This is a genomic window from Desulfosporosinus youngiae DSM 17734 (assembly GCF_000244895.1).
In the GTDB taxonomy this organism is placed as follows: Bacteria; Bacillota; Desulfitobacteriia; order Desulfitobacteriales; family Desulfitobacteriaceae; genus Desulfosporosinus; species Desulfosporosinus youngiae.
The window spans coordinates 5,207,300-5,264,970 of the sequence record NZ_CM001441.1 but is presented as its reverse complement, the minus strand read 5'-3'; the positions used below and the strand labels follow the sequence as shown (position 1 = coordinate 5,264,970).

The 57,671-nt window shown below is 45.9% G+C and carries 51 protein-coding genes (2 of these 51 running past the window's edge); 45 read left to right on the top strand and 6 right to left on the bottom strand.

Going from position 1 to position 57,671, the window contains the following annotated elements:
• The 8 genes from DESYODRAFT_RS26780 to DESYODRAFT_RS29410 all read left to right on the top strand — a co-directional run.
• Positions 1–862, top strand: the final stretch of a protein-coding gene (locus tag DESYODRAFT_RS26780; protein WP_007787152.1) for a cell wall-binding repeat-containing protein. It extends 3,008 nt beyond the left edge of the window; only the last 862 of its 3,870 coding nucleotides appear in the window; the start codon falls outside the window, past its left edge; it ends in the stop codon at positions 860–862.
• Between the two features lie 473 nt (positions 863–1,335).
• Entirely contained in the window at positions 1,336–1,710 is a 375-nt protein-coding gene (tnpA, locus tag DESYODRAFT_RS24420; protein ID WP_007787150.1) for an IS66 family insertion sequence element accessory protein TnpA, read from the top strand.
• On the top strand, positions 1,700–2,062 hold the full coding sequence (gene tnpB / locus DESYODRAFT_RS24415) for an IS66 family insertion sequence element accessory protein TnpB (RefSeq protein ID WP_007787148.1): 363 nt from the start codon (positions 1,700–1,702) through the stop codon (positions 2,060–2,062). Before tnpA (DESYODRAFT_RS24420) ends, tnpB begins: the two co-directional genes overlap by 11 nt.
• 88 nt (positions 2,063–2,150) lie before the next feature.
• A complete protein-coding gene (gene tnpC, locus DESYODRAFT_RS24410) occupies positions 2,151–3,686 on the top strand; it encodes an IS66 family transposase (RefSeq protein WP_007787146.1) in 1,536 nt (511 codons plus the stop codon).
• 131 nt (positions 3,687–3,817) lie between these two features.
• Complete coding sequence (gene tnpA, locus DESYODRAFT_RS24405; RefSeq protein ID WP_007787145.1) at positions 3,818–4,156, top strand: IS66 family insertion sequence element accessory protein TnpA; 339 nt, start codon at positions 3,818–3,820, stop codon at positions 4,154–4,156.
• 461 nt (positions 4,157–4,617) lie between these two features.
• The gene (locus DESYODRAFT_RS30035) at positions 4,618–4,788 is read left to right on the top strand and encodes an IS66 family transposase (RefSeq protein WP_083842217.1); all 171 of its coding nucleotides are present in this window, start codon (positions 4,618–4,620) and stop codon (positions 4,786–4,788) included.
• 11 nt (positions 4,789–4,799) lie between these two features.
• Complete coding sequence (locus tag DESYODRAFT_RS24395; RefSeq protein ID WP_042339107.1) at positions 4,800–5,294, top strand: IS66 family transposase; 495 nt, start codon at positions 4,800–4,802, stop codon at positions 5,292–5,294.
• 5 nt (positions 5,295–5,299) lie between these two features.
• Positions 5,300–5,437, top strand: a complete 138-nt coding sequence (locus tag DESYODRAFT_RS29410; protein WP_242833513.1) for a hypothetical protein — start codon at positions 5,300–5,302, stop codon at positions 5,435–5,437.
• A 420-nt stretch (positions 5,438–5,857) separates the two neighbouring features.
• Here DESYODRAFT_RS29410 and DESYODRAFT_RS24390 read toward each other — a convergent pair whose 3' ends face one another.
• The gene (locus DESYODRAFT_RS24390; RefSeq protein WP_007787142.1) at positions 5,858–9,121 is read right to left on the bottom strand and encodes a cell wall-binding repeat-containing protein; all 3,264 of its coding nucleotides are present in this window, start codon (positions 9,119–9,121) and stop codon (positions 5,858–5,860) included.
• 571 nt (positions 9,122–9,692) lie between these two features.
• Between DESYODRAFT_RS24390 and DESYODRAFT_RS24385 the strand changes: the two genes are divergently transcribed.
• The 9 genes from DESYODRAFT_RS24385 (at position 9,693) to DESYODRAFT_RS24345 (ending at position 21,352) form a co-directional block, all read left to right on the top strand.
• On the top strand, positions 9,693–10,094 hold the full coding sequence (locus DESYODRAFT_RS24385; protein ID WP_007787139.1) for a hypothetical protein: 402 nt from the start codon (positions 9,693–9,695) through the stop codon (positions 10,092–10,094).
• Positions 10,095–10,372: 278 nt separating this feature from the next.
• Complete coding sequence (locus DESYODRAFT_RS24380; RefSeq protein ID WP_007787138.1) at positions 10,373–11,533, top strand: TolC family protein; 1,161 nt, start codon at positions 10,373–10,375, stop codon at positions 11,531–11,533.
• Positions 11,534–11,964: 431 nt separating this feature from the next.
• Positions 11,965–13,452 carry a degradosome RNA helicase CshA gene (gene cshA / locus DESYODRAFT_RS24375; RefSeq protein WP_007787136.1) on the top strand — a complete coding sequence of 496 codons (1,488 nt, stop codon included), beginning with the start codon at positions 11,965–11,967 and terminating at the stop codon, positions 13,450–13,452.
• A gap of 133 nt (positions 13,453–13,585) precedes the next feature.
• Positions 13,586–13,954 carry a hypothetical protein gene (locus DESYODRAFT_RS24370; RefSeq protein ID WP_007787135.1) on the top strand — a complete coding sequence of 123 codons (369 nt, stop codon included), beginning with the start codon at positions 13,586–13,588 and terminating at the stop codon, positions 13,952–13,954.
• 197 nt (positions 13,955–14,151) lie between these two features.
• Positions 14,152–15,768 (top strand): S41 family peptidase, encoded by a 1,617-nt coding sequence (locus tag DESYODRAFT_RS24365; protein WP_007787134.1) that lies wholly within the window; start codon positions 14,152–14,154, stop codon positions 15,766–15,768.
• Positions 15,769–15,819: 51 nt separating this feature from the next.
• Positions 15,820–16,182 (top strand): hypothetical protein, encoded by a 363-nt coding sequence (locus tag DESYODRAFT_RS24360; protein WP_007787132.1) that lies wholly within the window; start codon positions 15,820–15,822, stop codon positions 16,180–16,182.
• A gap of 208 nt (positions 16,183–16,390) precedes the next feature.
• Positions 16,391–17,599: an efflux RND transporter periplasmic adaptor subunit gene (locus DESYODRAFT_RS24355; RefSeq protein ID WP_007787130.1), complete on the top strand. Its 1,209-nt coding sequence runs from the start codon at positions 16,391–16,393 to the stop codon at positions 17,597–17,599.
• Positions 17,596–20,727, top strand: a complete 3,132-nt coding sequence (locus tag DESYODRAFT_RS24350; RefSeq protein ID WP_007787128.1) for an efflux RND transporter permease subunit — start codon at positions 17,596–17,598, stop codon at positions 20,725–20,727. The genes DESYODRAFT_RS24355 and DESYODRAFT_RS24350 overlap by 4 nt, the downstream gene beginning before the upstream one ends.
• A 40-nt stretch (positions 20,728–20,767) precedes the next feature.
• Entirely contained in the window at positions 20,768–21,352 is a 585-nt protein-coding gene (locus DESYODRAFT_RS24345) for a TetR/AcrR family transcriptional regulator (RefSeq protein WP_007787127.1), read from the top strand.
• 115 nt (positions 21,353–21,467) lie between these two features.
• Here DESYODRAFT_RS24345 and DESYODRAFT_RS24340 read toward each other — a convergent pair whose 3' ends face one another.
• Positions 21,468–21,779, bottom strand: a complete 312-nt coding sequence (locus tag DESYODRAFT_RS24340; RefSeq protein ID WP_007787125.1) for a hypothetical protein — start codon at positions 21,777–21,779, stop codon at positions 21,468–21,470.
• A 273-nt stretch (positions 21,780–22,052) separates the two neighbouring features.
• On the opposite strand from DESYODRAFT_RS24340, the gene DESYODRAFT_RS24335 reads away from it, so the two are divergent.
• Positions 22,053–23,078, top strand: a complete 1,026-nt coding sequence (locus DESYODRAFT_RS24335) for a cell wall hydrolase (RefSeq protein WP_242833511.1) — start codon at positions 22,053–22,055, stop codon at positions 23,076–23,078.
• 70 nt (positions 23,079–23,148) lie between these two features.
• Here DESYODRAFT_RS24335 and DESYODRAFT_RS24330 read toward each other — a convergent pair whose 3' ends face one another.
• Positions 23,149–24,087, bottom strand: a complete 939-nt coding sequence (locus DESYODRAFT_RS24330) for a metallophosphoesterase (RefSeq protein WP_007787122.1) — start codon at positions 24,085–24,087, stop codon at positions 23,149–23,151.
• Between the two features lie 84 nt (positions 24,088–24,171).
• Here DESYODRAFT_RS24330 and DESYODRAFT_RS24325 point away from each other — a divergent pair, with 84 nt between their 5' ends.
• Positions 24,172–25,107 (top strand): hypothetical protein, encoded by a 936-nt coding sequence (locus DESYODRAFT_RS24325; RefSeq protein WP_007787121.1) that lies wholly within the window; start codon positions 24,172–24,174, stop codon positions 25,105–25,107.
• A gap of 597 nt (positions 25,108–25,704) precedes the next feature.
• Here DESYODRAFT_RS24325 and DESYODRAFT_RS24315 read toward each other — a convergent pair.
• Both DESYODRAFT_RS24315 and DESYODRAFT_RS24310 read right to left on the bottom strand, forming a co-directional pair.
• Positions 25,705–26,343, bottom strand: coding sequence for a hypothetical protein (locus tag DESYODRAFT_RS24315; RefSeq protein ID WP_007787118.1), 639 nt, complete (start codon positions 26,341–26,343; stop codon positions 25,705–25,707).
• Between the two features lie 165 nt (positions 26,344–26,508).
• On the bottom strand, positions 26,509–26,991 hold the full coding sequence (locus DESYODRAFT_RS24310) for a YlbF/YmcA family competence regulator (RefSeq protein ID WP_007787116.1): 483 nt from the start codon (positions 26,989–26,991) through the stop codon (positions 26,509–26,511).
• Between the two features lie 149 nt (positions 26,992–27,140).
• On the opposite strand from DESYODRAFT_RS24310, the gene DESYODRAFT_RS24305 reads away from it, so the two are divergent.
• On the top strand, positions 27,141–27,824 hold the full coding sequence (locus DESYODRAFT_RS24305; protein ID WP_007787114.1) for a GDSL-type esterase/lipase family protein: 684 nt from the start codon (positions 27,141–27,143) through the stop codon (positions 27,822–27,824).
• Positions 27,825–28,021: 197 nt separating this feature from the next.
• Here DESYODRAFT_RS24305 and DESYODRAFT_RS24300 read toward each other — a convergent pair whose 3' ends face one another.
• Positions 28,022–28,762 carry a ZIP family metal transporter gene (locus DESYODRAFT_RS24300; protein ID WP_007787112.1) on the bottom strand — a complete coding sequence of 247 codons (741 nt, stop codon included), beginning with the start codon at positions 28,760–28,762 and terminating at the stop codon, positions 28,022–28,024.
• A 197-nt stretch (positions 28,763–28,959) separates the two neighbouring features.
• On the opposite strand from DESYODRAFT_RS24300, the gene spoIIR reads away from it, so the two are divergent.
• The 25 genes from spoIIR to citX form a co-directional block, all read left to right on the top strand.
• Complete coding sequence (spoIIR, locus tag DESYODRAFT_RS24295) at positions 28,960–29,571, top strand: stage II sporulation protein R (protein ID WP_007787111.1); 612 nt, start codon at positions 28,960–28,962, stop codon at positions 29,569–29,571.
• A gap of 454 nt (positions 29,572–30,025) precedes the next feature.
• Complete coding sequence (locus tag DESYODRAFT_RS24290) at positions 30,026–30,769, top strand: GerMN domain-containing protein (protein WP_007787109.1); 744 nt, start codon at positions 30,026–30,028, stop codon at positions 30,767–30,769.
• 275 nt (positions 30,770–31,044) lie between these two features.
• Positions 31,045–31,731, top strand: a complete 687-nt coding sequence (locus DESYODRAFT_RS24285) for a response regulator transcription factor (protein ID WP_007787108.1) — start codon at positions 31,045–31,047, stop codon at positions 31,729–31,731.
• On the top strand, positions 31,728–33,401 hold the full coding sequence (locus DESYODRAFT_RS24280; protein ID WP_007787107.1) for a sensor histidine kinase: 1,674 nt from the start codon (positions 31,728–31,730) through the stop codon (positions 33,399–33,401). Before DESYODRAFT_RS24285 ends, DESYODRAFT_RS24280 begins: the two co-directional genes overlap by 4 nt.
• A 141-nt stretch (positions 33,402–33,542) precedes the next feature.
• Positions 33,543–35,063: an efflux RND transporter periplasmic adaptor subunit gene (locus tag DESYODRAFT_RS24275; RefSeq protein ID WP_007787106.1), complete on the top strand. Its 1,521-nt coding sequence runs from the start codon at positions 33,543–33,545 to the stop codon at positions 35,061–35,063.
• Between the two features lie 12 nt (positions 35,064–35,075).
• Positions 35,076–35,804, top strand: coding sequence for an ABC transporter ATP-binding protein (locus DESYODRAFT_RS24270; protein WP_007787105.1), 729 nt, complete (start codon positions 35,076–35,078; stop codon positions 35,802–35,804).
• Positions 35,801–37,018 carry an ABC transporter permease gene (locus DESYODRAFT_RS24265; protein ID WP_007787104.1) on the top strand — a complete coding sequence of 406 codons (1,218 nt, stop codon included), beginning with the start codon at positions 35,801–35,803 and terminating at the stop codon, positions 37,016–37,018. The genes DESYODRAFT_RS24270 and DESYODRAFT_RS24265 overlap by 4 nt, the downstream gene beginning before the upstream one ends.
• Before the next feature lie 323 nt (positions 37,019–37,341).
• Entirely contained in the window at positions 37,342–38,961 is a 1,620-nt protein-coding gene (locus tag DESYODRAFT_RS24260; protein ID WP_007787103.1) for a cell wall-binding repeat-containing protein, read from the top strand.
• Between the two features lie 256 nt (positions 38,962–39,217).
• Entirely contained in the window at positions 39,218–39,931 is a 714-nt protein-coding gene (locus DESYODRAFT_RS24255; RefSeq protein WP_007787102.1) for a sulfite exporter TauE/SafE family protein, read from the top strand.
• A gap of 273 nt (positions 39,932–40,204) precedes the next feature.
• Positions 40,205–42,031, top strand: coding sequence for an APC family permease (locus tag DESYODRAFT_RS24250; RefSeq protein ID WP_007787101.1), 1,827 nt, complete (start codon positions 40,205–40,207; stop codon positions 42,029–42,031).
• Between the two features lie 532 nt (positions 42,032–42,563).
• On the top strand, positions 42,564–42,695 hold the full coding sequence (locus DESYODRAFT_RS29665; protein WP_282433040.1) for a hypothetical protein: 132 nt from the start codon (positions 42,564–42,566) through the stop codon (positions 42,693–42,695).
• Positions 42,696–43,083: 388 nt separating this feature from the next.
• Entirely contained in the window at positions 43,084–44,040 is a 957-nt protein-coding gene (locus DESYODRAFT_RS24245; protein ID WP_007787100.1) for a GntR family transcriptional regulator, read from the top strand.
• Positions 44,037–44,936 (top strand): glutamate racemase, encoded by a 900-nt coding sequence (locus DESYODRAFT_RS24240; protein WP_007787099.1) that lies wholly within the window; start codon positions 44,037–44,039, stop codon positions 44,934–44,936. The genes DESYODRAFT_RS24245 and DESYODRAFT_RS24240 overlap by 4 nt, the downstream gene beginning before the upstream one ends.
• Positions 44,937–44,966: 30 nt before the next feature.
• Positions 44,967–45,386, top strand: a complete 420-nt coding sequence (glmS, locus tag DESYODRAFT_RS24235) for a methylaspartate mutase subunit S (protein ID WP_007787098.1) — start codon at positions 44,967–44,969, stop codon at positions 45,384–45,386.
• A 13-nt stretch (positions 45,387–45,399) separates the two neighbouring features.
• Positions 45,400–46,779 carry a methylaspartate mutase accessory protein GlmL gene (glmL, locus tag DESYODRAFT_RS24230; RefSeq protein WP_007787096.1) on the top strand — a complete coding sequence of 460 codons (1,380 nt, stop codon included), beginning with the start codon at positions 45,400–45,402 and terminating at the stop codon, positions 46,777–46,779.
• A gap of 13 nt (positions 46,780–46,792) precedes the next feature.
• Positions 46,793–48,247 (top strand): methylaspartate mutase subunit E, encoded by a 1,455-nt coding sequence (locus DESYODRAFT_RS24225; protein WP_007787095.1) that lies wholly within the window; start codon positions 46,793–46,795, stop codon positions 48,245–48,247.
• A gap of 29 nt (positions 48,248–48,276) precedes the next feature.
• Complete coding sequence (locus DESYODRAFT_RS24220) at positions 48,277–49,521, top strand: methylaspartate ammonia-lyase (RefSeq protein ID WP_007787093.1); 1,245 nt, start codon at positions 48,277–48,279, stop codon at positions 49,519–49,521.
• Between the two features lie 60 nt (positions 49,522–49,581).
• Positions 49,582–50,595: a 2-hydroxyacyl-CoA dehydratase family protein gene (locus tag DESYODRAFT_RS24215; RefSeq protein WP_007787091.1), complete on the top strand. Its 1,014-nt coding sequence runs from the start codon at positions 49,582–49,584 to the stop codon at positions 50,593–50,595.
• Positions 50,596–50,655: 60 nt separating this feature from the next.
• Positions 50,656–51,453 carry an acyl-CoA dehydratase activase gene (locus DESYODRAFT_RS24210; protein ID WP_007787089.1) on the top strand — a complete coding sequence of 266 codons (798 nt, stop codon included), beginning with the start codon at positions 50,656–50,658 and terminating at the stop codon, positions 51,451–51,453.
• A gap of 442 nt (positions 51,454–51,895) precedes the next feature.
• Positions 51,896–52,525 (top strand): carbonic anhydrase, encoded by a 630-nt coding sequence (locus DESYODRAFT_RS24205; protein ID WP_007787088.1) that lies wholly within the window; start codon positions 51,896–51,898, stop codon positions 52,523–52,525.
• A gap of 171 nt (positions 52,526–52,696) precedes the next feature.
• On the top strand, positions 52,697–52,960 hold the full coding sequence (citD, locus tag DESYODRAFT_RS24200; RefSeq protein WP_042340087.1) for a citrate lyase acyl carrier protein: 264 nt from the start codon (positions 52,697–52,699) through the stop codon (positions 52,958–52,960).
• A gap of 155 nt (positions 52,961–53,115) precedes the next feature.
• A complete protein-coding gene (locus DESYODRAFT_RS24195; protein WP_007787086.1) occupies positions 53,116–54,009 on the top strand; it encodes an HpcH/HpaI aldolase/citrate lyase family protein in 894 nt (297 codons plus the stop codon).
• Positions 54,006–55,544, top strand: coding sequence for a citrate lyase subunit alpha (gene citF / locus DESYODRAFT_RS24190; protein ID WP_007787085.1), 1,539 nt, complete (start codon positions 54,006–54,008; stop codon positions 55,542–55,544). The genes DESYODRAFT_RS24195 and citF overlap by 4 nt, the downstream gene beginning before the upstream one ends.
• Positions 55,545–55,599: 55 nt before the next feature.
• Positions 55,600–56,664, top strand: a complete 1,065-nt coding sequence (citC, locus tag DESYODRAFT_RS24185) for a [citrate (pro-3S)-lyase] ligase (RefSeq protein WP_007787084.1) — start codon at positions 55,600–55,602, stop codon at positions 56,662–56,664.
• Positions 56,665–56,667: 3 nt separating this feature from the next.
• Positions 56,668–57,671, top strand: partial view of a citrate lyase holo-[acyl-carrier protein] synthase gene (citX, locus tag DESYODRAFT_RS24180; protein ID WP_007787083.1) — the 5' portion only. The gene runs 385 nt beyond the window's last position; only the first 1,004 of its 1,389 coding nucleotides appear in the window; the start codon lies at positions 56,668–56,670; the stop codon falls past the right edge of the window.

Genomic DNA, 57,671 nt, shown 5'->3' with positions numbered 1-57,671 from the left:
GAACCTGCGCCCACGTATCGTTTCTGGAACTGTAACAGATGTTGCTATATCTACTCGTACAGTACAAATCGATGGGATAGACTACGTGTTAGTTTCAGATGGATCTGTACTAAATGCTAAAGATGTCAGTGACATTCTTGTTAAGGCTTTAAGAGATATTAAAGTTGGCGATAGCGTACAAGTGTCGCTTGATGAGCAAGTACCAAATGCCAGCAGATTCATTGACATTGTAAAAATAGTTCCAACTGTGGCAGCAGTAACTCCTATAACAAGTGCAACAGTATCTATACCTGTACCAGTTGTTGGTGAAGCAGCAGCAACAACAATAGCTGCAGGAACAGGTTATACAGGAACAATTAGTTGGACAGCAGGAGTAACAGCTGGTAACTTTGTAGTAGGATCACCTGCCGCAACGGTTGTATTAACAGCTGATGCTACTCACTCGTTTACTGGAGCTGGACCTGGAGCCGTTACAGTTCCAGGATCATTGTCAGCATCTAGTGCTGTCTCTGGAGCAAATGATAAAACCTTGACGGTTACTATCACTTATGCAGCTATAGCTGCTGCTCCAACTGCATCACTTGTTAGTGCTGATGATACAGACTTAGTATTAACATTCAGCGCTCCTCTATACATTGGTGGTATGGCAATACCTCCTGCTACCGAGATTAAGAACCAATTTGTAGCCGATGGTACCGTAACTATTACATCAGCTACCTATAATGCTAGCGTTGTAACACTTGTTGTAACTGGAGCTTCATTTGGTGATACAATCAAGGCTAAACCAGGCGTATTGAAAGACGCAGCTGGCAGCGCTTATGTACCAGAGACAATGACATTCAACGGTGTAAACTGGCAGTAATTTTCGAAGAGAATTGCTTATAATCTTGATTTCACAAGAATAATTGATCAAAAGTTACGAGAAAGCCTTTCGCTAAAGCGAGAGGCTTTCTTATCGACTTCGATGAATGCGCCAAGGTTATTTCATTTGGTACAACCGGACTTCCTCCGCCAACTAGTGCTTGGGTCGGAAAAGGCCTCCGAAGTAAAAACTCAAAAAGAGTCTCCTTAGAAACTCTTTTAAGTGATGATAATTCACCATCTTTCATGAGTGGTGTAGGTTTCAATCGTTGTCATATTCGTCCTTTGTAATAGGCGGCCACTATTTAAGCATTTCAGCCATATATTCATAAGCGGTGGATGGATGAAATAGCGGCTCGAAAGTAAGCGTCCAATAAGACAGTGTGTAGAAACCTATTTGAAACTATGAAATACTCTAAATTAGAGTTTTGCAGTTTTTCGAGTTAGTGGAAAAACTGCAAAGGAGGTTTAGAGTTGGATACCAGAGAAGCAACCCGTAACTACCGATTAAATCAGTGGACTGAGATCGTCCGTGAATGCCGGAGCAGTGGACAGACTGTCGCTGTCTGGTGCGCTGAGAATAGTATTATACCGAGAAATTATTACTATTGGTTGAAAAAAGTCCGTACAGCCGCCTGCGAAGCTCTGCCATCACTTCAACCCGAAAACAATTCAATCGTGCCAGTTTCTTTTCCACTTGACCAAGTCAACCGGGTCAGTCCCCAATCTATTGAATCATCGTCACCGGCTATCGTAGTGCGTATGGATGCCATAATCCTGGAAATTCATAACACCGCATCGATAGAATTAATCGAGAATACTCTGAGGGCACTCCATCATGCTCGGTGATCTCTCTAAGGCCGATAAAATCTACGTCGCCTGCGGGTATACCGACATGCGCAAGTCCATCGACGGACTGACAGCCTTGGTTCAGCAAAACTTCCAGCTCAACCCGTTCCAGAACAGTTTGTTTCTCTTTTGCGGTCGTCGGCATGATCGACTGAAGGCACTCTATTGGGAAGGAGATGGCTTTGTTCTTCTGTATAAACGACTGGAAAAGAGCAAATTCCAATGGCCCAAGAATGCTGAAGCGGTCCGCGGGATTACCCGCCAAGAATTCCGCTGGCTTATGGAGGGGATGTCCATCGATCAACCCAAGGCCGTGAAAAAGTGGGATTCTACAGGCTGTTTTTCGGTGTAAAAACGGCCAAAACCAGCATGGTTACTGGAATTTCCGGCGTTTTTATGTTACAATAAATGTAGTAATAAACGCAAAGGATTTAGGGTTGATGAGTGAAGTGGAATCGATAAAGACACTTGAACATCGCATCACCGAACTGGAGAAGGAAAACAAACTTCTTCATGAAACCATTCAGCATCTGACTCGTAAACTCTTTGGTCGAAGCTCTGAGAAGACATCCGTCCTTGACCTAGGACAGATGTCTCTTTTTGATGAAGCAGAAACGGAGTCTAACCCCAAGGCTGTAGAACCAGACCTCAAGCAAGTCGAGGGTTACCGGCGAAAGAAATTTAACGGTCAACGCAAGGAACTTTTGAAAGATCTTCCCCATGAAAAACGGCTCTGTACTCTATTAGAAGATGACCGGTTCTGCGAAGAATGTCAGACGACGTTGGTCTCAGTAGGAGAAGAGTTCATGCGCACCGAAATTGAGTTTATCCCTGCAAAAGTCAGGGTGATTGATCTTTACCGTGAAACGTTCGAATGCCGCAGCTGTCGTAAGAATGGCTTGCCCTACATGGAGAAAGCACCCGTACCTTCGCCGGTAATTCAACATTCCATGGCCTCTCCTTCTACGGTAGCTTGGGTGATGCATCAGAAATTTGTCAACGCCCTTCCTCTTTACCGTCAGGAAAAAGAGTGGAAGACGCTGGGCGTTGAATTAAGTCGTGCCACCATGGCCAATTGGATCATGGTCGCAGCCCGAGACTGGCTGACCCTGCTTTTGCAGCGGATGCACCAGAAGCTCTTGGCGGAGAATTACCTACACGCTGATGAAACTCCAGTTCAAGTTCTTAACGAAGAGGGCCGAAAAAACACCACGGATTCCTACATGTGGATCTACAGTACGGGCAAACACTGTGAGCATCCCATCCGGATTTTTGAATACCAACCGGGCAGGAGTGGTAAATACCCTCAGAAATTCCTCAAAGGATTTAAGGGGTACCTCCACACGGACGCCTACTCAGGTTACCAAAAGGTAGAGGGAATTACGAGATGCCTATGTTGGGCCCATGTTCGCAGGAACTTCGTCGATGCCTTGCCCAAAGATATCCATAGTCCGGAAGCTACCTTGGCAAGTGATGGAATTCGATTCTGTAATGAGCTCTTTGAGAAAGAGAAGGCTCTCGAAGGGTGTTCAAGAGAAGTGCGACAAACCGAGCGTCTGAAGCAGGAGCAACCTGTTTTGGAGGCCTTTTGGACATGGGTGGATTTCCACAGGAACAAGGTTCTCCCTAAATCTAAATTGGGGGAAGCCCTAAATTACGCGGTAAACCATAAGCAGGAATTGATGAATTATCTGAAGGATGGAAACTGCTCCCTCTCCAACAACTTGGCAGAAAACAGTATTCGCCCCTTCACGATCGGACGTAAAAATTGGTTATTCAGCGGAAGCCCGAAAGGAGCAACCTCCAGTGCAGCTGTTTACAGCATGATTGAAAGTGCTAAGGCCAATGGTCTGAATCCCTATAAATATCTTTGTTTCATTTTCAGAGAGTTACCCGGTGTGCAGTTTGGTCAATACCCTGAATTTCTTGAAGATTATCTGCCGTGGAGTCCAGACGTACAGGCTGTTTGCAAATAGGGCAAAAACTTAGTTTATACTGGTTTTTGCCCTTTTTCTATCCACCGACTTATTTGACGCTTACGCTCGAAAAAACCTTCTGTCTTTTGGTATCCTGTTAACAGGAATATTGGAAGCCAGGAGGTTTTATTATGGCTAGAGATTTAGCCCAAGAACAACTTTGGAGAGACCGCATTGAAGAATGCGGACAAAGTGGACTTAGTATCCAAGCTTGGTGTGTTCAAAACGGGCTGAAGAAAACCGCTTATCATTATTGGGCCAGAAAGTTTAAACTTCAAGAACAGAAAGAGACAGGAGATAATCCCTTTGCGGTAGTGGTTCTGCTCCCTAAACGTGAAAACGGTGTGAAAGAAACGACGCCGCTCAAGGCGGAATTTTCCTTATCGTTTGGAGACTATTGCATCGGCATACCCGATGGTTTTAATCCTGTAACCTTAGAAGAACTGGTAAAGGTTCTGCGAAAGCTATGATCCAACCATGAAACTAGCATTATTTATGCCTGAAATTACTGAATATCGCAACATTCAGGCATTTTCGGTATAAAAAAGATAAGATTTAAAGGGGTAAAGACGGATAATGATCTACCTTGAGCAGGAGCTTTCTAAACTCAAAGAATCAGAAAAGAAGCTTCGCGAAGAGAATGAACTAAAACAAAAACGCATAGAAATTTTGGAACATAACGTGGAAGCTTCGACTCAGGCGCTTCTGCAGGCAGCCAAACAGCGTTTTGGCGCGTCTAGCGAAAGAACACCCAATAGTGACGAGCAACTCTATCTTTTTGATGAAAACCAGAGTGTGCTTTTACTATTTGCGTTGGTGCTTTTTCTTCTTGTGATTGAAGACTATCCCGATACCGTCTTTAAGAAAGCACCCGTTCCGGTGCCCGTCATGCCACGGTCCCTTGCTTCCGCAACAAGCGTGGACATGGATTATGTACCAAAAATATGCCTTAACGGTTCCACTTTACGTCAGGAGAAGGGGGCTGCGTATGGGCATAGCCTTAACCCGATCAATGATGTCAAACTGGGTGATTCAGTGTGCTTCCGCCTGGCTGAAGCCAATGTGTGAAAGAATGCGCGAAAAGCTGCTTACTTATGATTAAGATCTTTAAGCTTGAATAAGGAATGGAAAGAGCTTCCGCATAAGGAGCGTAAACGGAAGCGTCTAGAACAGAGTATTCCTGTTCTGAATGCCTTTTTCGCGTGGGCCGAAAATGTGAATACCCATCAAGAACCGTTAAAGAAAGCCATCAGATATACACTGAACCATAGGGAGAGCTTTACAAAACTTTCTGTCGGATGGGCGTATTCTATCTCAAATAATATGAGTGAGAATTCAATAAGAGCTGTAGCTTTAGCACGAAAGAACTTCCTCTTCTCCGACACCCCACAGGGTGCCGAAGCAAGTGCACTTGTTAGCATCATAGAAACTGCTAAAGCCAATGGCTTGGACCCTTATGAATATCTAGTCTATATATTTAGAAATCTGCTCAATCTTGATTTTTATAATAAGCCAGAGTCATTTAGAAGGCTTCATGCCTTGGGCGGATTCGTTGCCGGAATTCTGTTATGCGAAGAAACCAATAAGGAAGCTGAGGAAGGAAAATAAGTAGGATGGCGATGACGAATATTAACTACATAATGGATATGACGAAATCGTTTTTAGATGCAGAAATCGATTGCATAAGTTATTGGCTGGACTTTCCCTATGAGATAGAAAAAGCGCTATCGGAAGATGGTCCGAGAATCTAGTAGAAGAAGGAACCAATAAGTACGATGATTTATCGGATGACCAATTCAAGAGGTTGATCCGCAAGCAGTATAAATACATCAAGGATGTTGCAAGTGAAGGATTTTTCTAATGACGATAAATTCGCTCAGATTTTCATTGACTGAAGATTTGGGCGAATTTTTTATGCCACGCTATTTGTTCCACCGCTTACTAGTCATATAGTTTTTTGGAGGTTCGCCCCAGAGCTTTACGCTTTATTCTGCAAAGAAAATAAGAAAGGGAACCATTGCTGGTCCCCAATTCTCTTTGTGGCAGAACCCAATTTAGATGCTCAGGTTGCGCTCCAGCATAGCCTTATCCTCCACAATTGATAAGGGCCACCTATAGTTTAACCAAGTTTTTTTCAAGTAGAATTTCCATTTACACAAAATAATTTATATTCATGGAGTTGGGATAATTTTTACAAGGTCAATGAAGAGACTACCGCCTGGTACCTGCTCATCAAGTGAGACTTCTACTCGATCATTGACTTTAATATCTCTTAATGCTTTGACTAAGATGTCATTAACATCTTTAGCATTGATTACTGATCCGTCAGATACCAATGTGTAATCAGTGCCATCGATTTGGACTGTACGAGTAGAAATTACTACATCTGTGACAACACCTGAAACAAGTCGCGGATGTGCGTTATCATTGATATCCGCAACTATGCCGCTATCATCGTTAACTAGAAGCTCTACAATGGAACCTTTAACGATACCGGAGTCCGTAACTTTATCCACGGTATAAGTCTTCTTAACACCATCAACTAAAACATTCAACTCAATGATTTCAAGTTTAGTGTTACGTAACACTTTTGTTACGACTGCATTGACCGGAGTAGTATCTTCAGCATCTGTTCCTTTGATAATCAGATATTTTACTTCGTTATTACTATTCACATAATAAGAAGCTTCCTCTACCTTGAAGCCTTTATCTTTTAGATCTCCCCAAGTAGTTACTGTAATGTCATCTGCATCTGGATCATATGCTCCAGTATTATGCCCATCAAATACTACAGTACTAGATAACAGCTTAGAACCTAAAATGAACTTATCACTCAATTTGACTGAAGGATCACCGCCAAGAGCTGATGATGTGTTCTCAGTAATGAATTCTAAACCAACAACTTTGCCATTATCATTTTTCTTAAGCTCAATAACAATGTTGTCTACTGCATCATCAAGATCGATAATCCCATAACCATTATTCCAAATGGTAGAAGTTGTCCCACTAGCATCAACAGTTCCATCAGCTTTAATTACGTGATTATTAGCATCCAACGCAACAACTTCATGATCCGCATTTAGTCCAAACTTATTAATCTTAACGGTACTGACAGGGCTTGATGGGAAGTACTTATCTACTTGATATTTCTTGCCATCGGTTCCAGTAACATTGTCTAGGGAATCGATACGGATGGTGTAGGATTGCTCTTCGCCTACTCCATCAACACCTTCTAACTCCACTGTTCCTCTAGTATCTACGTTATTTGCAAAGTAGATTACTGCATCGTCAGTTAAATGGAAACCTGCTTTATTTGATGCCACAGCAGCCTGCTCACCAGTAAGATAGATAGCATCGCCTTTATGGTCTAAGAACAATGTAACTCTTCCGCCAGCTTGGAACTCTTCAGCTACATCGCTGTCAACATCTTCAAAGTCGTCTCCATCTAGATATTGGGTTGGCTTGCCATACTTAAGACCTGCAAAGTTATAGGTTGTTCCATCAATTCTGATTTCAGCGCTAAATACATCTTCGATCTCACCGGAAACAGAATTGTTGTAAACTACCGCAAATCCATCTCCGTCATTAGAATCAGCATCAAAGTAAATGATGTCGCCTTCATCTAGATCGCTAGCAGCGATTTGCTTGCCATCCTTAACAAGGAGGTAGTCTTTAAGGTTAATTTCAGTGTCGTCATAAGAGACAGCTACAGTTTCCTCTACTTCGGAAACGATAAGATAATCATCCCACATGTAGGCTTGGACTAGCTCAACATCTCCGGTACTGTTAAAGAACACTCTAGCATAGTCATACTCATCGCCATCGTTACCGAAAGTTGTGCTTGAATCGTTTACATAGAAGTTAAAGCCAGTTTCAGCCACATCGTATTTGGTGCCGTCAATTTTGATTTCTCCATAATTACTACCTGCTCGATTTTTAGTAATTTCAAGTCCACCTGAAACTACTGTTTCATCATCATATGCGATATTTACCATGTCACGGGAAGAGTTATACCATACACGTGCTTTACGGCCTAGCGCGTCAGCATAATCAAAATTCACAGTTTTAGGAATATTGATTGTTACTGCTCCAACTTGAATTTTACGACCACTCGGGTCAACATCTAGAATTCTTTCCTTGACATATGCAGGGCGGTTGAATGTAGTCTTAAGACTCGTTCCATCAGCATTTACTGTCACGGTATAATTAGTAACGTAAGAAAGTACAGGATTTGCTTGGTTAGCATCATCATGGGAATATAATTCAACGGTTGCTGTCATACCATTTGAAGACAATAATACACTTTTGACGCCATAGCGCGCTAATGTGTTAGAGTTTTGAATTGCAACATCTGATGTTTCGAGCTTAGTGATAGCCTTACTGAATGAAATTTCGAGAACGCTGTTAGCATCGTTAAGTGCATTTACAGATACAATCTTCAGCTCATTCGAATCAGGTGTAACTGCACCAGCAGCAACGCCAGCGCGTACACTCTCAGGAACAACAGCTTCACCGCCGAGAGCGGTAACTACACTACTAGTAGAGGATTTGCTGTATGTGAAAGCAGCTGCAGCAGGAACAGTTTTTCCATCTGTGAGGACAATAGCGGATTTGGTTTGAGCTGCAAGTGGAGCACCTGCAAGAGCATCGATACCAGTTACGCCATTAGCAACATAAACATTGTCAAACTCAAGTCCAGCTGCGAAGTCTTGGATAACTTGGTTATTGGTATCATAAGCAGTCATACCAAAGTGACGAGTTGCGCCTGGGAGTCCAGCTACTACTGCATCACTGATAACGCCTGTCCCACCAATAACATCACTGGCTGTAACCCCAGCGCTTGCTAGGTAGTCAGCAACGCTAGCAGGAAGCGCATCTTTGTCAGTTAAGAGGATCGGCTGATTAGCAGCTGATGCTACTGAAGCGATAGAAAGTGCGTCTGGAACGGTGTTAGCGATAGCAACTTTGCTTACTCCAGTCATTTTCTTAGCGATGTTGACGGACGTTTCAGCACGGTCAAATCCGCCAAGTTCAATAACTTCGATATCCATGGCCTTTAACTCATCGATAACGCCTTGTTTAATAACAGCAGTTCCGCTCGTTACATAGACGGTTTTAACTGCGAGTTTAGTGAGTTCAGCTTTGGTAGCAGCATCCAGCATGTCTCCAGCTCCGGTCAATAATATAGGAGCTTTTAAGGAAGCAGCCAGAGGACCAGCAGTCAATGCATCAACCATACCGTAAGAGGTTGAGGATGCGAGAATTGCTTTACCCGTATAACCAGTTTGGTCAGCGATTTTTACAGCAGTTTGTTCAGCAGTTACACCGGCAATACGAGTTGGAACTGGTGAAGCAGCGAAAACATTAAAAGGAATCATGCTTAATGTCATACCTGCGATTGCTAATGAAGCCAAGGCTTTTTTCGTTCTCTTCATTTAGTGAATTTCTCCTCTCAATTTTGGGAATTTTTTAATTTGATAACTATAAGTTTTACTGCGAGACGTCTTTCGTCCCCCACCTCCCTATTGAGTAATTAAATGTTTAGACATTGCGCATTATCTAAAAATATTCCACTGGATTTTAACAGAAGCGTCCTTCTCTGAAAATATATCAGCCCAGTGGGTACTTTTTAGAGCAACATAGGGAGTAAAAGAATAAAAGTTTGATTTTGGCGTTAATATTTTCTCGCCACAAATAGAGATTAACATATTAAACAATAAATTACATTTCAAACATTTTGGTTATATTACCATTAATTACATTAGGTTGACATTCTTGAATTTAACTTAGAAGTAATAATGGTATTATAATATTATAGGTAGAAAAAATCTTTACGAAGGAACAAGATGCTCTGTTATCCATACTTATCCATAACTTTGTAAGTATTTCTTAAGAAAAAAGAATGGAACTATATAAGCAACATTAGCTAGGTTTGAGACATAACTTTACATTCGTGACTACATCTGTTAGAATCTACCATGTAAATCAGAGAGGAGGAAATAAACAATGTCTAAGCGTAAATGGTTGACGGTCATAGCTGTAATAATGACGATTTTTCTAGTTACAGGATGTTCAGAGTCGAAATCAACTCAGGAGAAGAATGGTCCCAATCTGGGAACAGAATTAAAAGAAGACAAACCTCAGACGACTAATAAATTAGAGAGTGATGCTGACCTAACGAAACAGCTAGAAGCAGAAAAGGGTATTGAGCGTGTTATGGTTCAGGTGGTAGAAGGGGAACAACGTGCCGTAAATGTTGATATAGAAATAAATAATGAGCAAGAGTTATCTCCAGACCAAGTTGTAGAGAAGTACAGTAAGGTTATTAAAGAAAAGTATCCCGATCGAACGATAGATATCATTGTTGCCAAAGAGGGAAAACTACTGAAGCAGGCCACATTAAAATAGTTAACTAATGAAAGAGCCTTTGCCTTTGGGTGAAGAGCTCTTTCTACGAAAAACTGATATTTAGTCAGGAAGACTACTAAAATGACAAAAATCCCATAAATGACGGATTCCTAGTAACAGTAATTTATGGAATTCAACTGATAAATAGCTCAGGAGAAATACCATAGCCTTATGGGAGATTACGAATAGAAATAAAAAATAACTAACCCTTATAAATTGACATCACAAAACTTGTAAACTAAAATAAGCACATAGGTATCATGAAAGGATGTTTACATATGAAAAAGCTAGTTGGGGTATCATTATTATCCGCCATGTTAATTTTAGGGCAACCGCTTATGGCTTTTGCTGACACGACAGGTTCAAGAATGATAAACTTCGAAGACATTGAAACTATCATTACTGAACAGAACTTAGAGGTTCAGATGAATGAGAATGAAAGACTAAAAGCATATTTAGACTTTTCTACGCTTAAGAGAGATATTAGAGAGATCGAGGATGGGCTTGAGGATATCGATGAGGAAAGGGACCGAGGAGGGTCCGCTATTGGTTTAGGTGCGGAAAAACGCATATTGCTCGATACACTTAAGCAACTGGAAAGAACTCAAGTCGACCGGCCTACTTTAGAGGCTATGGCTGATCTTAACGCCTCAATTAAAAATGTTTCCCAGATACGTTTAGCAGAAGGTAAGTTCATTGGTTATAACCAATCCAAGCTGGGCTCAGCCGATATTTCCATGGCAATTGATAACCTTCAAAAACAACTATTTACTATGCAATTGCAGGAGAGCTTGGGCTTGGTATCCCATAATAGCATTAATGATTTAGAGACAAAGTTAGTTGACATGCAGACGAAACTCCAAAGCACGAAGTTCCAACAGGACTCTATAGAGCGTGAATTGAAAACCATGCTAAATGATCAGGAAAACATCATCGTTATCGAAGGTATCCCATCGGATGAAGACTTTGTCATAAAAGACAAAGATGCCGATCTAGAGAAGGCTTTAGAGAATAGTTATTCTCTCAAATTGCTGGAACAGCAAATTGTGATCGCGCAGTCTGCCCTTGATCGTGCTAAGAAGGATAATGGAATGTCCTCCAAACAATATAAAAAAGCGAATTATGATTTAACGAATGCAAATTTAAAGCTTAATCTACAAAAAGAAGCTTTAAAAACGGGTTATTATACTATGGTTGACAATATAGCTAATGTACAAAGTGATCTTCGTTTAGCACAACAGAGTCTTGAAGATCAAAAAGTAAAGTTATCTGAAGCTCAATTAAAAATGGGCCTAGGGATGATTTCAAAGTTAGAAGTGGATAATGCAACTACGAATTATCAGGTCCAAGAAAATGCGGTAAAACAAAAGCAAATTGATTTATTTAATGCAAAATGCAATTACGAATGGTTTTTAAAAGGAATCTCTGGAATTCAATAAGAAAAATATCCACATATCCACAATCTTCAAACGATATCCGGGGATTTAGCTTGACTTTCCTAATCTTTAGTGCTAATTTTATTTTGTAAGTCAGTAAGACCCATTTGAACCATTGACTTGCGCAATTGGGACCTCCGGACGCGGGGGTCCTTTGGTTATGTCTAAAATTAGATAAAAGGATAAAGCCCAAAGAATAATCTCTTTACAGTACATAGGGCCTTTCTATTAATGGATAAGTATGGTACAATATATAATTGGTGCCATAAGCGTCTATTGTCTTGTTGGCGAAACTCACGCGCTTTCACAGATGTTCTGTTTTCGCGGTTATCATAGATAAAGATTTTTTCTTAGCAGTTATAGTTCGCGGTTATAGATAGGGACGCAATTGGAAAACTTAAAGAATATAACAAACAAAAAGGAGAATGAAAGTATTGGCGACATTTACAGACTTAAATTTAAGTGAATCAGTTATGCGATCGATTATCAACATGGGGTTTGAAGAAACCACCCCTGTTCAGGAACAAACGATTCCTATAGCTATGGAGGGCAGAGATCTCATCGGACAAGCCCAAACCGGAACAGGAAAAACAGCAGCCTATGGAATTCCTTTGGTAGAGAGACTTGTGGGGCAGGCTGAGCATATTCAAGGAATTGTTTTAGCGCCTACTCGTGAATTGGCGGTCCAAGTTGCTGAGGAATTAAACAAAATCGGACAGTTCAAACGAATCCATGCTCTGCCCATTTATGGCGGGCAAGGCATCGATTGGCAGATCCGGGCTCTGAAGAAGCGACCCCATATTATTGTGGCCACACCGGGACGTTTGATGGATCACATGAGAAGAAAGACCATTCGCCTCAATGATATTAAAATCGTGGTTCTGGACGAAGCGGATGAGATGCTGAACATGGGCTTTTTAGATGACATAGAGACTATTCTGAAGGAAGTCCCGGAAGAGCGTCAGACCTTGCTCTTCTCGGCGACGATGCCTAGACAGATTCAAGCTATTGCTCAGCGCTTTATGAAGGAACCTCAGCTCATCAGTATCAAAGCAACGGGTGTTACAGTCTCAGATATTGAACAACACTATATTGAAGTTACGGAGCGCCTGAAATTTGACGTCCTATCCCGTATTTTAGACATTCAATCTCCGGATTTGTCGATTGTTTTCGCCCGAACTAAGCGGCGCGTAGATGAGATTGCTGAGGCTCTGAGTAAGCGTGGTTATTCCGCCGAGGGGATTCACGGCGACCTAACTCAAAGCAAGAGAGATAGTGTTTTGAGACAGTTTAAAGATGGCACGATCGAAGTCCTGGTTGCTACGGATGTCGCTGCCAGGGGGCTGGATATCAGCGGAGTGACCCACGTCTTTAACTTTGATATTCCTCAAGACCCGGAAAGTTATGTCCACCGCGTAGGCCGTACAGGTCGAGCTGGAAAATCTGGCTTAGCGATTACCTTGGTCACACCTCGGGAAATAGGTATGCTGCGCCTGATTGAATCCGTGATTAAACGCAGGATCGTCCGTAAACCGATTCCGACCGTCGTAGAAGCAGTCCAAGGTCAGCAGCGTTTAACGATGACAGAGATCCTGCGGGTTATAGCCGAAGAGGATATTGAGAAGTATAAAGGAGTAGCTGAAGAGCTGCTGGCTGAAAACGATTCCGTAACACTGCTATCTGCTGCTTTAAAAATCATCACTAAAGAGCCGGATAATGTTGAAGTTCGATTGACAGAAGCCGCACCCGTGCGGGTGAGAAGTATGGGAAATCGCAGAAACATGGGAAACAATGCTCGACCTCATCAAGGATACCATCGAGATGGCTATGGGCCAAAGACGGATACCTGGTCGAGAAGAAAAAGCAACGATTTTCGTGGAGGCTCCGGAGGCAGAGGCAGAGATAGTATGAGAAACGGATAATATAAACGTTAAGGAAAAGGTTGTGGTGACCTTTTCCTTTTTGGCATATCAGCCAAGTTTTTAATTCAAATATGATTTGTCTTGTTGAGTGAGTTTGGAGATGGTATAATTTTGCAAGAGAGGTGGTGAAACTGTGGATAAAGAGATTAAAGAAGTGCTTGGGTTTATTCTCGACAAGCTGAATGAGCTAGATACAAAAGTGGATAACCTAGAGTCTAGCATGGGATTAAGAATAGATAATTTAGAGTCTAAGATGGAATTAAGAATAGATAACTTCGAGTCTAAGATGGAATTAAGAATAGATAACTTAGAGTCTAAGATGGAATTAAGGATGGATAACTTAGAGTTGAGACAAGATGAGATATATTTAGTCGTAAAGGCAATAGAACACAACAATCAAGTTCATAGAGCTGAGATTGATAATCTAAAGTATACGGTAAATAATGTTGAAGGCACTTTAAACTCCATTGGCGATGTAATTACAAAACGGAAGGCGATATAATGAACTATACAGTACACAATTCAGTGTATAAGTAATGCTCTCTATCAGTTTAGAAACTGGAGAGCATTTTTATTGCTTAAAAACAGCTTTTTATGACTTGGAAAGAACTTTTTAGCAAGGCCGAAGGATAAACCCTCCCGGCTGTCGAAATCTCTAACTCAGGTTAAGTTTAGGCTTGAAGGGAGATAACCATCAATATGATAGTAAGGTTACTAACTAAACGGGCAATCAATTACGTACTCCTAAGCATGACATTCGTCTTACTCTTGATGCTGAGTACCGCGGCGACTGTCAAAGCATCAGAGGATGTCTTAACTGAAATTCGTTACCTGCTGCGGACTCAGTATGTAGAGCCGGTTTCACGCGAGGTCTTGAACGCCCCTACTGTCGAGAAGATGCTGGAAAGGTTGGGAGATCCCCACACGAGGTATTTCACACCGGAGGAGTACCGGGAGTTCGTCGGAAGTATCGACATGAATTTTACAGGAATCGGAATTCATATGGAGATGTTGCCTGAGGGAGTCTTGGTATTGTCTGCCATCTCCGGCTCACCGGCGGAGGAGGTCGGCTTAAAGCTGGGGGATATAATTATTAGCGCTGACGGGGAATCCTTAGCCGGGCTTTCGTCAGACGAGGCTGTGAATTTACTGCGAGGTCTTGAAGGAAGCAGGGTTCTGCTCAGAGTGAAGCGAGGGACTGAGACTCGAAACATACAGGTGACGCGTAGAGCAATTGCCGAACCCACTGTGACAGGTGAAGTACTAAGCGGGCATATTGGTTATCTGGATCTGAATTCCTTTGGGGATGAGACTCCGGAGAAATTCGAGACTTTGGTCAATCAATTAAACGAGCAGAACGTGGATAGCTGGATTGTGGATTTGAGGGATAACGGAGGAGGATATCTCAGTTCGGCACTAGATCTTACCAGCTATTTCATCGGATCGGATATTGCAGTACGCATCAAAGACCGCACGGGTACACTCCATCCTTATCAGGTAAAAGATCCCGGCTGGAAGATGGATCAGCGGATCATTGTCCTGATCAACGAAAACAGCGCCAGTGCCTCGGAGATTTTAGCCGCCGCACTCAAAGATCATGACAAGGCAACTTTGGTGGGAACCACTACTTATGGGAAAGGGACTGTTCAGAGCATGTTTCCTCTGGAGAATGGCGGAGTCCTTAAAATGACGGTGGATCACTTTTATTCCCCCCAAGGGCATGAGATCGATAAAGTAGGAGTAAGCCCGAATGTCGTCATTCAAACCGCAGATTCCCTTAAGGCCGCGGAACTGATGTTATCCGATTCTGCTGAGGCGCTGGCCTTAGCCAGAACGGACGCTTACTGGGAAGCCTGGCAAGAACTCTCCGGTGCAAATTATCTTCACTATTATGCAAGCTATCGGCAAGTCGCCGAATTATCGGATGTTCCACTGAATAAGAAATTTATAGTGAATTTTTCTGCAGAGATCAACTGGGAGAGTGTGAACAACTCAAGCATCGAATTGATCCATAGCAGAACCGGAGAGAGGACGTCAGCCACGTTCAAACCCCTTAGTACAACCGCCGTGCAAGTGATTCCTGACATAGAATTGGCCTCGGATACGACTTACTGGCTAGTTATCCATCACACCATCCTAGGGGTAGCAGGCCAGACTCTTCAAGAGGGAGGAATTACGATTGCCCGGACAATTGAAACGGATGAAGAAGCTGAAGGTATTTGGAAGATTCAATCCTTGAGAATGAACGACCGGCTCAGTGAGGGGAATAGGATCAGACCAGGTGATCCGGACTATGGTCAAGCGATAAAATTTTAGTATTGCGGTTGGTTTATTTTGTTCATGCGTAAAAAGAGCGGGAGGTTAACAATGACTTATGAAGTGTGTGCTCTTATAGCTACCATCATTTTAGGGGTGATCGGCATCGAGGTGATGCTTTGGGTTCGCTCGCTGCGGAAACTCACGGATGAAGCAAAGCAAACCCTTCAGGATGTCAATGCTCACCTGCCATATCTGCTGACGGATGTACAAGCAGTAACCAGAGTTGTGAAACAGACCACCGAACAAGTTGGCGGAACCGTGAACGAGGTAGCCATTAGTCTGGAAGAGATGAGGAAGAACCCGCTGCGATTTATTGCTGTTTTTATAGAGAGTGTGAAACAACTGATAGACCTGTGGCATAATCTTCGCAGACGAGGACAAGAAAAAGAAAAAGGATCCCAGGATCATTAAGACCACTAAAACACTAAGCCCCCAAATGAGCAGCTCATCAGGTTTCTGTTGAGCTGCTCATTTACCGTCATGGGAGTCTAATAATTTTCTTGGATAAACCTAAGCGAATGTCTTGATTTTCACAGGTATTCAAGGTATAACTAAAAGGTGACCGAACAGTCGGTTTTGGGGATGTGACTAAACATATGGGTAAAGTGGAGGAGATAGCGTGGAAAAGAATACCGGGAGAATAAGAAAGATCCTGATCCCGCTCATAGCGCTGATGGCGCTTGGATTATTGGCCGGGTGTGGTGCAAGTAAGCCCACCGAAGCTGTGGAAGAGAAATACATACCAGTGGAAGTAGAAGTGATTGCTAAGAAGACCCTTGTTAATACGGCTATCTTAAGTGGAAAGGTTTCTTCCGAGACAGATGTCGCCGTCGTCCCGAAAGTCCCGGGCAAGGTGGAGTCTGTTAACGTAAAAGTGGGAGATACCGTTCATGCCGGACAGGTACTCTTTTCCCTTGAAACCACAGATATGAATAATACCTATCAATTGGCTGAGGCCAGGTATCAAACAAGTAAAGAGCAGTGGGATAATGCCAAAAGCTCCCTAGAGCGGACGAAGCTTATTGCTGCCGAAAAGATTGCCGATGCTCAAAAGAACTTAGCGAATACCAAGGCCCTTTATGATGCCGGTGCAGCCTCCAAGTCTCAGCTCGACCAAGTCGAGTTGGCACTCAAGGACGTGGAATCATTGTATGCCGGTCAGATCGAAGCATTGAGTGTGCAGGCCTCAGACGCCAGTCTAAAGCTGGCTGAAGTTCAGCTTAACCAAGCGCGGGAGGCTTTAGATAATGCAATTGTAACTGCCCCGGTGAACGGAATCGTCTCTCAGGTCAATGTTCAAGTCGGCAACATGGCCTCGAGTGCTCAAGCGGCGGTGAGTCTCACCAATACGAATACGGTCTACAGCTCGCTCAGTGTGGCGGAAAATTTAGTGAATCGCTTGGCACAAGGTCAAGAAGTCAAAGTCACGGTCCCATCAGTGTCTGAGCAAAGTTTTGCCGGTAAAATTGAGCATATCAGCCCTGCCTCGGATCCGCAAACCCGCCTTTATCCCGTTAAAATTACCTTGGATAATCCCGACGGTTTGATCAAACCAGGTATGTTTGCCAAAGTAGAACTGGTGACAGATGAGAAGGCAGATGTTATGTCGGTCAAAAGTGAGGCTGTTGTCCTGAAAAATGAGAAGACTATTGTGTATGTTGTTCAAGAAGAAAAAGCTGTCTCGAAAGAGGTTGTTACAGGTCTTGATACCGGAGTGGATATCGAGATCCTTCAAGGGCTGAGCCCGGGAGATCAGGTGATTATTAAAGGTCAAACGTTGGTCGATGAAGGTCATAAGGTGAAGGTTGTGGGAGGGGAAGAATCTTGAAACTAGCGGAAGTTTCGGTTAAGCGCCCAGTCACAGCCATCATGACCATGCTTATTATCATACTCTTGGGTGGTATTTCTCTAACCCGCCTACCGATTGATCTTATGCCCAACATCGAGATTCCTGTTTCGATCGTGGTGACTCAGTATTCGGGAGTGGGGCCTCAGGAGATCGAGAAACTTATCACTAATCCCTTGGAAGGAGCCGTTTCTACGGTAGGAAACATTGATACGGTGACGTCAACAACCTCCGAAGGGAGTTCTATTGTTATAGCGCAGTTCAAAAGCGGAACGGACATGGACTTTGCAACCCTGCAAATGCGGGAGAAGGTTGATCAGATTAAGAGCCGCCTGCCTTCTGAAGCCGGAGATCCGATGGTTATGAAGCTTGACTTAGGAGCAATGCCTGTTGTTATACTGACCCTAAGCGGACATGACGCGGACCTTGCTAAGCTGCAGGCTATTGCGGAGGATGAGCTAAAACCCCAGCTCGAGCGTGTATCTGGTGCAGCGTCTGTTTCCGTTATCGGAGGGTATCAAGACCAGGTCGAAATCAAAACCCATCTGGAGAAAATGAATGGTTATGGCCTGACGATCAATTCCTTAGCCCAACTGATTGGTGCAGAAAATCTCAACTCCCCGGGAGGACAGGTTCAAAAAGGAACTCAAGAACTTACCATCCGGACAACGGGTGAGTTTGATTCCATAGAAGAAATTAAAGAACTCATGATTCCTCTGCCTGGCGGAGGGCAGATCCGGTTAAAAGATATCGCGGATGTAGGCATTGGGTATAAGGATGTCAATGCAATTACTAAAGCGGACGGCGAAAAAAGCGTAAGTATCGCCGTTCAAAAGCAATCGGGGACGAATACGGTCAAAGTGGCCGATGGGGTCAAAGCAGCCAGCGACGAATTTGCCCAGGAATTCCCTGATCTAGAAATCAAGACTGTCATGGACCAGTCGCTGGATATTAGACAATCCATTGAAACGGTCAAAAATGAAGCTATTATGGGTGGAATCTTAGCCATTGTTGTGGTCTTTCTCTTCTTCCATAATATTCGCACCACCTTTATCACCGCGACGGCAATTCCAATTGCCATGATGGCAACCTTTGCAGTCCTTTATTTTGCGGGGATCACGATTAATATGATGACCCTCGGCGGACTGACGCTGGCGATGGGACGTTTGGTGGATGATAATATTGTGGCCCTGGAAAACATTCATCGGCATCGCCAGGAAGGATACTCCAAAATGGAGGCCGCAATTAAAGGGGTGTCCGAGGTCGGGATGGCCGTTTTCGCTTCCACCTTGACGACAGTGGCCGTTTTTCTCCCGATCGTCTTTGTACAAGGAATCGTGGCTACTATTTTCAGAGAATTGGCGATAACCTTCGCCGTATCTCTCTTGGCTTCCCTGCTCGTTTCTCTGACTTTGGTTCCCACCCTTTCTGCTAAACTGATGAAAGCGGAGGCTGTTCCAGAGGGTCGGACCGGCTTAAAAGGGCTTGTGGACCGTTTTAGCCGCGGATTTGACAGGTTCTTTGGGCGGATCGAAGCAGTCTATAAGAAATTTTTACACTATGCCCTGCACCATCGCAAGACTGTCATGGTGATCGCAACGGTCATTTTTGTACTCTCCAGTGCATCGGCGTTCAGCTTAGGCGCAGAATTCATGCCCGCTTCAGATGTCGGCCAATTAACGATTAACACGACTCTGCCGGATGGGGCAAAACTGCAGGACACCGAAGCAGTGGTAAATCAAATTGAGAAGAAACTGGAGGGGATCCCCGAGATCGAAACCGTCTTTACCCAAATCGGGACCAACGGAGGATTCTCACTGGGAGGGGATACCGCGAATACCAGCTCCCTCAGTGTTCAACTTGTGGATTTAAAGGCCCGGCAGCGGGGGGTTGAAGAGGTAGGGGATGAAATCCGTTCTCTGACTAAGGATATTCCCGGTGCCGAGATTAAGGTGACAGTTACGGATAATATGCAGATGGGAGGTTCTACAACTCCGATTGACATTGCCATCAAAGGCGAAGAGCTTGATGAACTTGAGAAGGTTGGGATGGCGGTTCAGAAGATTGTCGCTTCGGTTGACGGAACCCGTGAAGTCAAAACAAGCCTGACAGAAGGAGTCCCCGAGGTCGTCGTTAAGGTCAATCGTCAGAATGCTTCCCAATATGGTTTATCGGCGGCTCAGATTTCTCAGGCTGTCAAGGGGACCATTTCCGGAACCACCGCAACGACTTACCGTTATGAAGGGTCGGAAATCGATGTCGTACTGAGTGGGGATGAGACATTTAAAACGAGTCTTGAAAATTTAGGACAGACGCCGATTCCTACCATGTCCGGGATCACCGTTCCTCTAAGCCAGGTGGCTGAAATCGAGATGGGACGAGGTCCGGTAAAGATTGAGCGCACTGGGCAGACTCGTGTCGTTCATGTTACAAGTCAAATTATTAACCGTGATTTACGCAGTATCACGCTGGATATTGAAACTAAGTTAAAAGAGTATCAGCTTCCTAATGGGTATACCTATGAAGTGTTGGGTGAGAATAAAGAACTGATGGAATCCTTTGCGGATTTGGGGCTGGCCTTAGTGCTGGCGATTCTGCTCGTTTACATGATTCTGGCCTCCCAATTTGAATCCCTGCTACACCCGTTTACAATTATTTTATCCTTACCTATGGGTTTCTCCGGCGGGATGCTGGGGCTGTTCATTACCCGTACAACCTTAAGTGTGCCTTCGTTTATCGGCTTGATTCTCTTAGTCGGTATTGCTGTCAGTAATGCCATTGTCTTGGTCGATTATATTATTAAACGCCGGGAACGGGGAGAAGAACGGGAAGAGGCGATTGAAAACGCCGGACCGATTCGTTTGCGGCCGATTATGATGACGACTCTGGCAACCATCCTGGGTCTATTGCCAATGGCCTTAGGAATTGGAGAAGGCTCAGAAAGTATGGCCCCCATGGCAATCGTGGTTATTTTTGGACTTGCCCTCTCTACCCTGTCAACCCTCTTGCTTGTACCGGTTATTTATACGATTTTTGAAGATATTCGGGACTCCAGAAAACGGAAGAAAGAAACTAAGATGAAGTCGGCTCAGATCACCCATTCGGTATAAATGAGAACCTCGAACATCAGCTCTCTTAGTTTAAAAGGAGATGGTAATCACGGCGTCGCGAGAAGAGAGACAGACCGACATTCTTAAAGCTGCTATCCGGGTTTTTTCCGAACACGGCTTTGACGGCGCTAAGATGGAGTATATCGCTAAAGAGGCGGGGATCGGTAAAGGGACTGTCTACGAGTACTTTGAAAGTAAGGACCGCCTGTTTGAAGAAATACTTAAGTTTAGTGTCGACCGGTACAGTCAGGGACTTAAGGAGGCTATTGACCAGGGGAAAACGATTGAGGAAAGGATTCTCAATTGCTCTCGTTTTAACGTGGAATTTCTGAATAATCATATGGAGTTCATGCACATCGCCATGCAGATTAAAATGCTCTCTAAAGAAATCCGTGCTCATCATATGGCGGTCCATGCTGTTATACTCGAACACTACAGTGAGATGATCAAAGAGGCGAAAGCAAACGGGGAGCTTAGACCGGATCTCAATGAAGAAATAGCCATGTTTTGTATTATCGGAGCTCTGGAGCAGTTCTGCAAGCAAAGGTTTTATATGGATCCGAGACCACTGGAAGAAAAAGATTATCAAGCAATTGTGGATGTGCTGTTGAGAGGGCTTAAATAGCCGATAGAAACTAAAACCCAAAAGCGCAAAAACTAAACAACTCAAAAAAAACAGAAGCTCCGCCGAATAAAATCGGCGGAGCATTTATTGAAACGGGCCGCTTGACTGAGCCGGCTCACTGATTTGAGCAATTCCTCTCTATAGAGGATAATGTTTTGGCTGCTGACCTGAAGTAGGGAGTCCCATTCTTTAAGCCCAGCATCATCCGATAACGTTTATGAAGAAGCCCGTATTGGGTTTCAACGAGCAGAAGTTCAAGTACTGTAATTTCCACATAGTCCGGATCAGCATAGTCAAGGCGCTGCCACGCATATTCCATCTTTTGCCGAGTTGCTTCGATTTCCGCAAGTAGGCGTTCTTCCTCGCTTAACGGTGGTTCTTCGGGAGGAGAAAACGACAATAACAGGTTTTTTAATAAAGCCTTCATATTCGTTAGCCTCACCTCACTTACCAAGCTCGACAAAGCAAAAGATGTGACTGGGTTATCTTTGCTCAGTCCATATATTTATATGTATCATTTAGCAGGATATGACAAATCAGACCTAAGGGTTTTGCTTCACTAAGGCTTTTATGAACATGCAGTTATAAAACTCACCTCAATTGGGAAAGACTAGAAATAGTCTATGATCAAGAGGTGATTTTTATTTTATTACCACACCGGCGATGTCGGAAGTCCTTGGCAATATTCCTATGTGGAATAGTGAGCTTATTTCTGTGGCAAGCCAATATTTATCCTGTTCTGGGACTAGGGAACGAAACAATTAACAATGTAAATAATCAGCTCAGTAGTAATTCAATAGCTACTGCGAAAGTAGTGGTACAGCGCGGAGAAAATCTTTGGGTACTGGCCCAAAAGTATCAAACCACGGTTGATGAACTTGTAAAGCTTAATCAAATAAAAGTGCCCGATCAAATTCGGGAAGGGCAGGCTTTATGGGTGCCAAACCGGGAAACCAAGGAGAAATCTGAAGATTTCAAGACCTTAGATGTGAAGGAGTATTCAAAGGGAGCCCTGATAACTTCGAGGCAAGCCAGTGAAGCAGAGAGCGTAAAATCTGTTGAACAGGCTGCTGGGAAAACAGCGTATATATCGTGGTGGACAAGTATTCTGCGGAACATTCCGGCCTTTGCCACGGTCTATAAACAAGGCTATAACACAACCGATTCAAACGATAATCCTTTATCACAGCCCAGGTCAATTATCCAAACCTATGAAATAATGGTCAATGAAGACACAGAGCTGCCTGAGGAACATCCGGAGAATACCCTCGCTGAAACTAAAGCAGAACATCTGAAGCACGTGACCGAGAAACCAGAGGCTGCCGCCTCTTCCGGAAGCCAAATCCATTCCCGGGGTTTAGGGCGTTTAGTCTCCCAAGAGGAGGTTGAACTGCTAAGCCGTGTCATCTACGGAGAAGCCCGGGGAGAGGATTTCTTAGGACAAGTTGCAGTCGGAGCGGTCGTACTTAATCGGGTTAATGATCCCCGTTTTCCGAAAACGATCAAAGGAGTCATTTACGAATCCGGGGCTTTTACAGCGGTCGATGATCGCCAGATTCATTTAACTCCAAATGATCAGGCCTATAAGGCCGCGGAAGCAGCGCTTTCCGGTCTGGATCCGACAAACGGGGCCATATTTTATTACAATCCAAGAACAGCCACAGACAAATGGATTAAGAGTCGCACAGTCATTAAGCGAATTGGAAACCATACGTTTAGTATTTAGGAGACTTGTATGACACATCAAAAGGTCCCGCAACTAATAAGTTGGGGGGCCTTTTGACGTTCATATTCAGCTACCGGGTCTGGTGTCCCGGCACCTCATTCCCTTGATGCAATGTGAAAAAGGCTATTTCCGGGGGAACGTTGAGGCGCAGCGGAATCACGCTTTCGCCGATGCCGGTATTGATGTAAAGGGGGACATTGTTGATGACGTGATACCCTTCATAAAACCCCAGGTCTCCTAAGTAGGTATTGGTGATCAGAGGTTTACAGCCGGGCAGGCGGATTTGCCCGCCATGGGTGTGTCCTGTGAGAAACAGGTCAGCTTTGTTTTCAGCTACATCGTCAAGGCAATCTGTGGAGTGGGCCAAAACTAGGCGAAAGGGAGGATTGGTTGAAAAGGACTGAGAAGAAAGTACCTTTTGATAGGCCAGATCCACATCGTCATGAGCTGTGGCGGGATCGTCAATTCCGATGACCCAAAGATTGAGGTCCGGCAGCAATATGGCATCGTTAAGCAGGGGAGTCCATCCCAGGCTTTCAAATTGTCGGAGATAGCGTTTCAGGAGAGTCTTAGAAAGGTGGCTATAGTCGTTGTTTCCCAGGACGACAAATTTCCCGTGAGGGGCAGCTAGTCCGCCTAAATAAGGATCCAGCTTATCGATATCCGTGCGGGTTGAGATAATATCGCCGGTGAGCACGAGGAGGTCCGGTTTTTGGGCCATTACGCTATGGCGGATATGCTCAGGGGAAATTCGTAAGGATTCCAAATGCAAATCGCTGAGTTGACAGATGGTTTTTCCCTCTAAGCTGATTGGGAGGTTAGGGTAATATAAATCCCATTCCTGGCGTTTTATAGTGAGAGTGTCGTAATTTGCCCAGCCGAGGACGCCTGCTCCGGCAAGGGGGATTGAAGAAAGCAGCCAATGATTGGCTATGAAACCGCCGATTCCACGGAAAAGGCTGCGGCGGGATATTGTTTTGGAAAGAGGGGGTGTCGATTTCTTGGGCATTTTGGCCTCCTTTCAGAACCCTTCCTTGTGCACTATCATATCATGATATAAAGCTACATTGAAGTAAACAAAGGAGGGAGCAAAATGAGGTTCGTTGGGGATAAGCCTAATCATCCTTATGAGCCCACCGGACCGCAGGGGTTCCCTGGTCAATTACCCAATGGTCATTTTGGCTCGGGATACTCTCCGGGTGCGATTCGCAATACACTTGGTTCAGGGCTTAAAGCCAGTGGGGTCTTCCAAAAGGATGGACAAATCCAAAATTTGAGGGGCGGCTTTATTGGACCTAAGCAGCCTCCGCCGGCAGGAAGGCAGTGGCAAGGACCATCTCCGGCCAATCAAGGTATGGGATACATGCAAGAACAAGGGTATAATCAAGGTACGCCATATACTCAAGGAATGCCTTACCATCAAGGGCAAGCCCGGCAATTGATTCTGCAGCCTGCTCAGGAAGGGGTCAGCGGCAACGGTGTGGCGACCATTTCACCGGACAATAGTTTTCTGCTGATTGCCAATCTTCCGCCGCCCCAAACCTTTCTCGGGTATGGGCAGCCGGCTGTTTATGCCGCTTATTTGGTAGACGACAAAGGGAAAACGGGTTTTTTAGTGGGGAGTTTGCGTCAAGTAGGTAATGGAGTTTATCGGGCGCATTTTCAAAGTCCGGTTCCGCTGCATCATTACAGCCGGGTCGTGGTTTCTGCGGAAAGTCCTGCGCAGCTTGGACACGTGCCGAAGGGTCCTCTGATTCTAAAGGTAAAAGATTCAATGGGTGTTATGACCTTCTTACGCCCTATGAAGACAACCGCGACGACGATTTGGGGGAAGATAACAGGCTTTATTAGCAGCAGGAGAAAACCGCCCATTAGTCCGGAAGCAGTAGTACCCATTCATCCGGAAGCAGAACAGATCAGTCCGGAATTAATGCAGTCCTTAAACCAGATGGGAGTTAATCCGGAAATGCCGGCTTCCGCTCCTCCGCTTCCTCCAACGATGCCTCCGGATGGAACGTTAAATCAATGATAGACCTTCAGTTTTTATAAATCCTTCTTTTTTTATGAAGTCTCTTAATAATGATTAAAGGCTGTAACAAAGTGTTTTGAGCTTGTTACAGCCTTAGTGTTTAATACAAATTTAATTTAAAGACGTTTATGAATGCTGCCTGAGAATTGACTCCTCTCCTGGGAGGAAGTCCTCTTCATATACATTAAGTCTTCGTATTGTATACCTTAAATTTAAAGTTTTATGCGAGGATAAATTCAAAAGCTGCTATACTATGACACATCCTTATTTAACGATTATAACAAAAACAAAATAAATATAATCAAGCCCATTATCCCCAATGTGCTTAATGTCACGCCAATCCCTAGTGTCCTGGGGGTAATATTAGCTAAGAGGGGATCTGAAAGAAAGGCTAACAAGAAGAAAACGGCAAAGGCCAGAATGCCTGCACCAACAGGTGGAGATTCCAGTAACGGTACAAGGCGTTTAAAGCTATAATCACAAGTTGGTGGCGCAGCGGAATTAAGAGGCGGCCTTGGGCAAGGGCTGGAATTGGGAGGCCGGCCGGCGGAGGAAGAGAATTTTGCCTCTGGGAAGGAAGCTGAAACGCCAGGATTCCTAGGCCAAAACGGAATTGCCATATGAAACCCCTCCCTTACCACGGTTCAAATTGACTTGCCTGTTGGAACTTCCATTGGGAGTACCGACTCCAGCCCGCTCAACAATGAACTGAGCAATGAGGGCACACACAGCGATTATTAAGTTGCCGGGTGCGCCTGGAAGTTCGAATAAGGGGACATTAAAAGAGGTGTCAGGGCTGCCGTCAAAAGGGGCAAAGGGGGCCGAGAGGATTAAGGAAAAACTTAGATTGTCCGGAAAAAGCGGTACATCCGTTCCGGTAGGACCAAAGCCTTGTCCGGGCACAGCTTCAGCAGGTGAAGGCAGAGGGACGTCCCCATTAAGAACGGCTTGTATGAGCTGAGTTAATTGTGACATCGAGAGGGTTACGGGATATTGATCCGGGGCAGGCTGAGCAGGATTTGGGGGATGGACCAAAGATCGTTTGAAAAGAAAGGCTATGAAGATATCCAAACCGGCCACAATCATGGAAGCAAACTGAATTTTAGTTTTTGCTATGGGAAATATCAAGGAAGTGACAGGGCAAAATAATAAATTGCGGCGGATAGGGCTGGATACTAAGATGGAAAAGGAAAAAGGAGTCGCCGGCAATGAGGGAATACAGCCATGTCGGTTCATAACGGCGTCCTCCTTTCTCTAACCATCAGAACCAGGTGCGTATAGTTACCCATCCCCCTAACACGATGACGATCAGGAAGGCAATTAAGGTCAAAGGATGCGTGATATCGTTGATAAAATGCGCTCCTTGATAACCAGGGGGCCTCATGTTTCAATCACAGCCTTCTAGGATTTGAGGTTGGGGGGCAGCTTAATACCTTTTAGCATTTCAGGGGAGACATGCAGCTTCTCTAAAGAGCTTCCGCCCCCGATTTTGTCCAGAATCTGCTGGGCCATGCCTTTGAACTCGTCCGGAATAGGAAGGTCGCTGGCAGATGGCATTCCATGCATGGTAGTTGTTAGGGTCAGGTTTACCATAGCCATTAATTTCTCATAGCTTTGCTGCTGAATAAAATAGGCTTTTATAAGAGGATATTTATTCATTAAACGAACTTTTAGATCAAGAAGGGCTATGGTCTCTTTTTCGGGAACGACTTTACTAATCATTTGGGTTGTGACAATCCCGCGTTCTTTTTCTTGGTATTCGGCAAACGCATCTTTGCTGCCGGGATCGGCCATAATAGCGGCTTCAGCAGCTTTTAATCCCTGAATCTCAGGCGTTTGGGACAAGGCTTCCCCTAATTCGCGGGCCTTGGTAATGTAATTCATAAGGCTACCTCCTTTTTTCCTTATACAAAATATGCGTTAAAGTGCATACTGGTGTATGATGCGTTTAGAAGATCAATAACAATGGATGTAGAACGAAGGAGGAAAGTAGTTGATGATGTAGAATATTAATTAAGGAAGGAGGGATCGTTATGCGTACATATCGATTGGAGATACGCTTAATTCAAGTTGCAGTTGGACTGGCCCTTATCGTTTTGATTGCGGGGTTTGCGGGATTGTGGGAAGGCGGAAAAGCACCGGCAGGCCCTGCAAATCCGGATTCGACGGCAACGAAACCCGCCCTAAGCAACCTGAAGATTGTCGCTTTAGGGGATTCTTTTACGCTGGGATATCCTTTGGACCCCAAGTATTCCTGGACTGTCCGTGCGGAGAAGGTTCTTGAGGTCCCCGTCATTAATAAGGGAAAATCAAGGCAGACTGCCAAAGACTTGCTTGATCGTTTTGCTGAGGACGTGGTTGCTGAAGATCCGGGCCGGGTTATTATATTTGCCGGAATTGGAGATGTGCTTCAGGATGTGACTCTTGAAGAGTTTCAGCCTAATATTGAGGCTCTGGTAGAAAAGGCCAAATCCAACGACATTATTCCTATCCTTGCCCTGCCCTTTGAATATCCCGGAGTTCGGGATAAGATCAAGGTGTTACGGGAGTGGGAGATTAGTTACGCTCAGCAGGAAGACATTTTAACCTTGGATTTTGCGACCGTATTGTTAAATACGGAGGGGAAATATCTGGACGGCTTAACCATTGATGAGAAGTATCCGAATGCCAAGGGGTATGAAGTGATGGGGGATTATGTTGCTAAAGTATTGAAGTAAAGCCTAATGGGTGAGGAAGCTTTGTTCTGAATGCATTAACTGAAGTTATTTGGAACTGATTGAGGCTAACCTTACTTGAAACTGGACAAGGTCAACGAACTAGAAAAGGCGTAACGAAGTTGAGATTCGTTATGCCTTTCCTTTTTATTAGTAAATTTCGTATTGATTAGGAAATTAATGATCATGACTGGTGAGATTTATACCGGAAGCAGCAGACTGATTAAAGCAAACAAAATAAACCCGACTGTTCCTCCGAGCAATGCATAACGCGGGTGCCGCTCCCGGGAGAGGGGTATTAACTCAGCAAAAACGAGAAAGGTCATTGCGCCTGCGGCAAAGGCCAGAAAGAAGGCGAGGGAGTTCTGTACACCTTCCAGAGCCAGAAGCCCGAGTAGGGCACCAAATGGTGTGAAAAAGGCAATTCCCATATTAAGAAGAAGAATCTTCCACCAGCGGATTTGAGCCATTTTTAAGGGGGCGGTTGTAGCCATCCCTTCAGGGAGATTATGTAATGTAATGCCAAAAGCAATCAGGAAACCCAGTCCGGGAGCTGCTTCCTGGCTGACAGCAATGGCCATTCCTTCAGGTATGTCGTGTAAGGCAATTCCTGTGGCAACGAGAAGCCCGGTTCTTTTCAAACGCTGGCGTCGTGACAGGGGGAGCGTGTTATGAGAGGTGTTGAGGCGAAGGTCGGCCAGGTACATAAAGAGCAGCCCTAGAATAAATCCCAGCCCTACTTGAAGCGGTGGCCCGACCTCCCAGGCCTCGGGGAGTAAATCAACACTCACAACCGCCAGCATGACCCCTCCCGCGCCGGCTAAAAGAAAAGCAAGAACGCGCTCCTTTGGTTTGCCAAACAAGAGGACAAGCAGGCTGCCAAGGGTTGTGGCCAGTCCGGCTATCATACTAATCCAGACGATTTCGAAACTATCGTGCATAAGGGACTCCTTTCAGCCCTGTTTTCCAAAAATATTGTAATACCCATATTTATGGCTGGAAGGCATGCTTTATACAAGAAAAGGAGTTGTCCCTGAGGAATAATATTTGTCTGAACCAAAGCGGCCTTGTTTAAACCTTCACATTCTTGGAAAAGCTTGTATTAGAGAGATGTTTTCGGAAGAGGGGTTTAAACAACATGAAGGTTCGTGTGATTATAGGAGCAATTATTATAAGCATCATCGGGATTTCGGCCTTGGGGGCTTTCCGGGAGCCTATTCCGGTGAAAAACGTGAGCGAAGCAGCACTGGCGCAAAGACCGGATCAAATGATCCGTTTTCATGTCCTGGCCAATTCAGATAGTGACGAAGATCAAGCCCTGAAGCGAGCGGTTAGAGATGCGATTCTAAAAGAGGTTGCCCCAAAGCTGGCTGTTTCTAAGTCCTTAGAGGAATCTCGTAAAATTGTGGAGCAGATCAGACCAGAGATGGAGGCTGTCGCTTTGGAGGAAATTCAGGCTTGGGATAAAAACTATACCGTCCGCACCGACTATGGGAATTTTTCCTTCCCGACTAAATCCTATGGGACCCTGGTGCTGCCCGCCGGACAATATGAGGCGTTACGCGTCGTAATCGGCGAGGGACAAGGATCAAACTGGTGGTGTGTGCTTTTTCCGGCGCTTTGTTTCGTGGACATTGAGCATTCCACAGCGGTTCAAGTGGATGGGAAGAAGCAAACGGACTATGCTATCAAGGGCAAGCCGAAAGTTCGCTTTTACTTTTGGGAGAAACTTAAAGTGATCTTTGGTTAGAAAGATTTAAGCAGAAGGACCTCTGATTTTAGTTAGGGGTCCTTCTGCTTTGCCGCTTGTTGCCTAAAGCCCTGTTAAAAATAAACTTTTCATAAATATAGTTTAAAAAGAAGAGAATTAGAGTAATCACGCCATCTTTGACTAAGATCGATCCAGCGCCAGTCAAGATTTTTAATGCCAGAAACCTGTACTATTTCTTGGGACAAAGCCATAAGTTTAAGAGAGGGTATAGGAAACTTACGTTTATGAAGTACCACTTCATAAACGTTTAGTTGAACTTATCCAGGGACTTAGCGCCACTTATAGAGCGCTTTGAAGAAGCGGGAGATTAGTGGCGGTTAGTCATCGGATATAGGAAACTTACGTTTATGAAGTACCACTTCATAAACGTTTAGTTGAACTTATCCAAATAAGGAGGACCTGAAAAATTCGTCTGGGGGAAGGGGCAAAGAGAATGAAATTACGAGCACGAAATTATTTACTCATTGGGATTGTTTTCCTCAGTTTAATTCTTTTGACCGGCTGTGGAACACTGGAGACATTAGTGAAAAAGGATGGAGCGTCAACGCCACTAGCAGATTGGATAGGATCAAGCGGAAATAATGAGCCCGCACAAACCGCTGCAACAACCCCTGGAGAGGGGATATCGGTTGCGCTTTATTTTCCGGATACGAGTGGTAAATATTTATTAAAAGAAAATCGAATGTTGCCTAAGACAGTGAGCATGGCCAGAGAGACGGTCAATCAATGGCTGAAAGGGCCCACTCAGACTAATAGTATGCAGAACCCTGTCTCCCCGGTTACAACCCTAAGAGATATTGCAATTAAAGAAAATAACCTGGTCATTGTAGATCTCAGCAAAGAATTTCTGCAGCCTAATTCAAAAGTTTCGCCTGAAGCTGCTTTGTATGGGTTAGTCAATACCTTGACCCAGTTTTCCACGATCAAACAAGTCCAGATTCGGGTCGAGGGGAAACCGATCACTAAGTATGGAACAGTCGATGCGGCAAATCTGATCTACAAAGCAAGTTTAGTTAAAGAGGCCGCCGCCCAAACACCAACACTTCCTAATACAGAAACCGGGAAGACCGGTCTGGGAGTTGTTCCTCCGGCATCAAGCGATACCAAGAGCGGCGGAGCACTTCCCGCCTCGCCGAGTTCAATCAACCTATTCAATTATCCCCCCAGTTCCACCTGAGAAGAATTGATGGTTGGGAATACCTGGAGTTATCTGGTACTTCTAAATGGGCGGATGCAGCTATGATATTCGGATGCCCTCGTTTAAGAAATCTTAAACGAGGGCATCTTTATACTATTCAGAGCAACCTAAAATGCCCCAAGAACACTTTAGTGGAGTTCACGCTAAAGCGTGCCCCCAAATCTTCATAAAATCTTCAGATCTTCCCTAGATACATCTCAAATATAAACGCTATACTTATAAGCAAAGATAAAGGGGAAAAGTGGTGGCAGAGCATGAAACTGATATTAGTTGATGATGAACCGGAAATCCTTACCCTTGTCAGAGATTACCTAACGAGGGAAGGGTATACGGTTGTAACAGCAATCAATGGACATGAAGGCATGGAACTCATCGAACGTGAAAAACCGGACCTGGTTCTATTGGATTGGATGCTTCCGGGGATCAGTGGGCTGGAGATGTGCAAACGTCTGCGGGAAACAAGTACAATCCCAATTATCATGCTTACGGCAAAATCGGAAGAGATCGACCGGGTTCTTGGCCTGGAGTTCGGAGCCGACGATTATATTGTCAAGCCCTTTAGCCTTCGGGAATTGGCGGCCAGAGTCAAAACCGTACTCCGGCGTTCAGCCGGGGGGTCTCAGGAAACTGTCCCTGCGGTCATAACCCGGGGAGAGCTAAGCCTGGACGTTTCAAGCCATAAAGTTACGAAACGAGGGCAGGAAGTTTTACTGACCCCGACGGAGTTTAATATTCTCCATTTGCTTGCAACCCGCCCTGGTACGGTGTACAGCCGCCTCCAGCTTTTACGTCAGGCCATGGGAGAAGAATACATTTACTATGAGCGCTCAATTGACACCCATGTCTCAAACCTGCGCAAAAAAATTGAGGACAACCCCAGTGAACCAAAGTATATTGAGACGGTGTTTGGTGTAGGGTATCGGTTTGGTGAAGGCTTGTGACCTTACGACGAAAATTTGTTTTAGGTCTTATTGGGATGGTCGTTTTCATGGCCATTTTTTTCACAGGAATAGCTCTCACATCCTCCCGGGCTTTACTTGGACATGCCGAAAGTTATGTACAACAAGCGTATGGCGAGAGTTGGAAGCGGCTTTTGAGCGGCTATTATGAGTCCCGCGGTGGCTGGAACGGAGTCCAGGTCTACGTTACGAAGATCACTGAGGCAGAACGGAGGTTCGGTCCTTTTGTGGAGGGAACTGGAGGAGGAAGGAGATATGGGATCTTTATTAAAGAAGGACCTATGCTTCGGATTATGCCTGATCCGAACCTGAATATGGACCGGTCTCGTCGGGAAAGCCCGCGGTTCCGGGTATTTGACTTGGAAAATAAAGTCGTAGGTGACTCGTTGAATCAAGACTTGGGCAAGAACCTTGTTCAATTTCCTGCCAATAACAAAATTACGAAACAGTGGGAAGAAATTAAAGTGAAAGACCAAACGGTAGGATTCTATTGGCAAGAAAATCCTTTACTCGCTGATAAGGATCGGCTTGCGAAAACCATTGGAATTTCAATTATTCAATCCATGCTTATTGGCTTAATTCTCACCTCGATCGTTGCCTTACTTTTAGGAATGTTATTAACCCGGCATTTTACAAAGCCCCTGAACCATCTCATGGAAGCTGTCCGCAAGGTGGGGAATGGAGATTTGACCTCACGGGTGCATGTGAAGGGAAACGGAGATATTGCGATCCTGGCTCAGGACTTTAACCGAATGACGGAACAATTAGCACGCAATGAGGAAGTCAGGCGCAACATGGTGGCAGATATTGCCCATGAATTGCGAACTCCACTTGCGGTCATCCTTGGCAAACTGGAATCGATTCAGGAGGGAGTATTGCCGTCCACTCCGGAAACAATTCTTCCGATTCAGGATGAAACCCTCAGACTCATTCGCTTAGTTCGGGATCTCCAGCAATTAAATCTCGCGGAAGCGGGTAAATTGCCAATGGCTCTAAAACCGGTTAATCTTCGCCAGTTAGTGGAACGGATTATTGAGCAATTTGCCATTGAAATTGAAGAACGGGAGCTGCACGCCGAGATTCTGGGAGAGGTGCCGGAAATTATTGGTGACCCGGACCGTCTGACCCAAGTCTTTGTCAACTTGATTGGGAATGCTCTTTTACATACTCCGCCGGGAGGATCTCTTCGTCTGGTCTTGTCGGAGGCAGAGCGTTTAGCAGAAGACGGGATGGTTAACGACGGGAATACCCATCGCTTGCGGGATGTTTTCCGGCGTAAAGCGCAAAGGGCAGACAAGCTTGACAAGACCGAAAGACTTGCAGACGAAAACGAAGTCAGACAATCAAACGAAGTAAATCACAGAGAAGTTTCTAAGAGCAGTACTGATTTAAGATCGGTTGATTGGGTACAGGTGACAGTTGAGGATTCCGGAGAGGGGATTCCCAAAGAAGAACTTGAGCATATCTTTGATCGCTTTTATCGGGTGGATAAAGCTCGGGAGCGGGAAAGCGGCGGAACGGGTTTGGGTCTCGCCATTGCTAAAGAGTTTATCCAGGCCCATGGCGGTTCAATTCAGGTAACCAGCGAACTGGGGTCAGGAAGTTGTTTTAAAATTTTGTTGCCCGGCAAACCAAATGTGACTGGGAATTAAGCCTTGACAACATCTTAAGAAGTTTATCGTTGTTTAACCATATTGCTGTGGTATTCTTTACTAGGAATATTATCCAGTCCTAATAAGTTTTTGTTAAAGCTCTAAGGAACAAACCCTAAGTACATAAAAAGGAGAGAGACGATGAAGAAAAAATGGGTGACCATAGGGGTTATAAGCGTTTTGGTTTTGGGAGGAGGGTATTGGGGTTTTACAAAGTTCAAAGCTAAACCGGTAGCAGCAGCGAACATCACGGCCCAGGCGAAAATCGGAGATGTTAAAAAGGTTATTACCGCAACCGGAACCGTAAACTTCCCTCATACAATCCCCTTAACCTTCCCGGATAAGGGACGGATCGTGGAACTCAATATTCAGCCCGGTGATACAGTGATAGAAGGGCAAGTTTTGGCCAGGATGGATGATAGCAAGCTTCAGACAGCTGTTTTACAGCAACAGGCCAATTTAATGTCCGCCCAATCCAAACTTCAAATCCTCAAGGATGGGTTTAATGCTCAAACAAAGGCTCAGGCCGAAGGGTCTTTAGCTAAAGCAAAACAAAACTTAGCAGCTGCCCAGCAAAATGCCGATCCAAGCTATTTGGCTAATCAAGTCTTCCTGGCGAATCAGACGGTAAGTCAGGCGAGTGATGATCTGGCTAAGGCTCAGCAAAGCGGAAATACGGCCTCCATCCAATCAGCTCAAAATGCTTTGAACAATGCGCTTAACGCTTTAAAGACAGCTGAAAATGCGCAAAATGGAGGAGCAGCGCAAGCTGTAACAGCTGCTCAGGCAGAAGTAACATCGGCCCAGTTTCAAGTGGATAAGGAAGCGGATGGCCCCAAATCAGGGGATCTTCAATCCGCTCAAGCCAGTATTGCAATAGCTGAAGCTCAGCTGGCCAGTGCTCAAACAGATTTGGCAAATGCAACCATCATTGCCCCTACGGACGCAATCATTGTCAGTTCTCCTCTTCAACTCTATGAATATACCAATGATAACTCTATCATTACACTGACTCCTACCGGAAGTAATCTTCAAGTTGATGCGATGATTGATCAGGCGGATATTTCCCAGGTTAAAGTAGGACAAAAAGTGGATATTACTCTGGACGCATATCCGGATGAACATAGCAGCGGAACCGTAAGCTTTGTTGCCATTGAGGGGACTACGACTTCGAATGTTACAACCTTTAAAGTCACAGTGACGGTTGATCAGGCCAGTGATAAACTGCTTTCCGGAATGAATGCCAACCTGGACATCATAGTGGCAGAGGCCAAGGGGGTTTTAACCATACCCAGCGAGGCGATTAAAACACAAGGGACAGAAAAAGGTGTTATGGTTCCTCTGGCTTCAGGAGATAATAGTACCGGAAAAGACGGTTCAGACCCTCAGGCTGGGGATCAGCCTAAGGTTGTGACCAAGTCAGGCAGTCGACAGGCTGGTGTGAATTTAAAATTCATTCCAGTAGAATTCGGCTTAGATGACGGAAATAATGTGGAAGTCAAAAGCGGTCTGAAAGAGGGGCAGGATGTCATTACCGTAATTGGTACAGCCGCCACAAATAATGGTGCTGCAGGGGGCTTTGGTATGGGCGGCGGAAATTCCGGCAGAGCACCGGGCGGAGCTGCCGGCCCGGCTCCTGGTGCCGTAAGGGTTGTTAGATAGGAGGGAAGATAGTTGATCACTCTCAAAGGGATCAAAAAGATATATGCCAACGGTGATATTCAGGTCGCAGCTTTGGGCGGAGTTGATCTGCACGTAGGAGCGGGTGAGTTCGTCGCTATAATGGGGCCATCCGGTTCCGGCAAGTCAACCATGATGAATATTTTAGGCTGCTTAGATACCCCGACAGAGGGGGAGTATTATCTGGATGGAACGGATGTGGCCAAGGCCAGCGGAGATGAGTTATCCGTAATTCGCAATCGGAAAATCGGTTTTGTCTTTCAAGGCTTTAATCTCCTTCCCCGGACGATGGCGGTAGAAAATGTGGAGCTTCCCATGCTTTATGCGGGAATGGGAGGAAAAGAACGACGAACCAGGGCTATTGCAGCATTGGAATCTGTCGGACTAGGTTCACGGATTCATCATCGTCCCAAAGAATTATCCGGCGGGCAGCAGCAACGGGTAGCTATTGCCCGGGCACTGGTTACAAACCCTTCAATTATCTTGGCGGATGAGCCTACGGGGAACCTGGACAGCCGGTCAAGCGAAGAGGTTATGGCTATCTTTCAGCGATTGCACGCCCAGGGCAATACCATAATTATTGTCACCCATGAACCGGATATTGCCGAATTTACCGAGCGGATTGTACGTTTCCGGGATGGTCATATTGAAGGAGACGAACTTGTCGAAAATCCACGCAAGGCTCATGCCCAAGTCGTTGAGGAGGAAGGAGTTGCAGAGTGAACTTTTTAGAAAGTATCCGGGTCTCTCTCAGGGCTTTGCGGGCGAACAAACTGCGGTCCGCCTTGACGATGCTGGGGATTATTATTGGAGTGGCTGCGGTCATTGCCATGGTAGGTATCGGAAATGGAGCAACCGCTTCGATCACTTCCCAGATTCAGGGAATGGGGTCTAACCTGCTTACGATCAGCCCGGGGCAAACCAATACCGGAGGGGTTAATGGGGGAGCAGGCAGCTCAGCCAGCTTAACCATGACGGATGTTTCCAAGATTAAAGTCGGAGGGGCAGTGAAAGCCGTCGCGCCGCTGACAAGTACAAATGCCCAAGTGGTCTTGGGGTCCGGCAACACCTCCGCAAGTATTAATGGAACCACTGCCGACTATGAGATTATTAGAAATGTCACAATGGCCAGGGGACGTTTTATTACCCAGGAGGACGTGAATAGCAGCGCCAGAGTCGCTGTTCTTGGACCGAACGTTGTGGAAGCTCTAATGGGAGATGCCAACGCTGATATCGTCGGGAAAAATATTAAAATCAATAATGTCCCCTTTCAAGTCATTGGAGTGACAACAGCTACAGGTTCGACAGGCTTTCAGAGCAATGATGACTTGATTACCGCTCCGATCTCTACGATTCAGGCACGTTTAATAGGAAAGAAGACCGTGCGCAGTATTCTGGTTTCAGCGACTTCCGAGGATCTGATGCAAACGGCCCAAGATGAGATCACAGCAGCTTTGCGCAAAGCACATAAGATCCAGGATGGCAAAGAGAACGACTTCAGGATTCAGAATCAGGCCGACATGCTGGAAACCATGCAAAGCGTTACTCAAACCATGACCATGCTCCTTGGCGGAATCGCCGGGATTTCGCTGCTGGTGGGCGGCATCGGAATCATGAATATCATGCTGGTTTCGGTCACAGAACGGACTCGTGAGATCGGAATCCGCAAAGCGATCGGGGCGAAAGGCAGGGATATTTTACTGCAGTTCCTTATCGAGGCCGTTGTGCTCAGTATCTTAGGAGGCGGCATAGGCATTGCCCTCGGTTATGGAGGAGCTAACTTGGCTGGAAAAGTCTTAGCAATGGATACCAGTATTTCTGTGACTTCAGTATTTATGGCTTTCGGCTTCTCGGCGGCTATCGGCATTATCTTCGGGGTCTTTCCGGCCAGGAAGGCTGCAGCCATGGATCCGATTGATGCTCTGAGATTTGAGTAAATCCATTTGGGGTCTTGTGAAATTAAGGGGGAATTGCACGTTCACACACGTTCCCGTTCACTGGCTCGTTGGATGCTGAAGGTATTACGCTAACCTCTGGGTTGTTCTGCATGTGAACCCGAGCGTAATAACCCTTCAGCATCGGCACTCGCTGTATCGTGAACTCCACTAAAGTGTTCACTTAGCAATTACCCCTTAATTTCTGGTCGTCGTTGAGGATGAGAATGAGGGTAGGTTAGGAATTCATTTGGGGTCTTGTGAAAGCTGGATGTGTACTGAAAAATTTCGACCGTAAACTTGCATCGTAGAAAGGAAGGAATTACGTGATAAAAATGAAACGGACTCAGAAAGTGTTAAGTCTTCTGATGATGGTTTTTTTGTTGATTGGTATGGTGCCCGGGGTGTTGAGTGCTGCTGAGGAAGAGGGCGAATACACTACCTTGAGAGGGCTTGAGTTTGTGTCTGAGGAAGATTCCACTCTGATTATCGGGGAAGCGGAGACGGTTAAGTTGAGATTAAACCGGATTCCTGTGAGTAAGCTTTTTACAGGTGCGGTCAATGCGACTTTAACAGATCCTGATGGAAAAGTGACCTACTACTCCGTATCCGGAGGCGGCGGTTATTATAATATTTCCAATCTTACCTTAGATACCCCTGGGGAATACACTCTTAAGGTAAGTGCAGTTTCGCCGAATAAAGGCTCGGCAACCGGGATTATAAAGGTCTTGGATGCCGTTGCAACCGTATCGGGATCTCTTGTGACCAACGTCAATAACTCGTTAAGTGTAAAGTTAACAGATTCAGAAGGGAATAGTTTGGATCAGAGATCAGTGACAGTTGATGGAACGGATGTTGATGCCAGTCCGGCAACCCAAAATTACACGACGTTAAATGATGGAACATTTCTCCTTAACATAACTCCGGAAAAAGAAGGGAATGTGGATATTGTCTTTGCAGGCAGAATTATTGGAACCATTCCTGTTAAATCTGCTTACGAAGCGGGTAGCCGCATCGGTTCCCAAGCGATTGATAATGTTTCCCTCTCGGTTGAGGTCGCTAAACAAGGTTGGCCGAGTGCAGCGAATGTGATTTTGGCGAGGGATGATCAGTTTTCAGATTCTCTGGCCGCGGCTCCGCTTTCCAAAAAGCTGGATGCTCCGATTCTTATGACAGGCTCATCTGTCTTAGATTCCCGGACGTTAGCAGGGATTCGTGAGCTGGGTGCCCGGAACATATATATCGTTGGCGGTACAGTGGCTATCTCCCAAAGCATTGAAGATACCTTGAGTGAGAATTTTACGGTAACCCGGATTGCCGGACAACAAGGCTATGATACTGCTGCCTTGATTTCTTCCCATGTGGGGGCTGATCCTACTCGAACTGTCTATCTGGCCAATGGGAACGCTATTCCTGATGCCATTGCGATCAGCGCCTTTGCCGGGGCCCAGGGGAATCCGATTTTACTGACAGATCGGGATACATTACCGGCTTCGACAGGTCAGGCTTTGGCAGATCTTCAGGCGAGTAATGTCGTCTTGCTTGGAGGAACAGCTGTTATCGGCAGTTCTGTGGAAAATGAATTAAGTTCTAAGTATATGGTCAAACGCTGGGGAGGCTACGATCGTTATGATACTCAAGGCATTATTTTTCAAAATCTCCTGAATAAAGAAGCGCCCCAATCTCCCCTTTATTTTACATCGGGGTTAGTTCGCCAGGATGATGTCAGTTCAGGAAAACCCTATGCAGATGCCTTATTAACCGCTGCATTGGCAGCTAAAAACGGGGGATTTGTGGCAATGACTGAGCCGAATGCGCTCCCATCCGGTCTCAGCTACTTTTTGTTATTCAATAAAGGGTATATTCCTAAGTCATCTGTCGTGGGGTATAACAGCGGCGTCTCCTATAATCTGGAGCAACAACTTCAGCAAATGCTGAAGCATTAACGGGAAATCTGATGGATGACTGATAGTCGCGCTTGTTATGTATTGGTTGCTGTAGAAGAACTTATCCAGGGACGTAGCAGCCGTTATCTCCCTCTTATAGAAGATGGAAGTTTTACGGCTGGTAGTCATCGGATAAACTGTGTTTTAGTGATTAAAGCTTGGGAAACGAATTCGAAAAGTTTCGGGCTATTGACAGCTTACCTGTATACAGGTAAGCTGTTTTCAGCCGGATTTTTAACAGACAGAAGGGTTTTTATTGAATATAGTTGCTTTGATTTTAATAGTATTAATGGCGTCTACCTTGCAGGCTGCAACAGGATTCGGATTTGCGATTATGGCCATTCCGTTTCTGCTCCTCTTATTTGATCCCCGCGATGCGATTCAGTTGAATATTATACTTTGTTTTTTAATCTCTCTCATAATGGTTTACAAAATCCGCCGTGAAATCAACCGGGAGATTCTCATACGTTTGATCAAGGGCGGTATAATAGGAATTTTGCCGGGACTTGGGCTTTTTATCTTTTTAGACGTGCGGCCCTTAAAATTATTGGTGAGTATCTTAATCCTGGTCATAACCGCTTTATTGGTTGCTAAAATCAAGTTCCAACAGAGTAAACTTAAGGAGCTGATCGTTGGAGCATTTTCAGGCTTACTCACCACAAGCATAGGTTTGCCCGGTCCGCCCCTGATGATTTATTTTGCCGGAGCAAAAGCGGATAAGGCGACAATACGAGGGACAACAATCGCTTATTTTGTGTTCGTTTCTCCGATTAGTCTGCTGCTTCAACTTTCCATGTATCATATTTCAACGGGTGTTTGGACAGCAACCTTGTGGTCCATTCCCTTCCTTTGGCTGGGGGTATTTTTGGGCCAGTGGCTATTTGACCGACTTGATCAACATCGTTTACAAATAATAATCTATTTCTTACTTTTTTGTACGGGTCTGTATTTGTTGCTCACAACCCTGTAAGGGAATTAAGAATGTTAATGATGTTTTTGATTTAAGAATCGAGTGTAACATTATAAAAGAATAAAATTTATCAAAGAGACAGCTGATATTCGAATATCAGCTGTGTTTTTTGCGGCTTTGTTGTCAATAAGCAAGAAGCTCATATTGAAATCTTTATATAATCTTTATTGGAAAGCAGCAAATCTTGATCCTGTTTTTATATGATTGGTGCTATAACTTAGAGAGGGGCGCGGAACTATATAATATTCTAGAATAATCAGGTGGTGAAAATTAATGGTGTCATCCATTAAGCGGTTTTTAATTGGTCGCCCTTTAAAATCAACTGAGTTGGGCGAGCAAAAGCTTAACAAAAGGAAGGCTTTGGCCATTCTCTCCTCAGATGCCTTATCTTCTGTCGCTTATGGCCCGGAGCAAATTTTGATTATCCTGGTTACCCTGGGAATAGCCGCTTTTTGGTATTCGATTCCGATCGCAGTGGGAGTACTGGTTCTATTAATCGTCTTGATTTTATCCTACCGGCAAATCATCTATGCTTATTCACAAGGTGGAGGAGCGTATGTAGTATCCAAAGAAAATTTAGGTATCAACCCCGGCTTGATTGCAGGGGGCTCACTGCTGGTGGATTATATATTGACGGTGGCGGTTAGTGTTTCGGCAGGTACGGATGCTATAACCTCCGCTTTTCCCAGCTTGCATGATCACAATGTGCTGATAGCGATTATATTCGTCATCTTTCTAACCATTCTTAACCTAAGAGGGGTAACAGAATCAGCTTCGATTTTAGCCTACCCTGTTTACTTGTTTGTAGGGGCCTTATTTATCTTGATTAGTGTAGGTCTTTACAATGTCATCACAGGTCAGGTTTCCCCTGACCTCCACGCGCCGATCGGTACTCCGGTAGCAGGCTTGAGCTTATTTTTGCTCATGAGGGCATTCGCCTCTGGAAGTTCCGCTTTAACAGGCGTTGAAGCGATTTCCAATGCCATACCAAATTTTAAAACACCTGCCCCGAACAATGCGGCCAGGACTCTGGTAGCGATGGGTATATTGCTTGCCCTGCTATTTTCCGGAATTGTTTTTTTAGCCTACTATTATGGGGTTTCTCCCAGTGAAGAGGTAACTGTTGTCTCTCAAATCGCTGAGCTGACATTTGGTCGGAACCTAATATATTACTTTATTCAAGGAACAACCGCTTTAATCCTGATCCTTGCGGCAAACACAGGTTATACTGCCTTCCCCTTGTTAGCAGTCAATTTGGCCAAAGACAAGTTCATCCCCAGAATGTTCACCATTCGCGGAGATCGGCTGGGCTATTCGAACGGGATTATAATCCTGGGATTCTTATCGATCATCTTAATCATTGCCTTCGAAGGCAAGGCCGAACACCTTATTCCCCTTTATGCCGTGGGTGTATTTATCCCCTTCACTTTAGCCCAAACCGGGATGATGGTGAAATGGATTCGGGAAAAGCCTAAAGGGTGGATTCCTAAGCTGACGATTAATTCACTTGGTGCCCTGATCTGCTTCCTGGTTACTGTGATCTTTTTCATCACTAAATTTACGCAAGTCTGGTCGGTTTTGATCTTCCTTCCCCTGATTATCTACATGTTTCACAGAATTCGTAAGCATTATGATCAAATAGCGGATCAGTTGAGGGTATCGAGCTGTGAGTGTACCATACCAATAGCGGGGAATGTGATTATAATACCTGTCGCCGGGATTACTCGGGTTGTGGAAAATTCGTTAAATTACGCAAAATCCTTATCGGCCAACCAGATCATTGCTGTTAATGTATCCTTTGAAAAAGAAGATGAGAAAAGGTTTCAAGAGAAATGGGAGAACTGGCAGACAGGTGTGCGCTTGGTGACCTTGAAATCACTGCATCGCAGCATTATTCAGCCTCTGACTAAGTTTATTGATACGGTTGAGCGGAAAGCAATTGAATCCAATTATCAAGTCACCGTGCTTATCCCGGAATTTATTCCTAAGAAAGGCTGGCATAATATTCTTCATAACCAGTCAAGCCTGCTGATCCGCACATTCCTGCTCTATAGAAGAAATGTGGTGGTTACTATCGTGCCCTATCATCTTAAACAATAAAACAGCACCTATCCTGAAAAAGCATTCTGGATTAGACAGGGGGCCAGTTCTGCTATCCGGCTCTGGGGCAGAGCGCTTTTCAGCTGTGTTAACCCGTGGGTCGACGGTGTCTTCGATCTGCACGCGTCTGCGAGTTCCGCCGCTGGCTCGCTGGACGGTTCGCGAGCGCGTACGAACCTCTGGATATTTCTGGCCGCATGCTATACCATCCATGGCGCATGCGGCACTAGGAACATCGTGTTCCGTCGCATGTGAACCTGCGGCGCGCTACGGGGACGCGAATCATCTGCGCTCGCCTTAGCGCGGCTCCACCGACGCATCCGCTTAGCAGACAAGCGCTCCTTCAGCCAGTTTGTTGGGAATGTAAGCAGAACTTTGGGGGTCTGCTAAGGCTTTGTGGAATCTTTTTCATCCTCTGCTGGTGCCGCGGCAGCGGCATGGACAGCTAACCTGAAAAATTAAAGACCCAATAGACATGCAGAGGATCCCCAGACCCGTGAGCAGGGCAGCTTCGTCCACAGAAGCGAACCCATTGCATGGAGAGGCGGTAAAAGCCCACAAGACGGTGCGGGGAAACGGAGCCACGGGTTCACATCAGGTATTACCCGGAGGTTTGGCGAAGTCCCGCACCGGCGAGTGGGCGAGCCTCGGAATGCTGCGGTAAGCGGATGTGGATGAAGCTGCCTGACCCAGGCGACCTATTTTCATCCTCTGCCGGTGGCTGCGACAGCAGCATGGGGGGGCTTTTACCCTGAAAAAGGCTTAAAAACATGCAGAAGGACCCCTAGGCCTGCCCGCTCCAAGCGATCTATTAATGCCCTGTTAACGGATTATTCCAATCTGCTAACAGGGCTTGGCGCTTTTTAAGACGCAGCAATTCTTCTCTCAGAATTAATAGCCTAAAAAACTATCATAAGACTTATATAAAGCAGGGAATAGCTAAAGCAATGGAGAACTATATTTTTATTGGACTAGTCCACCAGTCCATCAAAGGATTAAACCAAGCATACAATAGATGGGGTCAGTAGGTTGTTGAGATCAGAAAGGTGATTATGATGGAGTTAGATCGGAAAAGCGGTGTGCCCTATTACATCCAGCTTAAGGAGCAGATCCGGCGGCGGATTACCCAAGGGATTTGGCCGGCGGGAACTAAGCTGCCAACGGAACGGGAGTTAGCTAAAAGCTTAGCTGTCAGCCGGAATACCGTTAGCCAGGCTTACAAAGAACTGGAAAGCGAAGGGATTTTATGCTCGGTTCGGGGGAAAGGAACCTTTGTTGAGGATACTTCACTGATCATGCAGCAGGAGAGTCGTAAAGAGAAGGTCTTACGCATTGTCGATTTAGCTATGGAGGAAGCAGTGGGGCTTGGTTTCTCAATCGATGACTTTGTCTCTTTCGTCCATGTCCGCGGCATGGAGAAGAAAGATCTCCTTTCGCGGATGAAAGTAGCCTTTCTCGTAACTAACCCTGAGCAGTTGGCGGATGTCAATTGGAATCTTGGGCCGGGGGTAAGTCTGCTGCCCTTACTGCTCTCCGAGCTTCAGGAATCCCCTCGGGCCCAGGAAGGCTTAGCCGGGATGGATATGGCGATCACTGGTATGGCTCATCTCCCCGAAGTGAAGATTCTTTTAGGAAAGCTTCATATCCCTATCCTGGGAATTTCGCTCCAGCCTAAGCTTGACACCCTTGTGCGTATTGCCAAATTAACCGTGGGCCGTGACCTGGCTTTAGTGTGTGAAAGCAGCCAGTATGCAGAAAAGATAAAGCTGGCACTGAGGCAAGCCGGATTATACCCGTCTTTCAAAACCCTGATTCAGCCAAATGAAGCGAGTTTGCGGGAGGTTTTGCCGGAATGCGGGGCTGTGATTTTAGCTTCCAGGCTTCGTTTTGGGGTTGAAAAAGTGCTTCCGGAAAATATGGAGTGTATTGAGTTTCGTTTTGAACCGGATGCTGGGAGCCTTAATTTACTCAGAGGGGCTTTGTTGGAATTAAAGGGGGAGAAATCTTGAAGAAACAACGCATTATTGGTATGTTTGACTCCGGAGTCGGTGGACTCACAGTCATGAAAGAGATATTAGAGAGGCTGTTTGATGTTCGAATCGTTTATTTTGGAGATACGGCACGGGTTCCTTATGGAAACCGTTCTCGTGAGGAGCTCATTCGTTTTGGCGAAGAGATTGTCACGTTTTTGATCGGGCAAGGGGCCGAGGTGATCGTCGTAGCCTGTAACACCAGTTCAGCCACTGCGCTGCCGGTTCTCAGAGATCGGTTTGATGTCCCGATGATTGGCATGGTAGAACCAGGGGCCCGTTTATCTGTCGAGAAAACCATAGCGGGCAGGATTGGGCTGATCGCCACAGAAACCACGGTGCGCAGCAAAGCGTATTCCTCCGCGGTGAGTCGTGCTTTGGCTAAGGGATGTTTACCTGAAGATTCAGCGCTCCGGGAGGCCTGGCAGCATGGCGAACAGCCGATTACTTTAATTAAAGCTCAGGGGTGCCCGCTTTTTGTGCCCTTAATTGAGGCGGGGCTGGCCAATTCTGCCGAAGCAAGAGGAATTGCCCGAACTTATCTTAACCCTCTCCGGGCAGCCGGTGTAGATACCCTTATCTTGGGGTGCACCCATTACCCCTTTCTTGAGCCGGTCCTTCGGGAAATCTTAGGAGAGGATGTGTTGATTGTTGACCCGGCTTTAGCGGTGGTGAAAGAACTTGAGGGATTGCTTAAGCATTTGGATGAGTGGGAACGATCGGGGCTGATCGGTTCGCCTTCTTCGGCTCTGACCAAAAAACCATGGCGGGCCCGGTATTATGTCAGCGGGGACCCGGAGCTTTTTAAGCAAGTCGGAAATACTCTTCTCCAGGAACCCATAGGCCATGTCGAACAAATAATACTGGGTGAGTAAGCAGTTTTAAAGCTAAGGGGGGAATTTAGTGTGGAACAAAAGACCGTAGTATTAGGGGTTATTGGAGCCGATGTTCATGCGGTAGGGAACCGGATCTTGGACTATGCCTTTAGCCAAGCCGGTTTTAAAGTGATCAACATCGGGGTCCTTGCAACTCAGGAGGAATTTATTCATGCGGCCATTGAGACGAATGCGGACGCCCTGTTAGTCTCGTCCTTGTACGGTCACGGGGAAATGGATTGCCGGGGTCTGCGTGAGAAGTGTCAGGAAACAGGAATCGGCAGCATTATCATGTATGTAGGCGGCAATCTGGTGGTCGGGAAACAGGATTTTGAGTCGGTGAGAGAGCGGTTCTCAGCGATGGGTTTTGATCGTGTTTATCCCCCCGGAACCCTGCCGGAAGGTCCCATTGACGATTTGAAGAAGGATTTAGGTCTGAGGATGGATTAAAGGGGGGATGGACATGCAGGCAGTCCTTCTCATTGATTTTGGCAGTACGTACACAAAAGTGACGATCGTAGACCTCGATAGTGAGGAGATCGTGGGGACGGCCCGGGCAGGTACAACCATTGAAACGAACATAATGGACGGATTGAAGGCAGCTTTGGCACAAATTCCTGAGCCTGCGGGAGGCTGGAAGTTTGTCCGCAAGCTCGCCTGCAGCAGTGCCGCCGGCGGTTTAAAAATGATTGCCAGCGGGTTGGTAAAAGAGTTGACGGCAGAGGCGGCGAGGCGTGCAGCGCTGGGTGCGGGGGCACGGGTCCTGGAAGTCTTTAGTTATGAGCTGACAGAGCAGGATCTTGAGAGAATTGTTCAATTGAAACCGGATATTCTTTTGTTAGCCGGGGGAACGGACGGCGGAAATAAGGAAATCATTCTCAAAAATTCAGACATGCTCAGCCGGCTTCCTGTCAGTCTTCCGGTGGTGATAGCGGGCAATAAAACCGCAGCGGCCGCAGCCGCCGAGTGTCTGAGAAAACGGCACAGCCCTGTCGTTATGGCAGAGAATGTGATGCCGGAGCTGGGCGTTTTAGCGGTAGAATCCGCACGGTTAGCGATTCGGGAAGTCTTTTTAACCCATATCATCCAAGCCAAAGGGTTAGACAAGGCGGAGGAGTACCTGGAGAGGATTATGATGCCCACTCCCTCGGCAGTGCTCTCCGCGGCAGAACTTCTGGCCCAGGGTCACGGTTCCGAACCGGGATTGGGAGAGCTGCTGATTGTGGACGTTGGCGGCGCCACGACGGATGTGCATTCCATTGCTAAGGGTGACCCCAGTAAACCCAGCGTAACCCTGAAAGGCTTGCCGGAACCTTATGCTAAACGGACGGTTGAAGGGGATCTGGGGATGCGCTATAGCTCAGAGGCTTTGGTAGAAACAGCGGGGAAACGCTTGAGGGACTATCTGGGCTGGACTGATGATCAAATTCAACAACAACTAAAGCTCTATAAAGAAGATCCCTGGCGAATTCCTCAAACCGCAGAAGAAGCGAGGTTTGATGTGGCCATGGGGCGGATGGCCGTAGGGTTGGCGGCGGATCGCCATGTGGGAACCATTGAAGTGGTTTATACTCCCTTCGGAGCAAGCTATATTCAAAACGGAAAGGATTTGACGCCCCTGGGAGTGGTGATCGGAACGGGAGGGGTCCTGCTTCATCACCCGGATCCTTTGGAAATCTTACGGGGAGCGGTTTTTAATTCCGGGGAGCCTGCGGTTCTTAAACCGCAAAACCCTGTTTTCTACTTGGATAAAGAGTATATTTTAGCAGCTATGGGTCTGCTTCGGGAAGTATCTCCGCAGGCCGCACTTCGAATCATGAAAAAATATATTGTAAAACTTTAGGAGGGTTTAGCAGATGGAATTAACAGTCCGACAAATGGACGCCGAAGAATTTCAGCGCCAGCGGCAGGAAGTCTTGGGGCAATGGCAGACCGGTAAAGATGTGGTCTTTGAGGAAGCAGTGGCGTACCATAAATCTCTGCCCAAAAGCAAAATATTTGCCGAAAAACTCGCCCAGGGCAAAGCAAAAGGGATCACCTTTGCTCAGCCGCGTGCAGGTGTTGCCCTCCTCAGTGAGCATATTGAGCTGCTGCGTTTTCTTCAAGATGAAGGCGGGGCTGATTTCCTGCCGTCCACCATCGATTCGTATACCCGGCAAAATCGTTACCCGGAAGCGCAGGCAGGAATTGAAGAAAGTGCTGCCATTGGCCGCTCCATGCTCAATGGATTTCCGGCGGTCAATCATGGAGTAGCGGCTTGTCGTCAAGTGGTAGAAAGTGTTCAGGTGCCGGTTCAGGTTCGCCACGGCACTCCGGATGCCCGTTTGCTGGCCGAAATTACCCTTGCCGGAGGATTTACGGATTACGAAGGCGGCGGGATTTCCTACAATATTCCCTATTCTAAAGATGTTTCGATTGAAAGTACGATTAAGTATTGGCAGTACGTGGACCGTCTGATCGGGCTTTATGAAGAACAAGGGGTAAAGATCAACCGCGAACCCTTCGGTCCCTTGACCGGGACGCTGGTTCCGCCGGCTATTTCTCATGCTGTTGCGGTTATTGAAGGGATTCTCGCAGCCGCTCAGGGTGTCCGCAGTATGACCCTCGGGTACGGACAATGCGGCAATCTTATTCAGGATGTTGCGGCACTGCATACCTTGCCGGTTCTGGCGGAAGAATATTTAGCCAAGTTAGGCTTGCCAAAGGTTATGATTACGACAGTCTTTCATCAATGGATGGGCGGTTTCCCCCAGGATGAGGCCAAAGCTTTTGGAGTCATATCCTGGGGAGCGGCGACGGCAGCCTTAGGCAAGGCCTCCAAAGTCATCGTAAAATCCCCTCATGAAGCCTTAGGGATCCCTACTAAGGAAGCTAATGCAGCAGGAATTCGTGCTACGAAACAGATACTAACCATGTTGAAAGACCAAACTCTGCCTATGACTGCAGAGCTTGCCTTAGAAGAGGAAATGATCTTAGCGGAAACGAGGTTAATTCTTGACCGGGTCCTCGAATTAGGAGAAGGAGATGCCGCTGTCGGCACAGTTCGGGCCTTTCAGGCCGGGGTCATTGATGTCCCGTTTGCCCCAAGCCGGTATAATGCCGGTAAAATCCTCCCGGCCCGTGACTCCGCAGGAGCTGTACGCTTATTGGATTTCGGAAATATCCCCTTCGATGAAAAAATCAAGGAGTTTCATCAAGAACGCATCGCCCAGCGCGGACGGGATGAAGACCGCGATCCTTCCTTCCAAATGGTGATCGATGACATCTACGCCATAGGCAAAGGAATGCTTGTTGGCCGCCCAAGAGGGTGAAGCTGTTCTAACAAAGGAGGGAATGTATAATGAAAATTATTGACGTTATTGCTTCACCGGGGCTTACGGGTTTTTATTTCGATGACCAGCTTGCCATTAAATCAGGCGTTGGTCATGATGGTTTTACTTATCTCGGAGAACCTAAAACAGCGGGATTTAAGGCGGTTCGTCAACGGGGCGAGTCGATTTCAGTGATGCTTATTTTAGAAGATGGGCAAGTCGCCTCGGGGGATTGTGCGGCTGTTCAATACTCAGGAGCCGGCGGCCGGGATCCGCTTTTTTTAGCTGAAGATTTTATTCCAATCATTCTTGAAGAAATTGCACCTAAGCTGATAGGCCGGGAACTGGATTCGTTCCGCAGTCTGGCGGGTCTGGTTGAAAACTTAAAGCGGCAGAATGGGGAACCTTATCATACGGCGATTCGCTATGGGGTGAGTCAGGCGATTCTTGATGGAGTGGCAAAAGCTCAGAGAAAGACCATGACCGAAGTGATCCTGGAGGAATATGAGCTTCCGCTGATTCTTGAGCCTGTTCCGATTTTTACTCAAACCGGAGATGACCGCTATGAAAATGCCGATAAGGCAATTATAAAACGTGCCGGGGTTCTGCCCCACGCTTTGATCAATAATGTGGAGACAAAGCTGGGCAAAAATGGGGAATTGCTCTTAGACTATGTAGAGTGGCTGCGCAACAGGATTATGACTTTGGGCGGGGATGATTACCGGCCTGTCCTGCACATTGATGTCTACGGTACGATTGGCTTGGCTTTTGAGGATGATGTGGAGCGGATGGTCGAATACTTTGTGAAGCTGGAAAAAGCGGCGGCTCCCTTGCATTTACGGATTGAAGGTCCGATGGATGCCGGGAGCCTTAAAGGACAAATTGAACAGCTTAAAGCCTTGCGGGCTGCCTTGAAGGCGTGGGGAGTCAAGGTGGAAATCGTGGCCGATGAGTGGTGTAATACTTATGAAGATATTGTCAAGTTTGTTGATGCTCAAGCTGCCGATATGGTTCAAATTAAAACCCCTGATCTGGGCGGGATTCAAAACACAATTGAAGCAGTTATCTACGCCAGGAAATACGGAGTAGGAGCTTATGTGGGCGGATCCTGCAATGAAACGGATTCCGGCGGCCGAACAGCAGTCCATGTAGCCCTGGCTGCCCGTCCGGATCAAATGCTTGCCAAGCCCGGTATGGGAGTGGATGAAGGGTATATGATCGTACACAATGAGATGAATAGGACGCTGGCTGTGTTGAAAAGGGGTGTGAGATAACAGACTCGTTGGAATAAGAGGACACCAACAAAGCAGACGGCTAAAGGAGCAGACAAGAACATGAGAAAAATCGGTTTAACAACCACGGTCCCGGTTGAAGTGATTTATGCAGCAGGAGATAGGCCGGTTGATTTAAACAATATATTTATTACGAGTCCGGAAGCAATGCGTCGCTTGGAAGAAGCAGAACTGGCAGGCTTTCCACGAAATGTGTGCGGTTGGATTAAGGGATTGTATTCGACGGCCCTGCAAAATCCAGAGATTCAGCACATAGTTGCCGTAACTCAAGGGGATTGCAGCAACACCCATGCTTTAATGGAGACTTGGGAAGTAGAGGGGATCGAAATCATCCCCTTTGCTTTTCCTTATGACCGTGATCCGGACATGCTTCGTCTCCAGATGGATAAGCTAATTAATGTGTTAGGTACAAATTGGGAGGATGTGCAGGTTCAAAAGAAACGCCTCGATCAGGTTCGGGCCTTAGCCTGGGAAATTGATCGACTGACTTGGGAGGAAAATAAGGTAAGCGGTTTTGAAAACCACCTCTACCTGGTCTCGTGTTCCGATTTTAATGGTGATCCTGAGGGCTTTGCCCGCGAGATGGAGGAATTTATTCAGAAAGCGGTTGCACGGGAGCCTTTTTCAGAGCGCTCCCGGCCCGGAACGCGCAGGAAAAAGCGGGAAATACGCCTTGGATATATTGGGGTTCCGCCGATTTTTCCCGAGCTCTACGATTTTCTGGAAGACCACGGAGCCAGAGTTGTCTTTAATGAAGTGCAGAGGCAGTTTGCGATGCCTTTTAAGACGGATGATATAGTGGAACAGTATCGCTTATACACCTATCCTTATAAGGTGTTTTTACGTCTGGAGGATATCGCCAGAGAAGCTGAGCTTCGTCATCTGGACGGAATCATCCACTATACCCAAAGCTTTTGCTATCGTCAGATAGAAGATCAGATTATCAGAAAAAGGTTGGACTTCCCGATTCTTACGTTGGAAGGGGAAAATCCGACGGGACTCGATGCCCGGAATAAAATGAGGTTGGAGTCTTTCTTAAGTATGATTGGGGATTAAGAGAGGTCTTTAGTGTGAAGGCAGCAATAAAGGAAACAAGATCGGAAGGATTGGGATATCATGTCAGGACAACAAACCATTTGCGGGATTGATCTGGGGAGCCGGAGTGTGAAAATTGCTCTCATGGGGCGAAAGGCGGAGGGAGAGGATGGGGGTCTGGAAATCCTGCGGCTGGAGAGTCTGGATACCATCCGTTTCTACCGGGAGTACGGACGAAAGCAGGGAGATAAACTAGCCGTAAATTTCGAGGCTCTGGGCTTACCTGCAGTCGACAGCTTAATTTCCACAGGATATGGCCGCAACACCTTGGAATTAGCCGGCGGTGAGGCGATTCCTGAGCTTAAGGCCCATGTTTTGGGTGCGATTTATCAGACGGGTCTCAAGGATTTTACCTTGGTTGATCTGGGCGGGCAGGACAGTAAAATTATTCAAGTCCGCAAGGGCAGAATGATCGACTTTTTGACCAACGATAAGTGTGCGGCTTCTTCCGGACGTTATTTGGAGAATATGGCGACGATCCTTGATCTGCCTCTCCAGGAGCTGGGGGGATATACCGATGCTCCCGTGGAGCTGAATTCTACATGCGCCGTGTTCGGTGAAAGTGAGCTGATCGGTAAAATTGTCGAAGGGTTTCCGCTGGCTGAACTGGCGGCTGGGGTTAACACAACCATTGTCAAACGGATTTTGCCGCTTTTGCGTTCATTCCCGGGAGAGGTCATTGTCTTTACCGGCGGTGTTGCGCACAATCGTGCAGTAGGCAGGCTTTTGGAGAAGGGGTCAGGCCGAAGGATCGTGATACCTCAGGAGCCCCAGTTCAATGGAGCTATCGGATGCTGCGCCTACGCGGCTCAAGACTGAACGAAGGATTTTGTCATAAGACGCTGTCCATCCTCAAACAGGAAGCCTAATCCCTGAGGCGCGCGCTCCCAGCGCGCGGCGCGGTGTTGTGCAGGTTGAGCAATCAAGAGATTTCAGGTATACCCGCCGGACTTGCCAGTAATTAACATAAGAGGTGTTAATGATGGCAATATCCTAACCTTTATAATGTGGAACTTATCATGCCTGAGGGAAATAACCGGATAAGGCAAAGAGCTGGGAAAAGAGAGATTTCTATAAAGATAGATATAAAAAACCACGATAAGTAAGAAAGAGATTTGGAAATAAAATCACCATAATAAGAAAACATAATAACAAACCCTTAAAAAAGACTCCCATTTTCAGTAAAGAGGCCTTATAATTGAGTTAGTGCAAGATGTAACAAATTAAGAATTATGCAGAAATTTTTTGGAGGTCGACTCATATGCAGAGATTACTGGATGGGCTGATTAAATTTCGACAAGAGGATTATGAAAAGCATAAAACGCTGTTTAGCAAATTAAAACGAAAACAGGAACCCCATACGTTATTCATTGCCTGCTCCGATTCGCGTGTCATGCCGGAAATGATCACGAAATCCTTACCGGGAGAATTGTTTGTGGTTCGAAATGTCGCCAACCTTGTTCCCCCTTATCGGGAAACCCATCAGGAATATGTAGCGACGACCTCTGCGATTGAGTATGCTGTTAAGGCTCTGAAAGTAGAAAATATTGTTGTCTGCGGCCACTCTAATTGTGGAGGGTGTGCGGCAATTTATTACTCCGAGGATATTCTCAATACGCTGCCAGATACTAAAAAATGGCTTGAATTGGCGGAGAATGTTAAGAAGAGGGTTATGATCCATTTAAAAGACGAAAACGACAAATACATGAAGGAATGGTTAACCGAGCAAATAAACATACTGGAACAAATTAAACATCTCTTAACCTACCCTTATATTAAAGAGAAGTATCTAAAAAAAGAGCTGAATATATATGGCTTCTATTACATGATTGAAACGGGAGAGGTTTTTATTTTTAACTATGAAAATGGAGCCTTTGAATTATCTAACTAATTATCTGACTAAATTCAGAAAATATTAGAAAAGGCTCGCATCACGCGATCCGCAGAGTATTCCGAACCCTTGTCATTTGATATAATGACGAGAGTTCGGAATATTTTTTGGGCAGGCTAAATAGGCTGCCCCCAACAATCCTTAGAATTTGAGGTGAGTATGAACATGAACATAAACATAACGAAAGCGGCTAAAGCGGGGACCCTGGAGTCGAATGATATTTTGATAATGGTTCGGCCTAATGAGGGCGGAAAAATCGAACTCGAACTTGAAAGTATCGTTATGAAGCAATTCGGGGATGTCATCGAGCAAGTGATTTTACATAAGGTGCGGGAAATGGGCGTTGAGGGCATATGGATTAAGGCCCAGGACAAGGGAGCTTTAGATTATACCATAGCCGCCCGGGTCGAAACTGCGATTAGCAGAGCGATTTAACATAATTGTCAAAATGAATTGCCAAGCATAATAAACCGATTGCAATAGGTTAAATGCTATAGTGAGATTCAAAGTTAAGTTGTTTCTGGTGTAAACGGCAGGGTTAAGCTATAGAATGAAGTATTATAAAGTATCTTACTTAAGGTGGTTTAAATGTGGAAACGTTGAGAAGAACGATGTTATTTATGCCGGGAAATAACCCGGGAATGCTTCAAAATGCAGGGATCCTCGGAGCAGATTCCATCATTTTAGATTTAGAGGATGCAGTAAGTCTGACGGAGAAAGATAGTGCCCGAATATTAGTCCGGGAAGGGATTAAAGCCATCGATTACTCACAGGTGGAAGTGGTGGTTAGAGTAAATCCCTTAGATACGGAATTTGGACCTCAGGATGTGGAGATGATTGCCCGGGTAAAACCGGACACCTTATTGATTCCTAAAGCCAATGAAGAAGGTATTGGCCTGGTGGCCCAACTGCTCGACAAAATAGAAAAAGAAGAAGGATTTACGACCGGGAGCATTAAAATCATGGCGCTGATAGAAACCGCGCTGGGTCTGGAAAATGTTTATAACATCATTAAGGCCTCCAGCCGAGTGGTTGGGGTGCTGCTGGGAGGAGAAGATTTGACGGCGGATCTGGGCATAGAACGCACCAAAGAGGGACAAGAAATCTTTTATGCCCGTAATAAAGTAGCAACCGTGTGCCGGGCTTTAAAGGTGGATGCTATCGATACTCCGTTTACAGACATCAACGATTATGAAGGTCTGGAAAAGGATACGGCTAAAGCAAAGGGTTTGGGTCTAACCGGTAAAGCGGCGATTAATCCAAGACAGATTGAGACGATTCATTCCGTCTTCGCCCCCACAAAAGCCGAGCTAAAACAGGCTTTGAGAATATTGGATGCTATGGAGGAAGCGGAAAAGGAAGGCAAAGGATGCTGCTCCCTGGATGGAAAAATGATCGATGCTCCGGTCATCCAGAGAGCAACCTGCATGGTCGGTCAGGGCATCAGACTGGGACTTATCAGTGACGAGGTAGTAGCAAGATGACAAGTATATCAGGCAGAGAAATTCCCGATTATATCCAGGGTTATGGGCCGGTTAAGCCTTTTCAAGGGGCCTTTAGTGATGTGGGGACGAAAACCCGGACCGCAGCAAAGCTGACCAGTGTAATCCCTAATCATGAAAAGGTTCTGCCCGGTCTGGATGAAGCTTTAGATAAACTAGGCATCACCGATGGAATGACGATTTCCTTTCACCATCATTTAAGAAATGGAGATTTTATCTTAAATAAGGTTATGGAAAGCTTGGCCGCAAGAGGGATTAAGGACCTGACTGTTGCGGCTAGCTCGATTTTCCCGGTTCATGCTCCCCTGGTTGAGCATATGGAAAAGGGAGTGGTAACCGGTCTGGTTACAAATTATATGTCCGGTCCTGTAGCGGAAGCTGTATCCAAGGGTAAATTGAAGAAACCGGCGGTCATGCAAACCCATGGCGGACGAGCAAGGGCTATAGAAAGCGGAGATCTGCATATCGATGTCGCCTTTCTGGCGGCACCTACGGCGGATACTTACGGAAATATTAATGGGATTTATGGTAAGTCTGCTTGTGGGTCCTTAGGCTACGCGGCAGCGGATGCGGAGTATGCCGATAGAACCATCGCTATTACGGATAATTTAGTGCCCTACCCCGCCTGCCCTATTGAAATCAGCCAGGTTTTCATAGATTACGTGGTGGAGGTTGACTCTATCGGGGACCCTAAGGGTATTGTTTCAGGGACTACAAAAATCACCAGGGATCCGGTAGCGCTGATTATCGCCAAAAGAGCAGCTGAAGTGATTAAAGCCTCCGGTTTAGTCCGGGAAGGAATGTCCTTTCAGACCGGAGCAGGCGGAACCTCTCTGGCGGTGGCAGCGGAGCTGAAAACGATCATGCGGCAGGAAGGAGTGGTTGGCAGTTTCGCTTCCGGCGGAATTACAGGATATCTTGTAGAAATGCTGGAAGAAGGGCTTTTTAGAACTCTCTTTGATGTCCAATGCTTTGACTTAAAAGCCATACAGTCTTATAGAGACAATCCGGCCCACCAATTCATGTCGGCTTCTATGTACGGCAACCCTCATACTAAAGGAGCAGTCGTTAACCATCTGGATATCATGATTCTGGGAGCGACTGAAATCGACACAGACTTTAATGTAAATGTTACAACAGGCTCGGATGGAGTCATCATGGGCGGCTCCGGCGGGCACAGCGATACAGCCGCAGGGTCTAAGCTGGCAATTGTGGTAACGAATTTAATGAAGGCCAGACTCCCCATCATCAAAGATAAGGTGATGACAGTTACAACCCCGGGAGAAAGTGTTGATGTTTTGGTTACAGAACGGGGAATCGCTGTCAATCCGCAACGAACCGATTTGCTTGAGAGATTAAGAAGGACAAAGCTTCCCCTGATGACGATCAAGGAATTGAAGGGATTGGCCGAAACAATCACCGGGATTCCGAAGGCTATTGAACCCTCTGATGAGATTGTCGCTGTCGTAGAGTATCGGGATGGCAGTGTTATTGATGTTGTGAGGAAGGTGAAGTAGACCTTTGCGTCTTTGACGCAAAGTCCTATTAAGGGGAAGCAAGGAGAGAATAAGTATGTACGGCGCTCATATGGAAAAGGTAAATCTCAGGAATCGGAACGAAAGGGAAGAGGTAGACGCCTTTCTCCGGGAGTTTGGCTTAGTCCTGGATCAGGATGCGGACTATACGCTCGTCATAAGAGACGGGGCGTGGAATCCGTCGGCGCAAGGTTCTGCTATTGTCGCAACCTGTTCGACGGCAAAAAATGTTCTAAAGTGTTTTGCGGTTAAAGATGAACTGAGGGGGGAGGGAATAGCCTCTGCCTTGGTTTCCGCTTTAATCGATAAACTCTTTCGTCAAGGGATCTGCCATTTTTTTGTATTTACCAAGCCCGCCCAGGTTCCTATCTTTTCATCGTTAAATTTCAAACTGATCCATTGCAATGGGGAAGCCGCACTTTTAGAAAATGGAGCTTATCATATCCGTCAGGCGTTAGAGGAAATGAAAAGGAATTATGGGATTGGGGATGGGGAAAAGGCGGCTTTGGTAATGAACTGTAATCCATTCACCCTCGGCCATCAATTCTTAATTGAAGAAGCTTCTAAAGATAATGCAGAGCTTCTGGTGTTCATTGTTGAGGAGGATAAATCACTCTTTCCCTTTGCAACCAGGCTTGAACTGGTTTCCCGGGGAGCTGCACATTTGAAGAATGTTAAGGTCCTGCCAAGTGGGGAGTATATGATCTCAGCCACTACCTTTCCTTCTTACTTTCTAAGGGAAGAGGGGGAAAGACTAAAGGTTTATGCAGACTTAGATTCCTCCATTTTCGGGAAGTATTTTGGTAAAGCCTTTAACATCATGAAGAGATATGTGGGAGAGGAACCCTATTGTCCGGCTACGAAGGTCTATAATGAGACCTTAAAAAGGGTGCTGCCTGCCTATGGGGTTGAACTGATTGAAATTAAGAGAAAGGCTTTTGGTGAGACGGCGATCAGTGCTTCGCTGGTCAGAAGCCTGCTGAAGAAGGAGACGATTCCTGATCTAAGCGGTCTTCTGCCGGAAGTTACCTTAGAATTTTTAAAGACATGCCAGGGAAGGGAGATTGCGGAGAAAATAAAAAGAAGTGATTCTCCGCACTGAACGATGAAGGAATATACTGCCGGGGATCTCCTGGAAGCCAGGGAGAAAAGGGCTGCGCTCATTGAAAGCCTTTTGAAACGTTATAATACCCCGCTCTTAGTGATGAGAGTCAATTATCCGGGACTGAAGAAAACCAATGATCTAACGGTTAACCTCATAAAGGACATGACACCGGTAATTTGCACTCTGCTGCAGAATAAGATTTGGAGCAAGAGTGTGCTTCAAGGCGCAGAAGGACCAATTTTCTACGCGGCGGTCAATCAAGAAGCTGCCAGTTTGAAAAAGATAGCCATTGGCCTGGAGGAAGACCATAGTCTGGGACGATGTTTAGATATTGATGTCTATGATTCTTTGGGCAAAAGCTTAAGCCGGCAAGAACTCGGATATCCAAGCCGGAAATGCTATCTGTGTGCTGAGGATGCTCATCATTGTGTAAGGTCAAGACGGCATAGGGAGTCTGAGGTCATTCAATACATTAAGGATACCTATCAGAATTATAAGAAGGAAACCTACTCACTGGATATAGCTGGTCTTGCGGTTCAAGCCATGCTCTACGAGGTCTCCTGCAGTCCGTCTCCCGGGCTGGTATCCAAAGAATCCAGGGGTGCTCATCAAGATATGGATTACTTTACGTTCCTGGATAGTGCCGCTTCTCTGATAAAACCCTTAATACATTGTGCAAAGGCCGGGTTTTCCCCAAAGTCCCCGGAGGATATTTTCCTGGAAATAAGGCGAATCGGACAAGTGGGTGAACAGCAAATGCTTCAAAAAACCTCAGGCGTAAATACCTGTAAGGGAATGTTTTTTTTACTGGGTATTTGCTGTGCCGCCGGAGGAAAAGCACTCTACAGCGGCTTAAACTTCTCGTCCTTACAAGGTCTGATTAAAGAGATGACCAAGGGTTTGGTCGAGAGAGAGCTGAGGTCAAGATACAGCGGGTTCAGAATAGGAGAACAGGTGGATGTTTTCGCGCTGACCCATGGAGAGAGACTGTTCTTAAACCATAA

Coding starts and splice junctions, on each gene's coding strand:
- citF (WP_007787085.1), top strand. CDS start 54,006: ATGACAAGTATATCAGGCAGAGAAATTCCCGATTATATCCAGGGTTAT.
- DESYODRAFT_RS24290 (WP_007787109.1), top strand. CDS start 30,026: ATGAAATTACGAGCACGAAATTATTTACTCATTGGGATTGTTTTCCTC.
- DESYODRAFT_RS24390 (WP_007787142.1), bottom strand. CDS start 9,121: ATGAAGAGAACGAAAAAAGCCTTGGCTTCATTAGCAATCGCAGGTATG.
- DESYODRAFT_RS24310 (WP_007787116.1), bottom strand. CDS start 26,991: ATGAATTACATTACCAAGGCCCGCGAATTAGGGGAAGCCTTGTCCCAA.
- tnpC (WP_007787146.1), top strand. CDS start 2,151: ATGAGTGAAGTGGAATCGATAAAGACACTTGAACATCGCATCACCGAA.
- glmL (WP_007787096.1), top strand. CDS start 45,400: ATGCAGGCAGTCCTTCTCATTGATTTTGGCAGTACGTACACAAAAGTG.
- DESYODRAFT_RS24385 (WP_007787139.1), top strand. CDS start 9,693: ATGTCTAAGCGTAAATGGTTGACGGTCATAGCTGTAATAATGACGATT.
- tnpB (WP_007787148.1), top strand. CDS start 1,700: ATGCTCGGTGATCTCTCTAAGGCCGATAAAATCTACGTCGCCTGCGGG.
- tnpA (WP_007787145.1), top strand. CDS start 3,818: ATGGCTAGAGATTTAGCCCAAGAACAACTTTGGAGAGACCGCATTGAA.
- DESYODRAFT_RS24360 (WP_007787132.1), top strand. CDS start 15,820: ATGACTTATGAAGTGTGTGCTCTTATAGCTACCATCATTTTAGGGGTG.
- DESYODRAFT_RS24325 (WP_007787121.1), top strand. CDS start 24,172: ATGAGGTTCGTTGGGGATAAGCCTAATCATCCTTATGAGCCCACCGGA.
- DESYODRAFT_RS24340 (WP_007787125.1), bottom strand. CDS start 21,779: ATGAAGGCTTTATTAAAAAACCTGTTATTGTCGTTTTCTCCTCCCGAA.
- DESYODRAFT_RS24225 (WP_007787095.1), top strand. CDS start 46,793: ATGGAATTAACAGTCCGACAAATGGACGCCGAAGAATTTCAGCGCCAG.
- DESYODRAFT_RS24345 (WP_007787127.1), top strand. CDS start 20,768: ATGGTAATCACGGCGTCGCGAGAAGAGAGACAGACCGACATTCTTAAA.
- DESYODRAFT_RS24250 (WP_007787101.1), top strand. CDS start 40,205: ATGGTGTCATCCATTAAGCGGTTTTTAATTGGTCGCCCTTTAAAATCA.
- DESYODRAFT_RS24215 (WP_007787091.1), top strand. CDS start 49,582: ATGAGAAAAATCGGTTTAACAACCACGGTCCCGGTTGAAGTGATTTAT.
- spoIIR (WP_007787111.1), top strand. CDS start 28,960: ATGAAGGTTCGTGTGATTATAGGAGCAATTATTATAAGCATCATCGGG.
- DESYODRAFT_RS24300 (WP_007787112.1), bottom strand. CDS start 28,762: ATGCACGATAGTTTCGAAATCGTCTGGATTAGTATGATAGCCGGACTG.
- DESYODRAFT_RS24330 (WP_007787122.1), bottom strand. CDS start 24,087: ATGCCCAAGAAATCGACACCCCCTCTTTCCAAAACAATATCCCGCCGC.
- DESYODRAFT_RS24285 (WP_007787108.1), top strand. CDS start 31,045: ATGAAACTGATATTAGTTGATGATGAACCGGAAATCCTTACCCTTGTC.
- DESYODRAFT_RS24275 (WP_007787106.1), top strand. CDS start 33,543: ATGAAGAAAAAATGGGTGACCATAGGGGTTATAAGCGTTTTGGTTTTG.
- DESYODRAFT_RS24305 (WP_007787114.1), top strand. CDS start 27,141: ATGCGTACATATCGATTGGAGATACGCTTAATTCAAGTTGCAGTTGGA.
- DESYODRAFT_RS24365 (WP_007787134.1), top strand. CDS start 14,152: ATGATAGTAAGGTTACTAACTAAACGGGCAATCAATTACGTACTCCTA.
- DESYODRAFT_RS24205 (WP_007787088.1), top strand. CDS start 51,896: ATGCAGAGATTACTGGATGGGCTGATTAAATTTCGACAAGAGGATTAT.
- DESYODRAFT_RS24210 (WP_007787089.1), top strand. CDS start 50,656: ATGTCAGGACAACAAACCATTTGCGGGATTGATCTGGGGAGCCGGAGT.
- DESYODRAFT_RS24220 (WP_007787093.1), top strand. CDS start 48,277: ATGAAAATTATTGACGTTATTGCTTCACCGGGGCTTACGGGTTTTTAT.
- DESYODRAFT_RS29410 (WP_242833513.1), top strand. CDS start 5,300: ATGGCGATGACGAATATTAACTACATAATGGATATGACGAAATCGTTT.
- DESYODRAFT_RS24380 (WP_007787138.1), top strand. CDS start 10,373: ATGAAAAAGCTAGTTGGGGTATCATTATTATCCGCCATGTTAATTTTA.
- citC (WP_007787084.1), top strand. CDS start 55,600: ATGTACGGCGCTCATATGGAAAAGGTAAATCTCAGGAATCGGAACGAA.
- DESYODRAFT_RS24245 (WP_007787100.1), top strand. CDS start 43,084: ATGATGGAGTTAGATCGGAAAAGCGGTGTGCCCTATTACATCCAGCTT.
- DESYODRAFT_RS30035 (WP_083842217.1), top strand. CDS start 4,618: ATGTACCAAAAATATGCCTTAACGGTTCCACTTTACGTCAGGAGAAGG.
- DESYODRAFT_RS24315 (WP_007787118.1), bottom strand. CDS start 26,343: ATGAACCGACATGGCTGTATTCCCTCATTGCCGGCGACTCCTTTTTCC.